This is a genomic window from Paenibacillus sp. sgz302190, from assembly GCF_059820445.1.
This window is the reverse complement of record NZ_JBZYAO010000011.1, coordinates 173,014-216,884: the sequence shown is the minus strand read 5'-3', so window position 1 is coordinate 216,884 and position 43,871 is coordinate 173,014. Positions and strand designations below refer to the sequence as shown.

Here is a 43,871-nt window from a genome sequence, read left to right as displayed (position 1 = left end):
CGGCGAGCCGCTTTGCTCGCGCCAGCTCGCCGCGATAACGGGCCGGCAGCGGCTCGTCCACGCCGCTGCCGGCCTGCGTCCAAAAGTACAGCGCCTGCGCATCCCGCTGCACCCGAAAAGACAGCGACTCCATGATCGACTCGCAGCAAGAGCCTACTTCCGCCGTATGCTCCGCATCTTCTGCCATTTCCAGCAGCGGGTAGAGCGGCAGAAGCCAGGAGTGAAGCGTCCGGTACGTCTCGGCCGCCTGTTCGTCCGCCTGTTCCGGCAAAGCCCAGGCCGCTCCCGTAAACCAGCCATAAATGAGCAAAACCAGCGCTTCCGCGCGCTCATTCTTGCTCATATGCATTTTCAACTTATGCTGAAAAAAAGCCGCATAAATACGATGCCTGCTGTCAAATACTTTCGAAGTTCCGGGCCGAAGCCTGCGGCATATCCGTTCCAACCGCATGTCTTCGCATAGAGCAAACAGTTGATTTGCCAACCTGGGCAGAGCCGCAGACATACAAAAATCCAAATAGTTGTCCACAGCCGAAGCCCCCGTAAACCATGCGCTGCCGATGCCGCGCAAATAGACGTCGCTCTTCATGCCCGCCTCCCGGTCGGCCGCAGGAAAATCGCGCCAAAATTGACTCACCGTCATTTTTGCCGCCGCTTCGTCATAATGAGAATGATATGCCGCTTCAACCTCCAGCTCCTTGACACGCGTAAACATCCGGGCCAGATCGGCCAGCTGCATATGCAGCATCGAGTCGATTTTATCGTCCAACAAGCTCAGTTTTCCTACAAACATCGGATTAGAACAACGTCTCCGCCGCATTGACTACGGCAGCACGTTCCCTCTCATCCGTCAATTTATCCGCAATGGCGCGGGTCACGGCACGTACGGGAGGAATGTACGCGGCCAAATCGCACGCATCCAGCAAAGCGCGGATCGATCCCGCTTCGTCCGGAAGCTGCCCCATTTGTATCAAAGTCAACAAATCCGCTGAAAGCTGAACAAAAGACCTCAGCAAAACCTCATTTTGTTGAATCGACTTCGTCCGCAGCAATTGATACAGCGATTCCCCTTGCAAATATGGCACATCAATCGTCACAAAACGATTTTTCAAAGCCTCATTAAGAGGCACCGTTCCGATATATCCTTCGTTAAGCGCAGCAATAACCCGAAAACCGGAACCCGCTGTAACCACTTCCCCCGTAAAAGGATTCGTAATCGATCTGCGATGATCCAAAACGCCGTTAATCAACGGCAGCGTCTCGGGCTTTGCCATATTGATTTCATCTATATAAAGAAAATGCCCCTTGCTCATCGACTTCATAATCGGCCCGGGCACGAATTCAATGCGTGCCGTTCCTTTTTCATCATGCGTCAGCGTTTTAAAACCAAGGAGCGCTTCCGCATCGAGATCCGTCGAACAGTTCACGGCATGAAGCGGTTGTCCGAAAAGAAAAGACAAATGCTCCGCAAGTTTCGTTTTGCCCGATCCCGTAGGTCCTTTCAACAGCACATTTTTCCCTAAAAATAAAGAGATAACCGCATCCGAAAGCACCTCTGCCTGCGGCGACTCGAACTCGGGACTGCCAATCAAACTTCCGTCTTCTTGTGTAAGACCGGCTTCATTCCGCACTTTTTGCGCGCGAATTTGTCCTTCCATTTCTTGCGGTATGAATAAAGTCGACATTGTTTGCCCTATCCTTTCCTGATATATCTACCTATAACTATTTATCAGGAAGAAAATGTTGTCAAGCCGCACCCACCCCGGCAAATGGAAAACCCCCAGCTTGTTAAGCTGAGGGCAAGCCGCTCACTCTAGTGCCGCTGCTGCTGCATCCCGGCATTGTTGAACGCTTGATTTTGTTGATAGGACTGCTGCTGCATATGAACAGCTTGTTCCAGTTGGGCACATATTTGCATGCAATGCTGCATTTGCTGCATCGCGTTCGCGTGTCCTTGCAAAGCGTGTTGGATCATCTGAGCCGCTTGATGTTCCCGCTGCGCCAATTGCTCGAGCTGCTGCGCATTTTGCTGCTCCTGATGCAGCAATTGTTCGTACAATTGGCTGCCTTGCTGGGTTTGCGCCATCATCTGGGAAATCACTTGCTGGCATTGATTGATTTGCTGCAAAATCTGATGCATCGTTTCAAAATTCCTCCTGAAAATCATATAGTAGCAGAACGGACTGCCCGACCATTATTATGGCTAATGTTTGCAAAATTAAACCGTTTTTTATGGAATCAAACGTTTTTGGCCTGTCGTATAATCCGGAAATGCATGCTGCACCATCGTATTAAATTCATTCAAATAACCGTCCATCGTCTTCCGCTCGCGCTGCTGCCTATCATAAAACAGCATTCTGCTTACAAAATGCGGATTAGTCGAAATAAAAACATTCGCTTCCGGATAAGCGCGGCGCAGCGCACTTCTAATCGCTTGCGAACTCTCGGCCGACAACGGCTTTGAAGAAACCCAGTCCAGTTGAGCACCTTTGCCTGAACCAAAAAGCCCGGCCCCTGCCGCCGGATCATTCTCGCCGCCCGGATTTTGTTGTGGGTCCTGACCCGCCTGTTGAACCGCCACATAAATATTGCTGCCGGCAAGCGCAACAGCGGCTGAACCTGCGTGAGCGGCTTTCATCAGCTGATCCGCCAAATCCCGGTTCATAGCCAAATGCACATTGTCGTGAGCCATGGAGCTGTCCACAGTCGGAACTTTCCTGACAGGCTGCGAAGTCTGGCTCAACGTCTTGGCGCCCAAAGAGGGATCCTCATTATTTTTCAAACTCGCATCCCAATTCCCTGCATATTTACTCGCGGATCCGGCCTGCTTTTCTGTTGACGCCTGGGAACACGCCGCCAACAAGAGCGCACAACAAGCAGCAAGCAGCAGTGCTTTCGTCCATATATTTCTCATGAAATCAAATCCCTTCCGCCCTTACTTGTTATCTGCCGGCCGGGCGTTGTGCGCATACGCAATAAGAGCAATATCTTGTTCCAACTCACGCTTCATCCGCTCTTCCAGGACGCGTAAATCCTTCAACAAATCCTCCCTGCTGTTCAGATCGGCAAACTGATACGACTCCATCTCCATATAACTCAAACCCCCTATTCAGGCAATTTTTGAACATTAATAATATGGACCAAAACCTTAATTCTTACGATAAAAAACAACTCCCCCCAAACCTAGGTCTCCCATGTCCGTGGTATATTCATTTCCCAGCCCTTATTGCCACTATCCCCTTCGGTCAGAAACTTCTCCTTAAACATTCACAGATCGATAACCCGATCGCCTCTTTCCGACGCTTATCTCTCCATTTCGCACCCCTTACTTCCACTATCCCCTTCAGTCAGAATGTCTCAAAATACGATCCTAGATCGTAAAGAAAAAGCAAGAAATCGGATTAGGTCTGATGAAACCATGAACCTAGAGCATGAAATCGAGTGTCGATCCGGTGAGGATACGTTTTTACATTGGTCACCGAAGTTGCTGTTAGTAAGGACGGGCAATAGTGCATGGGATTTTCCCCTGAGCCGCAGGGATAGTGGTCACATAGAGTCATCTGCGAAATGCCGCTCTCCCCTCACCCATTAATTCCCAATTAATAATCCCGCGACTTCCCATTACTTACTGCTGTTATCCCATTCTGCTAGTATGGTTTTCTTAACGCCAGTCCTGGAGCGTAAGTAATATGTCTTTCTTAAGCCCAATCTTAAACCGTGAACCTGGAGCATGAAATCGAGTGTCGGTCCGGTGAGGGTACCTTTTTACATTTATGTCACGGAAGTTGCCGACCGTAAGGATGGGTACAAGTGTATGAGGTTTCCCTGAGCCGAAGGGATAATGATCATAAGAAGTCGGCTGCGAGATACGCCCTTTGGAGTGGCCACTCCTAATCCTTTAACACGCGTACATTAGGAGGTTGTTTCCTTCCTTTACCCCTGGTTTTTGGGGAAGACTCTGAACATAAAAAAACCTGCAGACCGACAAGCGGTCGCAGGTTTTACGAGGTTGCTTTTATTCTTTTTTCTTACGAGTGTCGTCCAGGTCTTCCAGCAGTTTGCTAACGGATTCCGGGTCGACATGGCCGAGATCGCGGAATTGCCGGAGTTTGAGCAGCAGTTCGGCTGCGATTGCTTCGTCTGTCTGGTTGTCTTCTCCATAGGAGGGATCGAACCAGATGTAGAAGCCTTCCGGACCGTTGCGCAGAAACGGTTTATGCCAATGATCCGGATACGCATAGGGCTGCTCGCCGAAAATAAGTCCGAGCACGTCATCGCTATCGATAGGCATGAAATGATGGAACGTTTCCGGCACTCCTGTGTCGGCCAAATTTCGATGCATGTATGCGTAATGGAGATAATGTTCCCCGGTCTCGTTATCTTTGGCGACTTCGTACATTTCGAGCTCGCCGGTTTGCAGTTCTTTGACGGTGACGACGTGGGATTCCAGCATCTCGTAGGCGATTTTGGTCTTCCGCTGCAAGGATTCATCGTGCATGACGGATGTCCCTCCTTTCGGTTCGTTTTCGGCTATCCTGACATTGTGTTGCGCAATGATCTTTTGGGGAGTTTCCATTTGTTAACAACGGAAAGCATTCTTAGTATCACGATGATGGCAAAAAGTACGGCCAGTTGCCACGTTCCCTGCACCCAGCCTAATCCGATCATCGCGCCGGCCAGCATGCCCCATACCGCGTAGATTTCATCTTTTAAAACGAGCGGCTTGCGTCCGGCCAGCACATCGCGTATAATGCCCCCGCCGATTCCGGTCAATACCGCGGCGACGATGATCGCGCTTAACGGGTGGCCCATGTTCGTTGCGTACAGTGCGCCTTGAATGGAAAAGGCCGCCAGGCCGATCGCATCGAAGAAAGCTTCCCATGTTTTCCAAAGTCGGATGTATCGTACCGGCATGAAAAACACGAGTGTCATCGCAAACAGTGCAATCTGGAAGTATAAACCTTGTTCCCAAAGCAATGTTACGGGCTTGCCGATGAGCAGGTTGCGCACGACGCCCCCGCCGAATGCCGTCACAAGCCCTAACACGTAGACCCCCAATATATCATATTCTTCTTCCATCGCCACAATCGCTCCGCTCACCGCAAAAGCGATCGTGCCGATGATGCTGAACAACTCCCAGTTCACTGCCTGCAGCTCCTGTTCCTTAGATGTCCCAATTCAGCTCTATTTCTCTTCCTGTTTGTGAGGAACGGTAAATGGCGTCTAAAATCAGGTTATTCGTATATCCGGTCATAACGGAAGTAATCGGCTGTGCGCCATCGCGGATGCAGGCCAGAAAATGCTTTGCCATTCGAACGCGCGAGCCTTCGTCGCGATCCGGGATGACAAGATCGACATCCGCTTTCCGGTCGAATACCTCGGCCAGCAGTTTGCCCGTGTTGCCGCGGATGGAAGCTCCGCCTTCAGAGCCAAGCAGCTGCACGTAAGGCTGCTCATCCGAATCTACCAGCGCAGCCCAACTAACGTCCAGGGAAAGCGTCGCCCCGTTATCCAGCTTAATCAAGGCAGTCGCCAGATCTTCTACGTCGTAGGTCCCGTTCCAGTTCGGGGTTCCCCAGGAGCCGATACCTTTTTTGCGCGGTCCGAACTCCGAATAGGTGGCGCCATATACGGATACTGGCTTAGGATTGCCCATGAGATACAAGGAAAGATCCAGCATATGTACGCCAAGATCGATCAGAGGGCCTCCGCCCGATTTATTCATTTGCGTAAACCATGTACCCCAGCCCGGAATTCCTTTGCGCCGGACCCAGCCCGCTTTTGCATGATAAATATGCCCCAAGGCGCCTTTTTCCGCCTGTTCTTTCACCTGCATCGACAACGATTCCCAGCGGAGCTGGTGCGGGATCATCAGTACTTTGCCGGCTTTGCGCTCGGCTTCAACGATCTTTTGAGCTGATTCAAGGTTGATGGCCATCGGCTTTTCGAGCATGACATGTTTGCCCGCTTCCAAAGCCTGCACGGCGATCGGCGCATGCCATTCGTTGGACACGGCGATGATGACCGCATCGATGGATGCGTCAGCGAGCAATTTTTCCGATGTTTCGTATACGTTCTCGATCTGATACTCTTTCGCTCTTGCTTCCGCCAGCGGCAAATAAACATCGGTTACCGCAGCGATTTGCGCTTCCGGGATCTTTTTTAACACTTCCATATGGACATTGCCGATATTCCCGGCGCCGATAACTCCAATGCGAATCGGACTTTGCTGACTCATACGACTAACGACCTCCGCAACAATTTATAATGCAATCTTCACTATTATAAATCCGGGCATCTGCCGCCGCAACAGCATGCGGACAAAAATCATTGAATACATTGAAAATAGCCCGAAATGCGTAAGGCTAAAACTTTCCTAATAGTTCAATGAAACATATCTAACATTTGTTGTGTATCCTTAAGTTGAAAGTGATCGGAATAGGAGGGAAGAACATGCAAGCGATAACTATCAAGTTCAAAAATAAAGCGATCCCGGTGCTCAATTACACGCAAAAAAGATCGCAAATGGGCCAACTGTCCAGCAAGTTAAAGGAGCTTGAGCTTAATTTTGAATTTCGCAAAAAATTAAAAATGATCTCATTGATCGAGATCATCGGCGATGTTGCTATTTTTAAATATAATGACGGCACGAAGCTGTACCTTGAAGTTTCTTAGGATTTTTCCGGAAAATATTCCTTACTGAGCGTCTCAAGCTCCTGCAGAGAGCGTTTAGCCCATGCTTCCAGATCCGTCAGCTTGTTCATTTGCGCCATAAGCGCTCTCTTCAGTGAATCTTGATAATCCGGGACGTTGCCGGCGTAGGCTCTGATCGTTGAAATCGGCATCAAGGCGATCTCCTGGAAAGCAAGCGCTCTGCGTTGGTGAAAAAAAGCTACGCTGCCATCCATCGGATTATGCAAATCTCCTTGCGCCGGATGTTCCTTCACGGCCAAAATGCGCACCGCCGCCTTCATTGAATTCGTGAGTTCCACGATTTCTCCGTAATATCCTCCTGTTTTGTACTCTGCGGTAACGCGGTCTCCTACTTGAAAGGATCCTGTACTCATCATTCATGACCTCCGTTTATTTCGTTATTTGGCCTGCTTAGCGGCAGCAGCTTTAAATACAATTCGTCCACTGATTTCATACTGTACAAAAATTCCATTTCTTTATCGCGCTCTTTCATGACTATGCATGGAACGCTTTTGATTCGCCAATCGCAGACAAGCTGAGGCAAAAAATTAATGTTGCTTTTATAAAGAGGCAGCTCGGGCAGCATCGTCAGGATGATGCCGAGCATGCGCTCGGTCAATTGGCAAGTTCCGCAGAACGGCGTGTACAAAAATACTCCGAATGAGGGGCCGTTCCCGTCTTTCGTGTGATCCAGCAGCTGCTGCTGCGTCCATTCCTGCATGCTAGATCCCCCGTTCGTCCAGCCAAAGCAAGCTTTCGACGGCGCAGCCGATCAGATGAGGAAAATCGTCGATTTGCCCTTCGTCGATTTTCCGCCCGAATGATAAAGCGATTTCGTTGCCGTACCAGACCGGATCGGCGCCAAATTCATAGGAAAGCTTTTGCCTGATGTCCGGGCGATGTCCCCATATGCCGCTCACCTGCTTGGCGATTTGCGGGCATTCGCGATCAGGCTGCCGTACCTCGGTGTACAGCCTCACTTCAAGCGTACAGCCCGGCGCGGCCGACGGGTTTTCCAAAATTTCCGCGGCAAGGTCGCTGAGATGTGCATGCAGCTTAATTTCCGCGCGGCTCGGCTTCTTCGTGCTTATCGCGAATTCGATCGCATACGTACGCGACATGGATGACATGTCGATCTGATCGGAGCGGCGGGTGACGATAAGGGTCCCTTCCAGATCCAAATCGTAAACGGAGCCTTCCAATACGACTTTCACGTTCTCAAAAATTGTCGGATCAAACAAACGGCGGACCTCCTTTCTTCTTTGCCCCGATTCGATTATACTAAAAGCATATTTACGTAAAGAAGGTGTTCCCGTATGTCAGACAAGCCTCTAGATCAAGAACAGCAGCCTGGAGAAACAGGCCCGAAAAAAGTCAGCCTAGCTGACGCGATCAAACAAAAGCTTGCGCAAAAAAAGGCGGATCAAGCCGCACAAAAAGCTAATCCCAAGCATGTAGCCGGAAACGGTCAGGCAATGAAAAGCCAAATGACCAAAAAAGTAAACAACCAACGCCGTCGTACCGGAGGCAGTTAGCAGCAATGCAAAGGCGCCCTGATGAAATATGATCGGGGCGCCTTTGTTCGTTTCTTAATTCGAATTGATAAACAGGTTAGGCGTACAGCGTTTCCCGTTGTTTTTTCACATCTTCGCTTTCCAAATATTCATCGTACGTAATCATTTTATCAATGAGTCCGTTCGGAGTAATTTCCATGACGCGGTTGGCGATCGTTTGAATGAACTGGTGGTCATGGGAGACGAACAAAATGGTTCCGTCAAAATCGACAAGCCCGTTGTTCAGCGCCGTAATCGATTCAAGATCGAGATGGTTCGTCGGTTCGTCAAGGATGAGCACGTTGGAGCCGCTCAGCATCATTTTCGAGAACATGCAGCGCACTTTCTCGCCCCCGGAAAGCACGTTCGCTTTTTTCAAAGCTTCTTCTCCGGAGAAAAGCATACGTCCCAAGAAGCCGCGCAAAAACGATTCATCCTGATCTTTGGAATATTGGCGCAGCCAATCGACAAGGTTGATATCGACATTGAAGTAGTCCTGACTGTCTTTCGGGAAATAAGCTTGCGATGTCGTTACGCCCCAAGTGTAAGAGCCTTCGTCCGCTTCCAGCTCGCCCATAATGATTTTAAACAATGTCGTTTTGGCAATGCCGTCCGGTCCGACGAAAGCGATTTTATCGCCTTTGTTGATTGTAAAGGAAATGTTGTTAAGCACTTTAACGCCTTCAACGGTTTTCGTGAGATTTTCANGTCCGGTCCGACGAAAGCGATTTTATCGCCTTTGTTGATTGTAAAGGAAATGTTGTTAAGCACTTTAACGCCTTCAACGGTTTTCGTGAGATTTTCAACTGCAAGCAGCTGCTTGCCCGCCTCGCGCTCGGCTTTGAAATGGATGAACGGATATTTGCGGCTCGACGGCTTGATATCTTCCAGCGTAAGCTTCTCGAGCTGCTTTTTACGGGAAGTCGCCTGCTTCGATTTGGACGCGTTCGCGCTGAAACGGGCGATAAAAGCTTCCAGTTCTTTGCGCTTTTCTTCGGTTTTCTTGTTCGCGTCGCGCGCCAGCTTCAGGGCCAGCTGACTCGATTCGTACCAGAAGTCATAGTTGCCGACGTACATCTGGATTTTTCCGAAATCGATGTCGGCAATGTGCGTACATACCTGATTCAGGAAGTAGCGGTCATGGGAAACGACAATGACGGTGCCTTCGAATTTGGCCAGGAAGTTCTCCAGCCAGCGGATCGATTCCAAGTTCAAATGGTTCGTAGGCTCGTCGAGGAGCAAAATGTTCGGGTTGCCGAACAGCGCTTGCGCCAGGAGGACGCGGACTTTTTCGTTGCCGTCCAGGTCCTTCATTTTGACGTCGTGCAGCGATGTAGGGATGCCCAGACCGATCAACAGCTCCGCCGCATCGGATTCCGCCTGCCAGCCGTCCAGATCCTGAAATTCGCCCTCAAGCTCCGCCGCTCTCATGCCGTCTTCTTCCGAGAAGTCCGCTTTCGCGTAAATAGCGTCTTTCTCTTCCATAATTTTGTACAGGCGGGCGTGGCCCATAATGACGGTTTTCAGCACTTCAAAATCGTCGAACTCATAGTGGTTCTGCTTCAGTACAGCCATTCTTTCACCCGGAGCGATGCTGACTTCGCCTGTATTCGGCTCGATTTCGCCGGACATGATTTTTAGAAACGTGGATTTGCCGGCACCGTTGGCGCCGATCAGCCCGTAGCAGTTGCCTGGCGTAAATTTGATGTTGACATCCTCGAAAAGCGCTCTTTTGCCATAACGAAGCGTCACGTTGGATACGGTTATCATTCGGAAATTTTACCTGCCTTTATATATATTTGTTACTATCATACCTTATTTCTTTCGATTTGTTCTACCAGCTCGGATAAATAAGTCCATCTTTCCATCGCTTCTTCCAGTTCCAAGGCTGTCTGCTGCTCCTGCTCATACAGCTCTCTGACCTTGTCGAAGTCGCTGCCGGCCGTCTCGATTTGCTGCTTAAGCGAAGCGGCTTTGTCTTCCAGCGTGGCGATCCGGTCTTCGATCTCGTCCCATTCCTTCTGTTCCTTGAAGGTCAGCTTTTTCGGGCGGGCTTGCGCCGGAGCTGTGCCTGTGCCGGCAGTTGCAGAAGCGCTAACCGCGGATTTGGAAGCTGCAGCTTGTTTTTGCTGCTCTTTTCTGGCTTGCTCGGCCTCTTCCTCCTGCCGTTTCTCCTCCAGGTACTCGGAGTAGTTGCCGTTGAACGGCTCGATGCGGCCGCCCCCTTCGAACGCAAACAGATGGTTGACGGTCCGATCCAAAAAGTAGCGGTCATGGGAAACGGTGATGACGGCGCCCGGAAAATATTCCAGATAATCTTCGAGAATCGTCAGCGTCTGGATGTCCAGATCGTTGGTCGGCTCATCCAGCAAAAGCACGTTCGGCTCGCCCATCAAAGTGCGAAGCAGGTACAGCCGGCGCTTCTCGCCGCCGGACAACTTGCCGATCGGCGTCCACTGCAGCGCGGACGGGAACAGAAAGCGCTCGAGCATCTGCGACGCCGAGATCGATTCGCCGTCCGAAGTGCGGATCACTTCCGCCGCTTCCTTGATGTATTCGATGACGCGAAGCTTCTCGTTCATCTCGGCGTTCTCTTGCGTATAGTAGGCCAGCTTGACCGTCTGGCCGGTCTCGATCGTGCCGCTGTCGGGCTGGATGCTCCCGGCGAGCATGTTCAGCAGCGTCGACTTGCCGCTGCCGTTCGGGCCGATGATGCCGAGGCGGTCCCCCGGCATCACGATGTAGCTGAAGTCGCTCATGAGCGGCTTCCCGCTTTCAAAAGCTTTGGTGACGGAGTCAAGCTCCATCACCTTTTTGCCAAGGCGGCTCCCCGCGAGCGCCATGTCGAGCTTATCGGCGGGACCGTCCACTTTGCGGTCCCGCAGCTCCTCGGCGCGCTGCACGCGCGCCTTCTGCTTCGTCGTCCGCGCCTTCGCGCCGCGGCGCAGCCAGGCCAGCTCGCGGCGCAGCAGGTTTTGCCGCTTGTCTTCGCTGGCGGCTTCGGACTCCATCCGCTCCGCCTTTTTCTCGAGGAACGCCTCATAGTTGCCCTCGTAGCTGTAAATCTTGCCCCGGTCCAGCTCCAGCATGCGGTTCGTCACCCGCTCCAGGAAGTACCGGTCGTGCGTGACGAGCAGCAAGGCTCCCTTCCACTTGCTTAAAAATTCCTCGAGCCATACGGCCGTCTCGTTGTCGATATGGTTCGTCGGCTCATCGAGGATGAGCAGATCGGCCGGCTGGATCAGCACGCGGGCCATCGCCACGCGCTTGCGCTGGCCGCCCGACAGCTCGCCGACGGGCTTGTCGAAGTCGCTGATGCCGAGCCGCGTCAGCACGGTTTTGGCAGTGGTGCCGGCTTCCCAGGCGCCAAGCTCATCCATCCGCTGCTGGGCGCTGAACAGCCGCGACTGCTTGCTCTCGCTGGAGGCGTCCAGCTCCAGCTCGGCGAGGGCCCGCTCATAGGCGCGAAGCGTCTGCATGAGCGGCGAGTCGCCATGGAATACCTGCTCCAGAACCGTGGAGTTCGGATCGAACTCCGGGTTCTGCGGCAGGTATTCCACCCGAAAATGGTTCGCGTGCACGAGCTTGCCGCGATCCGGGGTTTCCAGTCCCGCCAGCAGCTTCAGCAGCGTGGACTTGCCTGTGCCGTTCACGCCGATGAGCCCGATGCGCTGCCGCTCGTTCACCGTGAACGAAATATCGTCGAAAAGCACCTTTTCGCCGTAGCTTTTGGTTATATTTTGAACGCTCAAAATGTTCATGGGTCATCCTCTTCCTTTCCGGCCGACAATCCGCCTCTTTTCGTATGCTGTCAACGAGCAGGCTCCAAAATATAGGCGGCCAGCAGTGCGGCCGTATGGGCGATAGCGTCCATATGCGTCCTCTCCATGCCGTGCGACGCATGTACGCCGGGACCCACGAGCGCTGCGCGGATATCGCGCCCGCCGCGCAAAGCCGCAGACGCATCCGAGCCGTATCGCGGATATATATCGACGGCAAAGCCGATGTTCAGCTTTTCCGCCAGTTCGATCATTTTCGACGTCATGTGATAATCGTACGGCCCCGACGAATCTTTGGCGCATATCGATACGTCGCGGTCGCTGCCGCTCAGATCGTCGCCCAGCGCCCCCATATCGACCGCGATCAATTCCGTGATGTCCTCCGGAATATAGGCGGAACCGTGTCCGACTTCCTCGTAAGTGGAGAAAAACAGCTTGACTGTCGCTGCAGGCTTCAGTTTGTTTTGCTTCAGCAGCTCCAGCAGCCCGAACAAGGCGGCGACGCTCGCTTTATCGTCCAAATGCCGCGACTTCACGTACCCGTTGTCCTTGATCTGCACCCGCGGATCAAACGAAATGAAATCCCCGGGACGAATGCCCAGCGCTTCCACGTCCTTTATCGCCTTGACCGGCTCATCGATGCGGATCTCCATGTTCGCTTCATCGCGCTTATATTCCCGCGCGTCTTCGTAGACATGTACGGAAGGATGAGCGGTTAATATCGTGCCGTCGTAGACGCGGCCGTCTCTTGTATGAATTTGGCAGTACTCGTTTTCGATAGAGCCCATCATAAAACCGCCGACCGAAGTAAACCGCAGCATGCCGTTTTCTTTGATCGAACGGACCATCGCGCCGAGCGTATCCACATGCGCGGAAATTCCGATGACACGGCCGCCATGTTCGCCCGGAATCGTCACCACGCCGCAGCCTTTGTTCGTGTAGGTCATATCATGTCCCAGCTTGCGCAGCTCCGCCTCCAGCTTGCTCATGATATGATGCGTATAGCCTGTAGGGCTGGGTGTGCGCAGCAGCATTTCCAATATGCCGGCCATGTAGCTCCGGTTGATTTGTTCTTTCATGGCGGGGCTCCTTTCCGGCAGCGGTCTGGTGTTTCTTCGCGCGCTAGTATCCCCGCTTGTTTGGAGGAAGCGCGAAATGAAAAAACAGTGCAGCCTCACATAAGGATACTACACTGTTTTTCATCGTTTTTCAAACGGGATCAGCTTTCATAATCTACGCAAACCGACGTTCCGTCCAAAACTTGTTTCATATGTACCTTCACTTCTTCATGAAGCGGATGCGCATCGTAAACTTTCAAATCGTCCACGGAATCAAAACGGGTCACAAGCGCGATATCGTAAGAACGTTCCAGTCGCAATACGTCCGTCCCTACTTCAATATGTTTGAGCACGGGAATTTTACCTTCCATGTTAGCTAGCACTTTTCTTGTTGCTTCGATGGATTCCGGGCTGCGGTCTTTCAATTTAAACAAAACGATATGTGTCAGCATGCTAGTTTCCCCTTTTTGCTTGAATGGTCAAAATATACGCCTCTCGGCAACCGTTTTATTATACCACTAGCAAGGCAAGCCGGGAAATAGCAAAAATGCCGGAAACCTTTATGAGAGAAAATTATAAGAATGTTTAAAAAAGGAAATTCCCTGAGCATTGGCGAAATTTGCAATTACCCGGATTTCAACTACATTTGCGGAGGTAGGGAGATGACAAACCAAGAAATTCAGCGCCGTTATTCGCTGGAAAGGCACCTGGAGGAGTGCTGCCGATCCGACAGCAGCTTTTCCTTGCTGTACGATACGTTCAGGTTTAATAAAAGACAAATATGCGAAGTGCTCGAAACGATTAAACTATATTTTCCGCATTACAGCAAACACGGCGCCGCCCATTCCGGCTGCATCGTCACATCCGTAGAATTGCTGCTTGGCGAAGACCGGATCAGATCCCTGTCCGCTACAGATACATTTTTAATTTTGCTGTCGGCTTATTTGCATGACATCGGCATGTTTTTGAAAAATGAAGAAATAAGAAAAGAATGGGCGACTCCGGAATTCGGCATCTTTTTGGACGAGTTTGCGCTTGTCGACGATTCTGCAAAATTTGTGAAAAACTTTATGGCCGGGCCCGGCAGTGCGGTGGACTCGGATGTGTACATTCTTGATTTGATGGAGCATACCCGCGTCGTCATCGCCGAATACTTCAGGCGCAGCCACGGCCCAAAGGGCGAAGAAAGAATCGCCGGCAGCCTAAAGGATCTCGATATTATGCTGAACGCCGGCAATCAGATTCCGAGGCGGCTTATCCGCCTTCTGTCTGTGCTCTGCTCCGCCCACAACAACACCATCGATGAGGTCATGCAGCTGCGCCAATTGCAGTCCAGCGGTCTCGGCGACCTCATTCATCCGCGGTTCATAGCGATCCTGCTGCGGATCGGGGATTTGCTCGATTTGGACAACAACAGGTTCGACGACCTGGCTATTCTGTCCAGCTATTCGAAACTGAACCGCACGAGCCAGACTCATTACGACAAACACAATTCGGTTGAATCGCTGCTCATCACCCCGGACAAGATTCATATCCTGTCGGTCAGCGACGATGTGAACGTACTCGCCGAAATGCGGGGCTGGCTGAAACTCTTGGAAGATGAGCTCCGAAACCTTCGCGACCGGTGGCATGAAATCGTTCCGGACCGTTTGGCGGGCACGACCCCGCAGGTCGAGTTCATCGTGAGAAAAAGGAACGGCGAAGAAGATTTCACAGACAAAAATTTAAAGCTCGATTTCCCGGCTCAAAAAGCGTTTCAGCTCATCAGCGGCGAAAATATTTATACGGATAAACTCGCAGCTTTAAGAGAAATGATCCAGAATTCGCTCGATGCATTGAAAATCCAGTTTTGGCGCGATTTGCAAAAGGGCAATATTAGAACCCGCATCAAAGACGATCATTACAGCGGCATACTGCCTATCGATATCGAACAGGCCGAATTTGAAAAATACAACGTGCGGATTCATTTTTATGACGGACAGCGCGAGCAGGACCGACACATGTTAAAGGAACATATCGGACAAAATTTGCTGCAAACGCTTTGCGGCAACGATGAATTGGCGGACAGCCTCATTGTCATCGTTGAAGATAACGGCACCGGCATCTCCAAGGATGATTTCGTGAATCGTATCCTGCAGACCGGCAAGAAAGACGGCAAGCCGGGCAAATATGCCGAGGTGTGCAGGCAAATGCCGCTCTGGCTCAAGCCGACCGGAGAATTCGGAATCGGGCTTCACTCCGTATTTTCAATTACGGACGACATCGTGATCCAGACGAGATCGGAAGCCGATTTGGAAAACGGCAGACAAATATACATCCAGTCCGGGAAAATGAACGGGTACGTCCTGAGCGATATTTGGGATGCCCGTAAAACGGGAAACGGCAAACCGATGGCGCGCGGAACGCGAATTATCGTCCGAATCGGGAACGACAAAAATTTATTTGATGAAAGCGCCGCACCCATGCTGAAATCCGATTTTTTCAGGTCAAATCCGGTTGATTTCAAAATTAAATACATGCAGGCGCTGATCGAGAAAGAACATCCGCAGGCGCGTCCGCAGTTGAAGTCGCCTACAGGCACGTTTATCGTCAACATGAAGTATAAGCCTCCGGCGCTTTTGTGGGGACATTCGGCGCAATTGACCGACAGTATCGATGACGACAACCATTATGCGGAAATTTGGGACCAATCGGGCGCCGTCCATGTATACATATATGACAAACGGGCCGGGCATCGGATCTGGTTTGCTCCATCGTCCGAATTCGGGGATAGCCCCCGCATCCATCTGGCCTATAAAGGTGTGACGGTGGATGACCAAGCGTTGAGCGGCGCGTTGACAAGCCTGCTTCTTTCGAGGGATACCCTCTGCGTCGATTATGCTTTTGAACAGACAGGCAGCTACGTGAATTTGAACAGAGCCAGCTTTGTGCGGGAAAAGAAAAATGAAATCGTACAAACGACCTCCGGTTTGGTACATACCGCTCTCACATTTTACAACCGTTTTTTGAAAAAACAATTCCAAAGCAGGCTTCCGGAATTTCAACGTTACAACGAATTAAATGATGCAATGCTGCACGTCATCGAGGATGCCTATGAAAGTTTGCAGCAGCAAAAAGCGGAAAAAAAGCTGGACTTCACGGCTGCTCTGTTCATCTATTCGGAAAAGCTTTCGGAACAGCTGCTCTCCCCCGAATCGTCCGGTTTCGCGATGCCGGATACCGGCTTCCCGAAAGAATTAGCGGCTATCATCTTTGCCAAAAGAATGTTCCATTGGCTGCATGTGCTTAAACGCGACTATCATCTGCACCTTTTTGATTATGATTACAGCAGTATGCTTCAAACATTTATCGACAGCTACGTCACCTCGATTCAAGAGTATTGCTGTCCGAACTTGAGCGCAGACGTCTTTGTGCGGGAGTTTATCAGACCTTTAACATCCGTATCCGGCGGCTACTCGTTTGAAATATCGCTTGTCAGAAACGCGCTGCCCGACTACTCCGTTTCATGGCTAAAGTCATACGTCCCTTATTGGAAACAGTCGAACGCCTTGAAAATGTTTTTGTATCACATCAAATACGGTATAGCTGCGGATGCCGATGACAAATTTCTGCAAATCATGCGCGTCCTGTCCGACGGCTACATTCACGACGACAATTACGGCCATTTCAACAATGGCTGGGAAAACGAGATGAAGCATCCCGTTACGTTTATTGAGCGCGGCAGCGAGCCCAGACAAGCGGCAAGAGCCTACTTCGGCTCGGAAGCTGTCCTTAAAAAGGAACGGTTGTTTTTTCCTTTGCCTACCGGGAGCGATCGAATTGTTTCCTTCCTGCCGCTTAAAACGCTGGATGTTATTTCAGATCAGGAACAAACGTATTTTCGCTTTGTGACCGCGGAATACAATGATGCCGTCGAAACCGCCTGCATACAGCTATCTGAAGATGCAAAACAATATCTGTTCGCGGATTTGCTGCATTACGAGACCGAAGAGCGAAATTGGTCCCCTTTTAACAGCGAATACTGCATCATGCCGGCTATCGAACAATATAAAGATATTGCGGTAAACGGCCTGCCGCTAGAGCTTCAAATTATTTATAACCAAAGCCTATACTCTCAAATCAGGCAGGGCAGCTATTTTTTAATTCCTTTCGCCAGATCGGAATTCGCGGATTTAATTAACGCCGTTGAATTTGTTTCCAGAGAATCGGATGAATCGTTCATTGAAACTATTATCGAACATCTTGAACAATACAGTATGGACATGTCAAAGGACGAAATTTCACCTGAAAACTTGCTCGTTTGGGCAGAACTGGAGTCCACGCTTTCCAATTTGCAATCCGGCGCGACGTATATGAATATCATAAATTTCACCGTCAGCAAAAAAGCTGACCCGAATACCGACGATAAACAACGCAGGGCATCCGTAGAAACTACATATAATAAGCTGGTCATAGACTTGCTCCACTACTTGTTTAAACGAATCAACTAGCTGATCGCTGTTGCAAGAGCGCCTTTGAGCCATTTATTGAATCGATCTACCGGACGCATTCAATGAATGGCTTATTTTCGCTTGCCCATTGCTCCTTTCGCTCTAAAAGCGAAACGTAATCTCCATGCGGACGATCCGAATCGTATCCCCGTCCTTCAAGGCGTACGCCTGATAGGGGACTAACGGTTGACCGTTCAAAAACGTCCCGTTCGTTGAGCCCAGATCTTTCACCGCGTATGCTTCATCGGTTTTTAAAATTTCGGCATGAAGTCTCGATATCCCCGTTTCATCACAAATGTAATCGGTGCCCGCCCCCTCTCCGCCTCTGCCGATCGTAAAGCTTTCTTTCTCTATCGCAGCCGTATGTTGAACGCCATCTTTGTACAATTCGATTCGCGGCCCTTGCGGTTTTGATAACACCGCTCCCAGAAAGACTGTTGCATTGGCGTTCGCCGTTTGCAGCAATGTCGTATGCATGTGCAAGTTTTGGTAATACTGCTGCAGGTTAACCGGTTCCGGCTCCGCCTCCGCTCCCCGTTGTCCGGCTGCGAAGGTTTCGATTCCGGTTTCTGCCGCCGGTTGAACGGCGGGCTTCAAAGAAGCCGGAGACCTTTTTGCCCAAAACTGCGGAATACCGACATAGGCGGCTACGAACCAGGCATCCGTAAACAGAACTGTGATCCCCGATACGATTCGCAGCCCGGCTTCCGTCGGAGCGGAAAAATAATCCTGCCATATAATCGCGGTCAGAAGCAAACAAACAGCGAACACGATCCATTTTGCACGCCGTGTCGGAAGTGTGATTAGAGCCGGGGACGCCGGTCCCGGCTGCTGATCGAAAAGCCGGGAGGGCTCGTCCTCCTCCCTTTTCCATATCGGCTTCGGCAAGCTGGCCGGTTGTTCCTCCTTCCGGCTTGCCAAGCCGGATTCCGCCCGACTGCCGCCGATTTGCGCGGCATCGGTTCGCTCCGCCCGCTCCACGATTGCGGGCGGGGCGCAGTTTTCGCTCCTTGGATGCTCCTGTTCGTCCAGAAGCTCAAGCAGCCTCTTTTTGCATCCGTCAAGCTCCCATTCGTTCGAAAAGGACTCGATGAATCGTGATATGCCGCTGTCTCCTCCTGTTTTCACCTTGGACGCCAACAGAACAGCCAGTCCTTCCACCTGAACTTGCAGGGGAATTTCTTCTTTTGGCCGCTCAAGCGGAACATAGGTCAAATACACGTCGGACCAGTCATTGCCGATGAAAATAAAATTATCCTTCAACACATACTGCGTTTCAAGCAGCATATAATTTTTGCTTTCTTCCAACGTGCAGACGACGGCGTACAGCAGTTTGGCGAACTGCCGGCTTGTAAGCCCTTCGGCTTTCAGAACATGGGACAGCATCCGTTTACCGGTCAAGTTGTAAAGCAGGCTGATGCGAAAATCCATTTCCTGCATGCCGAGCGGAAGCAGCCGGGGAATCCGGTTCGATTCCAGCATGCGCAGTTGAAGCCCGGACAACTCCCCCGCCGGGATGCCGCCTTCGCGATGGAGCTCCATGTAGTGGCCTTGGCGGTACACGAAATCGTAGCGCAGCCCAAATACTTCCTGAACCAAAGACACACCTCTTTTCACATAAAAGCGTAGCACCAGGCCGTTATGACTCCCGGCACAACCGCATACATAAACGGAAATGTAATGTTGGCCTGCCGCTTCATCCCGAAAGCCGCTGCTGTGTCCCGATACGCTGTTATCGCGATAAGCCAGCCTGCGAGCTTGTATCCTGTCGCCGTCAATTGCTTTTTGGCGATTAGAATCGCAAGCCCGATTACACCTGCAAATAATACGGAGTAAACGATGCACTGCATCACGAACAATACTCCCATAAGCGAGCCAATAGCGGCAAACAGCTTCACGTCTCCGGCTCCCAAAGCGCCGAACAAATGGAGCAGCAACAGCATCCCGAATCCGGCGGCAGCGCCGGCAACCGAGTAAAGCGCTCCTCCCCAACCGCCTGTCGCCGCATGAACCAGCAGACCGACTGCCGCTCCCCCGATCGTTAATTTATTGGGCAGTATGGACTTCCGAGCATCCGTCCAACATGCAATTCCGATCAAAGCAAACAATACAAAATGGATCAAAGAACCCCTCCCTCCTTTGCTTCTTGTATGCCAGAATGCACTTGCCGGCTAAGCGCCGACCCACGCCCGCTCTACGGCTTTCTTTTTTAAAACAATCGTCCGCTTCATAAACGGAAGCGGTAGTGTATACTCCACCTGCACTTCCAGCGCGAAATAGGCGCTGCTTCCCTTTTGCATGCCCGGCAAAGTAACGGAAACGACCTTCAGGCTCTCCTTGCGGATTGCACCGCTATCGCAAAATGCGTACACAATCGGCGTAAAAGCCGCGTTGATTCGCGGTGCAACATGTTCATCGATAAATTGGTCCGCCGTATCGCTCGCCTTACTCTCCCCTTGCGTGCGCAGTTCCTTCTCCCACTTGACAATTTCCAGCAGTGCATCGGGAATATAAGCAGCGTATTCGTCGGCAAAATCTTCGGCGCCCAACACTTGATTTCTGGCGCTCTCAATGCGCTCTATGGCCGAACCTACGAAATCCGCCGCAGGGCTTTGCTCATATTTTGCTTTCGCTTCTTGCACGAGCAGCCGCACCGGATACAGTTGGCCTGCCACCGTCTTCACCGTTTCCGATACGGCGCTCTGGAGTGCCATCTCCATGACGGCAATCTGAATAAAAACGATAAGTCCCACGACAAATGACAGAAAAACCGGCAGCAGCAGCGCCGCCTCCAAAACGATGCCCCCCTGCTGCCCTGCATAAAATTTTTTGAGCATGCCAAGATACACCTCTCTGATCGCAATCCTCTGAGCCTGTCCGAAGGAAGTTCCTTTCTGCCGAGCTCTTCGAACAGCCCCCCTGGCTCAATAAGCAAATGCTGCTGTGCCTGCCAGCCGGCAACGGTTCCCTTGCACTTCGCATCCTAATAACCCGGTGCCCTCCATGAGCCGCATCAATTGCGGAACGAACCACAGTCTTATCCGGCTTGCTGCGCTCCCTTGCACGTAAGTTGTTTCCTGCACGAGATCTTTGCCGGTATTCAGTTCGATCAACGCCTGCATTCTGGCCATCAGCTTCGAATCGTTGCTGTGCAGGAGCAAAAATATGCGCAAATAGTCCTTGTAAGTCAAACTGAGCGCTGACGAAGTTATTTTTGCGGAAAGCTCGACGGCTTCTCCCTTGACGAGCTGATTCATATCTGCAAAAGCTTTGACCGCTCCTTCCGCTGCGGCAGCGAGGAGAACGAGCAGAGGAGAGCCGATATTCAGCAGCTCCTTTTCCGGATCAAGCAGCGCTTCCAAAGTGCGGATGGCCAGCCGGAAAGAAAACATTTCCGCATAAGCTGAAGAAATATTGGCCGCGCAGGAAGAAAAGCCATACAGCAAATATTCGGCCTCCTGACCGTTCAAAGCATGTGTTCCCGGATCAACCAGCTCGTTCGATGATTTGGGCTGGCCTGACAGATCTTTCTCCATGCCGTACGTTCTGTAGTTGAACTTCGTTAATGCAAACTCATTGACGTACAGTTCGTCGCGCAATGAAGCCGCCGCATCGTTAAAAGCGTCCAGCATGGACATCGCTTTCAGGCTTACGGGCTCCGATTTTTCCAAATCGTACGCTACTTCACTGCCGATACCGCCTTCTTGGGCGTTCGCCTCGCGATATTTTTGATAATAGCCTCTGCCGGCTGCGGAACTGCCGCCATCGCCCTGCAGTCGCTTGTACAGCTCGGCTTCGCTTGACAGCGAATTGACAATGCCGCAGCCGCCTATCGCTTGCTTCGCCTGGTCCAAAACGGATTGGATCTTGCTTTTTTGCTCCCGTTTGGCAGCTGTAATCGAGCTCCTTTTCTCGATCCTCGCTCTTTCAAGCGCGCTTTGCTTCGCGTAAAACCCGCTCGATGTACGCCAGTATGCATCGTTCGCGTTGTTCGCCCTGCCGGTGTTATCCGGCGTATACAAGGCTACATCTTCAACGACGGCTTGAAATGCGGCAAAAAGGGCGCTAATGCTCGCTGCCGCCGTCTGATAGCCGTCAAAATAATCGTCTCCGAAAACGGCTACGCTTTGAAAAGATTCGTACGCTTGGGCAGCGCCGCCAGTACCGTTCGCGATCCCGCTCAATTTGCCGCGGATGCTTTCATTGATCTGCTTCGCTTTTTTGAGCGCCGGTTCGATTTCTTTGTGCAGGCCGCTGACAACGCTGCCGTTCGCCACTGCTTCCACCTTGACGGCGGCAAGCAGCGCTGCGTATTTCACTAGCAAATCCAGCAATCTGTCCAAATCCTGCTGCTGCTGCTGCTGAGCCAGCGCCTGAGCCTGCTCCTCAAGCGCGCGCCTTGATTCCATAATTGACTGAATCGTTTGCCAGCTTTGCGCTCCGGCCGCAGCTAACGATGCGAGATTCATATCCAGACCGGCGATCGAATCGCGGACTGTTTTCAATTGATTTTTCACGCTCAGCAATTGGCCTTTTACTCCATCAACGGTGTGGACACCGATTTGCTCGGTTAAGCTGTTCAATTCGGCGATGCGGGTTTCGTAATACGAATGATAAGCCGCCGTTTTCGTATGGAGCTCTTCCATGCCCGCCCACGCTTCATCCAGCGCTTCGTCTCTTTGTTCCAGCAGCTTTTCCAGCTCTGCGGATTCTTTGGCAAACTGCGATCCTTGCCGAAAGGGCTCGGCCGTACCGGATTTCTGGAACTTGTCCGTAATCTCCAGCACAAACTCGATGGGCGCTTTAATTTTCATATCCTCCAAAATTTGCTTTTCGAAAACAGTGTGACTCGCCAGGGAATAGACCGGAGTCAGACGCATCTCCTGATCGACGGGAGTTTGATCGATGTAATGAAACCGCTTCGAACCTGCGCTGCCGGATAAATTGTTGGCGAATACTTCGTGAAAAACCCGCTCGACTTCCGCTTTCGGCAAACCGAGCCCGTACAGCCCCATCGCTTGAAGATCGGGATCAAAAGCCGACATCACAGAGCGAACAGCGGCTTTTACAGCCGAATCGTGTTCCTTTTCCGCCAGCTTGATCCTCGCATAATCGATCAGAACCGCCTGAAACAAAAAGATAGGTACGACGATCAGAATCAAATAGACGGAAACAGCCCCCGTTTCGGATACGAATAGTTTCCTCAAAAACGTTCTCCTTTCTAGTTATGTACGACGACCACAATGCCTTTTTGTTCCAGCTCCCTGCGCAATTGGGCCGAAGGAACGCCTTTCCCGTTTGCGCTCTTTTTAAAAAAGTGCCAGACGACGCCTTTGACTTGCTTACCTTCTTGCAGCAGTTCCATATCTTTGGGCAATTGGTCGGCAAGAAGCTGCGGTTCTGTAAACGTATAAAAAGCTTGATGGGCGACGCCGTTTGAGTCCAGCGCGTCAACGGTGCGGCTTTTGCCCGATAGCGTAACCAGCTTCACTTCCTTCCCGCCTGTGAGTGCTTGCAAATAGCGCGCCGCATCCCGCTCAGAACGGATCGTCACGCGTGGACCTGAACCGTCGTCATTTGCAGGTTCGACAAGCGCCGCTTTCGCTTTTTGCGGGGAAATCCGCCCTTTTATCGCTTTGATGTACGTCCTTGTAATGTCCGTCAAGCGGATCAGTTCAACAGGTTCGATCACATGGGACACCGCTTTGCCGCTCACCCGTGCAGACCCAAGCATTCGCGCTACGAATGGGGGCATGAGGAACGGCTTATTCAGTTCCACCTCAATTTGGCGGTCCAGTACGAAATTTTTATAGCGTGCAGCACCTGTGATCCCGGATGGCAATAGAGCGGACGATTTAGCCAATTTTTTCTCGACTTGGCCTGCAGCTTTACCGGCTTCCCCTGGCAAGGCGACTTCCGCAGTCCGGCCGGAAACGAGCAGCCCGAATAAATCGGAGACACTGTCCTGCGTCAGCCTCCAGTATAATCCGTCCGTCTCACTGGGATTGAAATTGCCCGAAGCCAAATCCTTGCGGCTGTTGTCCCATGTGAAAGCGAGCCGTTCCGCCGCCGAGCGGGCAATGTGCTGGACGACAACCTTTTGATATACAAATAACCCCAGGAACAGAAGCGTTAACGTGCAAATCATCACGATTGGAAAAACGAGCGTCGCCTCGATCGTAAAGCTGCCTCTGTCGTCCCGGCCAAAACCTGCGAACCGCTTAAGGCGCACAGGACGTTGTCGGGCTCGGAGCGCACGGCGTTACAGAACTGTTGTTTTTCAGATCCGAGTTGGCGTCGCCGATCAGTTTTTGAAACCAGGAGACGATCCACTTTCTGAAAATAATCGCTATCGCGACAAGTATCGCAACGATCAGCAAAATCTCCAGCGTGCCGAGGCCATCCTCATCTTTCCAAAAAGCTTTCAACCATGCGGTCATCCGTCTCATTTTCAATTCCTCCTTGTATGTTATTGCTGCCTCATCATGATTAATGCAGGTGCGGCGACGATCACCATCACCACAACGAAAATAAGCACCATCGGAAATACGAGCTTGGACGAGGCTTCTTCGCCCAGCGTCCGCGACACCGCTTTGCGCCTTTGCCACAGATCCAGCGACAACGCCTGTAAAGCCATCACAAAATCGTTTCCGCCCCGCTTGTAATTGAGCAGCAACGCTGAGGTAAAAAGCGACACTTCATGCAGGGCGCAGCGTTTGCTGAAATCCTCCATCACTTTGGCAAACGGAATGTTCATTTCCAATTCGCGGACCGCTTGAGCAAGCTCCTTGAATAGAGGAGTTTCCTCGCGCCCCCTCCTCGCTTCGACGCAGCGGATCCATGCCCGGCCTACGGTTTCGCCCGCATTAACGAGCAGCACGATAGTATTCAGCACTTCCGGCAGCTCCAAAATCATATGCTGCTGCTTTTTGCGGATTTTCACGTCCAAATCGCGCACCAGCAGCAATGGAACGGCCACGGACCCCAGCAGGCCCAGCCCCAGCAAAGAGGCGTCTCCGTCTGCCGCAACCGCAAGCAGGGAAAAAAACAGCAGGCATGCGTACCCGGCTGAAACGAGCTCCGCGTAAAACATTTTGCTGCCATGCAGCGCATAGCCTCTGCCGAAAAGCGTCAGCAGCTTATGATGCACCCGCGCTGTAAAATCCGGCAGCTTCTCCATCAGCTTGAACCGATCGATGATGTACAAACTGAAGGGAAGCAGCCATTTGAGCTTAAACGGATACGGTTGTTCCCGCAAAAACGGTTTATACTTTTGACGTCCAAGAAGCGTCAGTACACAGCAAACGAGCATTTCGAGCAGCACCGCCAACGTGATCCACATTTCGGTTACACCTTGATATCCATAATCTTTTGAGTCAGCCAGCAGCAAAACGCCAGCATCAGCAAACTTGCGCTCATGATCAATTTCCCGCCGCCTTGATACAGCGGTTCCATATAATCCGGCGAAGAGAACGCCAATACGGCAACAATAATAATCGGGGCGAACAGCAGCACACGCGATTCGAACTTCTTTTGCGCGACCATAACCGCGATATCCTGCGTGATTTCCAGCTTTTCGCCGATAACCGCCGCCGTCCGCTTCATTACCTCAACCAAATTGCCGCCCGTCCGCTTGCAGGTCAGAAAGACGTCCGTGAAACTGGACACATCTTCCAAATGGCTGCGGTCAGCAAAATGCTTCAAGGCCGCCTCAATCGGCTCGCCGTTTTCCACCCGCCTGCAAATAATGCCGAACTCCGCAACGATGAAGCAGGCCGGGTCCGGGTAAATCACTTTTAAATCGTCCAACGCTTCGCGAAACGCAGTCTCAATCGATTTGCCGGCCGTCATTGCGGAAGAAAGGCAGCTGAGCGACTGTTTAAACTGCACGTTCAGCTTGTTTTTGCGCTGGCGGATCATTTGTTTGCGGCGAATCCTCGGAAATAACAGCGCTCCGGAAGCTAATAACAACGCTATAAGCGCGCTTTTGTAAAAAATGTACCCGACGAAAATGGCCGGCAGAGCCAGCATGCCGACGGCGAGCAGCCGTTCTTTGCCGGACATCGAATACTCGTCGTAATCGACAAACTTGTTCCCTGCGGGAGCGGGCTTGCCCGGCTCTTTGCGGTCTGATTGAAGACCGGCCGTTTTTCTCCTTTCCAGCCATACAATGAACAGTCCGCTTAAAGCCGCTATCGCCAGCACGATTAGCACAATGGTCAAATTACGTTCTCCTCTCTTTGCGAAAACCAGTCCGGCAGCTGTCTTCCCGCCATACGTATTTTGTGCATGTTGACAAGCGCATTGCCGGTATAGGCAAGCTTCCCGAGCACCTTGCGTTCAGCCGTCTCTCCGGTCTCTTCAAAAACAAAAAGCGGATTCAGCTGCACTTCCCCGTTTTCAACGCCCAACACTTCGTGAATTTCCGTTACTTTACGGGTGCGGTCGCGAATTCTGCTCAAATGAATCATAATGTCCAGCGCCGAGGCGATCTGCTTGCGGACGACCTGGACGGGAAGCGAGGCGCCGCTAAGCACCATCGTCTCCAGCCGGCTTAACATATCCGCCGAAGAATTTGCATGGCCCGTCGAAAGACTGCCGTCATGTCCGGTATTCATGGCTTGCAGCATGTCCAAAGCCTCTGCGCCCCGCACTTCCCCGACGATAATGCGGTTGGGACGCATCCTGAGCGAGGAACGGATCAAATCCCGGATCGTAATCTCTCCTTTCCCCTCCGTATTGGCGTTTCTCGTCTCCAGACTAACCAGGTTCGGCACCGTCCGAATTTGCAGTTCTGCCGAATCTTCGATCGTAATGATGCGTTCGTCCGCCGGTATCCAGGCGCTCAATGCGTTCAGGAATGTCGTTTTGCCAGATCCGGTGCCGCCGCCGATAAACACATTGAAGCCCGATTCCACGATAACTTGCAAAAATTGCGCCGCTTCGGTGGAAACGCTGCCCAGCCGGATCAAATCTTCCATCGCCATCGCGCGCTCGGGAAATTTGCGGATCGTCAGGGCGGGGCCACTGAGCGAGGCAGGCGGAAGCACGACGTTGACGCGCGAGCCGTCCTGCAGTCGGGCATCCACGATAGGCGAGCTCTGGTTGACGATCCGGTTGACTTTAGCCACAATCGTTTGAATCAAGTCTTCCAGCTTTTCGGCGCTTTCGAATGCGTACGGATATCGCTCGACCGCTCCCCGGCGCTCGACAAAAATGCGTTCGTGCCCATTGACCATAATTTCCGTAACGCTGGCATCATCCATCAGCGGCTGCAAGACGTCAAGTCCCCGAAAGGAGTAAAAAATCCGCTCCACCGCTTCGCGAATTTCAGTCGATGTCCACTCTTGCTCTTTCGACGCCGCAAAAACGGTTTCTTCGATTAGCTCCAGCATTTGACGGTCTGTTACCGTATGAGTCAGGTCAAGCCGCTCCTTGATCTGCTGTTTCAAATCAGCGAACAAGGACAGGTTCATGAAGCCTCCGCTCCTCTGGACTCCGCGGGGTGCTTGCAGGCTTTTGCATACATGCCGTACACCTGCTCCGAAAACAGAACGGATTGCCACAGCTGCTCGGGCGACTGCAAGATTTTCCAATCGGGAATGTAGGGCAGCGCGCTGCTCGGATTAATTCCCAGCGATCCCATATCATTGACCTGTTTGCCCGTAAACTTATTGAGCACAAAATGCACCCGCCGGATAGTTCCGGCCAGCTTGCGGAAAGCCATCGTCTTATACAGACCGTGCAAATCGTCCAGTACGATCCAGAACACTTCGCTGCTCAGTTCAAGCGCTTTTAACGTCCGGGGGTGAACCGACGTTTCCAGATCGATTACGATGCAATCATACTTCTGCAAAGCGGTGAGCGCTTCAATCAGCAGCCGCACATCTTCCCCGTTCATTTCCTGCATTTCGCGAATATGGTCCTGGGGAGCGATGTAGTCGAAGCCGAGCCGCGTATCCCGCGATTTGAGCAGCTCGAACTTCGGCCCGAGCAGTTCCGGGGAGCTTTTGACGTAGTAAAGCAGCTGCGAAAACTGCGGATCGTCTCCCTGCAGCCAGGCCGAAGCCGAACTTACCGATTCCAGGCTGAGATATAGAATGGCCTCACCGCGGTAAGACAACTGCTTGGCCAAGTGAATCGCCGTTACCGTTTTTCCGCTGTTTCCCGTGCCGGAAAAGACGGAAAGCACTTGCGTGCCTTTGCGTTCGCGCGATACCGCCGGGCGCTGCCGCTTTTCCCCATAAAAAGCAAGCAGTTGGCCCAATAATTGATGAAGAGCCTGATAACGGTAAAGAAATTGTACGTTAGCTTCCGCCTCCCTGGTCGTAGAGATCGTCTCGCTGAGAATGATCTTGCATAATCCCGTATCCCTGTCCGCCCAATGCGGATAGTACGACTCCGATAAGAGCAAAATGCCGTCTCCATGCGGTTCGCCAAGCAGTTCTTCGACCAGCTCCGGCTTTGAAAAAAGCTTCACCTCAAGCGTGCCCGCAAACACGGATGTGCGTACAAATTCGTCCAGCCGCTGGGCATAGGTCAAATCGTCGTCAAGAAAATAAAGCTGCGTCTTGCTCACAAAATCCCTCCTGTCTAGGAAATCATCGAATCGAATACACGCCGCTGCCGATCAAAATCAGCCCGGCGGCGGCGAGCACGACCGCTAACCGGATACGGGCCTTATTCCCCATGCATCAACCTCCTGGACAAACAAAAAAGCACTCGCCGATCGGGGAGACAACATTGTCTCTCCAACCAGCGGTGCTTCCGCTTGTCACATGTAATTACCCAAATAATACCACATTCACCCGAAAAATCAACACTTTTCGATAAAATTTATTCCCACGGATATTTCATCGTGAAAAATCCGGCCAGCTTTTTGCTCTCTTCCCTGCGGATGCGGCGTATTTCCGCGCGATGCGGCGCCGATTCATGCAGCTTCGTCTCTTCTTCCGTCTCGGGCACGACAACGGGAACCGGAACCGGTTTCTTATTATCGTCGAGTGCAACGAATGTCAAAAAGGAAGTGGCGGCGATTTTGCGCTCCCCCGTTTTCAGATCTTCCGTCACGACCTTGACGAAAACTTCCATCGAGCTCGTACCCGTCCAGGTTACGAACGATTCCAGACATACCGAGTCCGACGGCTTAATCGGATACAGGAAATCCACGGAATCCGTAGACGCGGTAACGACGGAGCGCCGGCAATGCTTGTGGGCGGCGATCGAAGCGATATCGTCAATATAAGACATCAGCTTGCCGCCGAACAGCGTATTGTGATTGTTGACATCCGTCGGGAAAATTCGCGACGTTTTGAAGCATCTGGATTCTCTGGCATATCTTTGTTCCATGCTTGTTTCATCTCCTGCTTCTGGCTGATATGTAGATATCATACCACAATTCGTCGTGGAATAATTGGATTTATTCAATTCCAATGGCTCAGCCTTGAGGCCGGCTAACCGTGCTTTTTGAACCGTTTGAATATCGATTTGCCGGACTCCTGCGGATTCGGAAACCGGATGTCCGGGACGATCGAGCGAAGCAGCGGAGCCAGCGACTCCTGCAATTGCCGAAGCACACCAGGTTGATCCTGGATGCAATCGCCTTTCCAAACCGCCCGCATCACATCCGCATAGGGCACTTCCGGGATCGTACCGCACGGTTTTTCGGGCAGCGAATCCAGCCATTCTTGATGCATGCGCTCTGAAGACCATTGCCGGTTGGCGATAAACCGCACACGCTTTCCCCGCTTGCGGTACGTTTCCAGCAGCTGCATATGCGCTTTGGTCCGGCTTCGATTCAGCTTGCCGGGCGAGGCGTCCAGCACAACGACAATTTCGTCCGCGCTGTGGCACAGCTCCTGAACGGACGGTTCGCCCCACTCGGCCGACACATCCCAAATGACGATCGGTTTTTTGATCGCATGGAGCAGTTTGAACGTATCGGCCGGATTCCACGTCCCCCTCTTGCTTCCTTCAGGATCGCTCGGCACCCAGGTCGTGCAGCCGCTTGTCCAGGCTCCGTGTGAACCGCTCCGCTGTCCGTCAGCGAGCACTTCGGCGGCAAACACATAGCCCTTCGGCGCTTTGCGGTCGCCGTAAAGCAGCATGTACAAATCCGGCTCGATCGCCGGATGTTCCGCAAGGGCATGCGGGACACCGGCCGCGTTCAAGACCCGCGCGACGGAAACCGCCGCAAACGTCGAGCCTACGCCCGGGTACAAGCCTCCGACGACGATCAGTTTGTCCGCGACCGCTCGTGCGGATGTTTTAGAACTCCTTACGCTCGCACGGTTCGCAGCGCGGTCGATGTCGGAGCAAACCGCCTGCAGCCTGCGTTTAACCTCCATAGCCGACTGGCAGCGCCCATCGGGCCGCTCGTTCAGCAGCAGCTCGACCGTATCCGAAAGCAGCAGCGGCACATCGGACCGCATTTGACTGAGCGGCAGCTGCTTGAGATAAGCATATTGCCCCCCTGAGAGCAAATAGTACATCATCGCGCCAAGCGTAAACAAATCGGAGCGCGCATCCGTCTGCTTGCCGAGAAACTGCTCCGGAGCCGCAAAGCCGATCGTGCCGATCTGCATCGTGTCCGCCTGCTGACCCTGCGTAAAATGCCGGGCGATCCCAAAATCGATCAGCCGCACCTGCTCCTGTTCGCCCAGCATCACATTGGCCGGCTTCAGGTCGCGGTAAATGATCGGTCTCGGCTGAAACGTATGCAAATAATGAAACAAATCGCAAAGCTGCATCGCGATACCGACAACTGCGGTTACAGGCACATGGCGATGCCGCTCCTCGAACCAATGCTGCAAAGTCGGACCCGGCACGTAATCCATCACCAAATAAGCACCGCCATCGTCCGCGGAAAAGTAATCCACAAGCTGCGGGAGCTGCGGATGATGCAGCTGCGCGAGCATTTCGGCCTCCTCCACAAAGGACTCCATGTCGATGCAAGAAGCCAAGCATTCCTTAACCGCCCATTTTTTGCCCTTTAACTTCAAATCTTCCGCCAAATATACGTGTCCCATCCCGCCTTGGCCCAGCAAGGACACAATTCTGTATCTTCCCCCTATGCTTTCTCCAATCGATTTCGGTTTTTGACCTGCGATAATGAAACCGCCCCCTTATCAAGTAACAATCACCTTGATTATAAGAGGGCGGCATGCAAAAATCTACAATTTTTGTAAGTACAGCGTCAATTCTTCCCGGTTATGAAACAGCTGCTTCGCTTTAATGAGATGCAGAGCGGGTTCGAACATGTGCATAAGCTCGCGGATCGTTTGGAACGGCTTCTTGTGCATCAACTTGACGGTAATGATCGCCGTGCCTCCGCTTTGCAGCGCATAAAGCAAATCGGCTACAAGCCGTCCCATCTGGCGCGGGCTCCAGCTCATATCGCAGACGAGCAAATCGAACTCATCGTGGCGCAGCTTGACGTCTCCCGCATTTTTTTTATGAATGGTCAGCATCGGGTTGCCTTGCAAATTAGGGTGCATGCTGGCCGGATCGATCGCCGTCACGCGCAAGCCTCGTTCGAGCAGCAAAGAAGTCCACCCGCCCGGTGCGGCGCCGATATCCAGAGCGGCCCTGGCATAGCTGAAATCAATCCCGAAGCGCTGCTCCGCTTCAAGCAGTTTAAACTTGGCGCGGGAAATTTGATCCTCTTCCTTCAGAAAGCGAATCGCGCCGCCCGACCAATCGGACAAATTGTCCTCAGGCTTCGATATGCCGGCAAACAGCTTGCTTGCACCTACGTAGACGGACACGACCCTGTCCGCTTGTCTGACGACCGGCTCGCATTGCAAACCGCTTGCAAGCACATCGTCTAACGCCGCTTTAACGGCAAAAGGCGCGTAAGGAACGTCTGCCCGCTCCTCTTTTCGCACTTGGACGGCGACCTTCTGTCCGGCCTCTGTTAGCCCGGCGTCGGAAGCTTGTCCCAACCACCGGCGAAGATTGTCCAAATCGGCATCGGAACGGGTCAAATCCCATTCCTGATGGACAGGCTGCACATGGCGAATAAAGATCGGCTCCCGCTCCCCGATCGTCGCCAGCACTTCCTGCCAATCTCCTGCCGTTTCAAATAAAAATACCTCTGTCGGCACCAAAAGCGCGAACTTGGCGGCAGGAAACAACCGGCGAATCTCTTCCTGCGCGTATTGGGCAAACCCGTGATTTGACGTGCCTATAAATTTTGCTGATGTTGTCATAGCCGCATCCTTTATCTATCGGTTACTTTAATCCAGGGCCGCTGGCGGAACCATTCCAGTTCAAGCTTGACCCCGAAAGCCTGGTACAAATGGTCGGGCGTGAGCACATCTTCCTTGCGGCCGGCAGCGATCAGCTTGCCTTGCTCGATCAGGGCCACATGCGTGAACAGCGGAATAATTTCCTCAATATGATGCGTCACGTACACGACGGCGATGTCCTGTTTGCTCAGATCGTTAATATCTTCGAGCAACCGTTCCCTTTCGTACAAATCCAGCCCTGCCGCAGGTTCGTCCATAATGAGAATAGAAGGAGTCATCATCAAAGACCTTGCCAGCATCACTTTCTTGCGCTCACCCTGCGACAGCGTACCCAGCGGCTGGTCGGCCAAATGTGGAATTCGTACGCGTTCCAGCATTTGAAGCGCCCGCTCCTTCACCTCTTGTGGAATATCCTGGTAAAAGCGTAAAAAAGCATATTCGCCTGTAGCGACAACCTCCCAAACCGGGTCGGCCAAGTTCAGCTTTTCAAACAGCGATTGGCTGATGTAACCGATCCGTTTGCGCACTTCCCTGACATCGCATTGGCCATAAACGTTGCCAAGCACTTCCACTCTGCCGCTGCTCGGAAATTCGTAGCCGTTCATCATTTCCAGCAGCGTCGTTTTGCCGGAGCCGTTGCGGCCCAGCAGCACCCAATGCTCGCCTTTGTTCATATGAATGTTGACATCTTGCAAAATATGCCGTTCCTGCCGAATAAAATGAATGTTGGATAAATGAATCATTGCGTGTTTGTTCCTTTCTAACCGTACTCCGAATGTGGTCAGGCCAAATGCCGCGGCGTACTTGTCATGCTTCCAGAGCTATTCTGGCAAGCAGTTCTTCGGGAATTTTGGACGGATGAACCTGCGCGGATTCCGGTTTGGCCATGTACAAAATTTGATACATTCTGGCACCCGCCGACAAGCTCGACGTATGAATATAAATGTGCCGGGGAAATTTCCGGTGCTGAACGATCCAATGAGCAACATCCATCCCCGTTTGCTTGCTTCCCCAGCCCAAGTCATGATCCAACGACAAAATGCCGACTTCGCATTCCTCCAGCAGCATGATGCATTCTTCCGCGTTTTTAGCCAAAGTAAAGCCTTTCGGGCATGGACGCATGTCGTCCAAGTATACGTGAATCAACCGGATTTCCCCCTTTCCGCCGCTCCCGGCAATTTATAATCCGATCCCGGCCAACGCTTTCACATGAGCGATTTCATGACGATGCGTGCCTTCAGCCGAAACAGCGGTTTCAAGCACGACCGGAATGTGCCGGACATATCGGGAGGCGAGAAACTGCCTCATATGGACGTCGCCGATATAGCCCCTGCCGATATTGGCATGGCGGTCCCGCCGGGAACCGAACGGATGAACCGAATCGTTCAAATGCACAGCCCCCAGATGCTGAAAATAGTCCAATTGTTCGCCTTTGGTTTCTACCTCGCGCCAATTGTCTCCCCGCCAAAGCCCGCTGGCAAAAGCGTGGCAAGTATCAAGGCAAAATCCGATTTTCTCCGGCTGGTCGCACAGCCTGCGAACTTGAACCATTTCTTCCAATGTCAGCCCGAGCTGCGCTCCTTCTCCGGCTTGATTTTCCAGAAGGATCAGCGACTTGCCGTGAAATTGCCTAGTGGCGCTATTCAAACATTGTATAATATTTTTGTATCCTTGTAACGGGTCTTTGCCCGGATATTTGCCAAAATGAACCACAAACCCCACGGAGCCGCACGCATCCGTAATTTCCAGTCCGTTGACGAGCAGCCTCACCATCCCTTCGCGGTTCTCCGTCTCGGCGGCAGGATTGAGCGGATACGGGGCATGGCCTATCGATAATAAACCGTGCTCCCGGCTAAATAAAGCGCAAGCTTCCGTGTCCTTGGCATTCGGCGTCTTGGTCGACAGGCTGCGCGGATTCATCGGAAAATATTGAAAAGCGCCGGCTCCAAGCAAAACCGCCGTCTTGGCTGCGCCCAAATAGCCCCCTCTTGTGCTGACGTGCGAACCGACGTGCAACGTTGAACCGCTCCTTCACTTTTGGCAGTTTGGACAATAAAAACATTTGCGTGAGGACAACTGTATGCGGACTAGCGGATAACCGCAGCGGACGCACGGCTCCCCTTCCCGGTCGTATACCCTGCACATGCTGTCAAACTGCCCCGTCAAGCGGTCCCCCGCATACAGCGGAACATCCATATAGCCGCCGAAGCGGATCGCCTCCGAGAGCACGGACAGCATCGACTCAAACAAGCGCGCCAGCTCGTCAGCTGTCAAAGAAGCCGCTTTGCGGGCAGGCAATAAGCCGGCGAAAAAGCAAATTTCGTCGGAATAACAGTTTCCGATACCGGAAAGCACCGATTGATCGGTCAAAGCGACCTTCAAGCTTATGTTTTTTGCGCGTAAAATGCGTTGAAAACGCTCGAGCGTAAACCCCGGGTCCAGCGGTTCAGGCCCCAGCTTGGCGAGCAGCGCCGCTGCTTCTTCGGCACGGCCGTGAAGATGCAGGTATCCGAGGCGCAGCCCAATAAAATATAAGTTCCGGCTGCCGAACGCAATCTCAATCTGGGCGGTCCGGTCGGGCTTCTCCTCTTTCGCGCCGAAAAACATGGAGCCGCCCAGCATCAGATGAAGCAGCAGCACATGGCCGGAATCGAGATGAAAGAGCAGATGCTTGGCCCTGCGCTCGACCCGCCCGATGCGATTCCCGGTCACAACCGACGCGAACAGCTCGGGCTCCACATTGAGCGACTTCGGGCGCTCAACCGTCACACCGGTCATTTCCTTCCCTTGAATGAGCGGCATTAACAGCCGGCGGTACGTTTCCATTTCCGGCAGCTCAGGCATTCTTCCACTTCCTCGCTGTTTTTTACCTTGTATGTCCAAAACAGCGGCAAAGTAAACAGACGTGCCGGCGCGAAGCGGAAGCGGAAGCATCCGCCGGCTAGATCAACCCTTCGCTGGCATAAACCGGCTTTAACCGGCGTGTTTTGCGCGGCTTTCCGCGCGCCGGAGCAGGTTTGCCCGGCGCATCCGGCGCCGCGTGAAGCTGCGCCTTTTGCTGCTTTTCCCGAAGCCGCTTCAGTCTGCGCTCAAGCGCTTCCTCCAACTCCGCGCTTCCCTTGTCGCTGCGTTGCAGCGAACGGCGCCGCCACAGCTTGGCCCATGCCTCTTCCGCGTAGAAGAGCGCCTGGCCGTAATCTTTTGCCTTATGCTCATAAAACATCGCTAGCTCCAGATAAGGCTCCATCCGCAAGGATAGACCGGAGCTTTTCGATGCGATCCAGCGTTTCCAGAGCGCAACCGATCGCTCGTAGGCGCCTTTTTTCTTGTAAAAGGCCGCCAGCAGCAGCATCGCTGACGACCGGTCCGTTTGCCGCTCTGCGGAGGCAGCACGTTCTTCTGCGGGAGCGGCATCTTCCGCCAATCGGGCGAATAGCTCGTCCAGCGCCAGTTCGGCCAGATCGGGCCGGCCCATCTTCTCCAGCCACAGGCCCGTCCTGTAAAGCTCTTCCAGTTCCATGTCATGGGGAAAAGTTCCGCAAGCCGCATGTTCATCGCCTTCGAGATGCCAAGCCGTCCCCCCGAGCAGTTTGCCGAAATGAATCGCAAGCGCCGCCAACGTGACGATGTCGTGCTCATTATGGATAAATACGCCTTGCAGCACGGCCGGATCTTTTTCGGCCAAATATTGAAAATAATAGACAGGCGCCATCGATCCGGGAACATCGTCGACCCGTTCGAAGCCAAGCCGGCTCTCCTCGACTTTGCTGAGCCGGCAGGAGGGCAGCGTATTCCGCCACAGGCTGCGCGAAGGATACAGCAAATCAAGCTGCAGCATGGCGGAATCGTCGTATTTCAGCCTGTTCAGTACGAAGCGGTTGGTCAAAATCGGCCAATCGAACGTGCGGCCGTTGTAAGAAACGATGTGCGTAAAGCGGCCGAACAGCTCCTGCAGGTAGACGAGCATCGCATGCTCTTCCGCAGGGTTTCGAATCAGGAGCTGCTCGACGACGAACAGCTCCTGTTCATAGTAGCCGATGCCGACGAGAAACGGCACGTTCCCCGCGCCGACGCCGAGCCCGGTCGTCTCCGTATCGAAGAAGAGCAGCTCTTCGATACGGAGTTCGGCGCAGGCGGCGCCGTGAAAACAGGATAGCTCCCGCACGCAACCGGCCAGCTCTCGCAGCCGGTACTTGCCGTGGGCGCTGTCCGCGCCGTAAACGCGGCGCCGCATCACAAACGAGCCGGCCGGGCTCGTTTCGACATGGGCGCCGAGCGCCGCCCATTCGTCGCCCGCCTCCGGCGCGGGCGGCGGTGCCGCAGCGGCCGCCTCGGATTTCCGCAGGCGGCCCAGCTTTTCCCGGAGCCCGCTCATCGGGCTCCGCCTTCCGGCAGCGCCGACGCGCGCCCTGCCGCCTTCAACCTCTCGAACGTTAACCGGTACGAGCTCATATCAAGTTCCTCCTTTTAAAAGGGAAACAAAATAAACCGCTGTCCCCCACATTATGATGGCAGAAGCTTTATTTAGCAGCAGAATAAACTTTCCGGATTTATCCAATCTCCCCGCCTGCCTGCCCACCATGGCAAGGGTAAAGAACCAAATCCATGACACCGCTATGCAGGAAAGGGTGAATACTATTTTTTCCATTCCCGTGAAGGATATCGAGCTTGTTCCAATTACACCTACGGTATCCAGGACTGCATGCGGATTTAATAACGAAACCGATGCGGCAAAGGTTATTTGTTTTTTGGGAGACCATGCATGCTCTTGAGCAAGGCTGTCGTTCGGTTTATTTTTCCAAGTGACGAACCCCATATAAGCTAAAAATACGATTCCCGCCAAAAACAAGATCAGTTTGACAGCCGGCACGGCGATGATAATGACGGATATGCCCAAGACAGCCAATGAAATGAGGGCGGTATCGCAAAGCGATGCCGTAATAATGACCGGCAAAGCCCGAATGAATCTCGGTTGAGTCGCACCCTGATTAAAAACGAATACATTTTGAACGCCTAAAGGCAGGATGAGACCGAATGACAGCAAAATGCCTTGAATAGCTGCAGTAAGCACGATGATTTCTCCTATCTCTAATCAGATGCCCCCCAGCAATTCGATGCTTTTTTGTTTCGCGTTTGAGCCTTCTATTTCCGTACCTATACAGGACGGGCATCCGTCTTCGCAGGGGCATCTGCGAATTAAATTTGTTGCTGCGGCTTTGATTTCGTCGAAGCGCCTGTACACATCTTCGGCAAGTCCGATGCCGCCCGGATAGTGGTCATAGATGAAGATCGTGGGCAGTTGCGTATGCTCCGCCCTAATTTGTGAAGCTACGTGAATGTCGCTGCGGTCACACATGACATGGATTGGAACTATATGCCTCAACACATTGGAAATTCCTAACAGCAATTGTTCCAGTGTTTTCACTCCCAAAGCCGGGTCCGCTTTACTTAACTCTATCCAGGTTGCGCTGGTGTGCAGCTCTTCTTCGGGCAGGTTGATCGGGCCGTATCCGATATTTTCAAAACTCGTCAAGCGGATTTTCTTAAATAAAGTCGGCATGGCATTGACTCGAACGTCTCCGTAATGAAGCGATGTCGTTCGCCTGTTTTCCGTCCTGTCAATTTCCAATACCATAAGCTTAACCGCCAGGTTTGCGTCAGTATAATACTCCACGTCGACTTCCCGTACGTAAGCCTTCTTATGCTCCCAGTCCAGCTTCTCAACTTGAAACTGCACCCCTTCGTGCAGATAAATAGCTTCGTCATGCAAAAGGGTCATCGCGCTGAACCTGTCCATTTCTCCAATAATTTTCACATTGGCCGTATCCGACTGGTCGATAATGACTACATTTTCCTGCGCGGCCGAACGCAGACTCACTTCGCTTGCCGGAAAAGACTGATTCGCCCAGAAAAAAGTGTCCCCTGACTGGTGCAGCACCCTTTCCTCAACCAGGTACTCCAATATATCCTCGATCTCCAAAGGGCCGAATTCCTCCCCCTTTTTCAAGGGAAGCTCATAGGCGGCGCAGCGCAAATGATCGACAAGAATGATCAAATTTTCCGGGTTTATTCTTGCCGATTCCGGGGAACGGTCAAAGAAATATTCGGGATTTCGGACAATGTACTGGTCTATGGGCGTGTTGCCGGCTACCATAATGATCAGCGCTTCCCCATGCCGCCTGCCGGCCCGGCCTGCCTGCTGCCATGTGCTGGCTACGCTTCCGGGATACCCCGTCATCACGCAAACCTGCAGCTGTCCGATATCTACGCCCAACTCCAAAGCATTCGTGCTTACTACGCCTAAAATTTCCCCGTTCCTTAATCCCCTTTCAATTTCCCGGCGCTGACTCGGCAAGTAGCCGCCACGATAGCCCCTGATGGATTTGGGGCCGATTTTATTTTTAACCAGTTCCTGTATATGACTTAAAATGATTTCAACCCGCACCCGGCTCCGTGCAAAAATGATCGTCTGAATTTTATTGGATAAAAATTCCATGGCCAATTGGTTTACTTCCGCGGTGGAACTTTTCCGGATGTTCAAGGCCTTATTCACAAGCGGCGGGTTATAGAAAGCGAAATGCTTCCTTCCCCTTGGCGCGCCGTTATCGTCTATGAGCCGCATAGGCTTCCCTGTAAGCTGTTCGGCTAATTGTTTCGGGTTCGCTATAGTGGCGGAAGTACAGATGAACCGGGGATTGCTGCCGTAAAACCGGCAAATTCGCAGCAGTCTGCGTATAACATTCGCTACATGGCTGCCGAACACGCCCCTGTACGTGTGCAGCTCGTCAATGATTATGTATTTCAGATTGCTGAATAAGCTTACCCATTTCGTATGATGGGGAAGTATCGCGGCGTGCAGCATGTCGGGGTTCGTGATGACGATATGCCCGACGCTTCGCACAAGCTGTCTGATCGCCGGGGAGGTGTCGCCGTCATAGGTAAAACTTTTAATGTCGATCCCCATCTCGGCAATGATTTCGTTTAATTCGCTTTTTTGGTCTTGCGCCAGCGCCTTCGTCGGAAACAAGTAAAGCGCCCGGCTGCCGTCGTCTTCGGCAATCGCTTGCAGTACAGGAAGGTTATAGCAAAGCGTTTTGCCTGAAGCTGTCGGGGTGACGGCGACAATATTGTCGCCTTTGCGTACGGTCTCATAAGCCGTGTGTTGGTGGGTGTATAACTGTTCAATCCCTCTTTTGGCCAATGCGGCTCTGATTCTGGGGTCTACGCTTTCAGGCATTACACGGGTCTTTGCTTCCTGCGGCTCGATTTCCTGCCAATTCACTATATTTTCATTACTTTTCAACTCTTGTATGAAATCCGAAAGGATTTTTTTTCGCAACATCTTTATCACCACTCCGCATAGAACGACTGTTCCCCTATTATAAACGTTCCGTACAAAATAAAAAAGCCCCTAGAAAAAGGGCTTCGGCATATGCGTTCGCACATCAATAAATAATTTCGTTCTATAGCAAATCGGACGAATCGTCGTAATCGTACCGGACCCCGTCGCGGACGATGGACGGTCTGCGCTCATCCGGCGCCAAAGCCTGTTTGGCGTTCTCCTGCAGCTTGACCAGAACCTCGCGGTATTCGTTTGCGCGGCTGTCGCCTTCCTCATGCTTGATCGCAGCGCGCAGCGCTCTTTCTATAATCAGAATATCATGACTTGTAAAATCCATAGCAGGCCGCCTCCTTTAATTTGCGCCAGAGTAAAAGCGATACTTGATCGCCGGAATTCGCGCTGCCCCGCGCCGGACTCCCGCCGATTCAATAGGGACGCACATTCCAGCATTGCCTTTTCCCTGTCAAATCATACTATTTTTTGCCGGTTTCCCGCTGCAATAGCGATTATTCGCAATATTGTCACTATTCGGCTACAATAAAAGAATCAAAAAATAGGGAGGAAACTGACATGTCTACGTCTTTGCCGCAAGAAATCGAGGCTCATCGGCAGCCCGATCACGAAATCAATCCGCAATTTCTGACCCGGTGGTCACCGCGGTCTTTTGAGGAACGGGAAGTGCCCGAGGAAGTTTTGCTGAGCCTTTTTGAAGCGGCGCGCTGGGCTCCGTCCGGCGGCAACTTGCAGCCATGGCGCTTTATTGTCGCGAGCGCTCCGGAGGAACGCGCCAAATTCCATGCTTTTATCGTTCCTGCCAACCGGGAATGGTGCGAAAAAGCGCCCGTTCTGGCCGTCGTCATCTCGCATACGAAAACGGCAAGCGGCAACACGAACACGTCCCACGCTTTTGACGCCGGCGCCGCCTGGGGCTATCTCGCTTTGGAGGCCGCGAATCAAGGGCTTGTCACGCATGCCATGGGCGGGTTCGATAAACAGCAAGCTCGCGCTGCCCTGCAGGTGCCTGACGATTACGAGCTGCACGCCGTCATTGCTATCGGTTATCGCGGCCCCACGGAAGCTTTGGCCGACAAATTCCGCGAACGGGAAGTGCCTTCCGGACGCCGCCAACTGGCTGAGCTGCTCTATAACGGCGAATTCGGAACCGCCCGCTAGACCGATGCTGACATACATATGACGCGCTATTGACGCGCTGTGCCAAGAAGCCCCTTTATGCTTACCCGGTGAGCTTGAAGGGGCTTTTGGCTTTAAATGTGCAAACAGCCCTGCCCTCTAGGGGCAAGGCTTGATATTTCACACATATGGCGGGTCCCATGCCTTCTTGTTCCAGCCGAGCGTATGGCTCACGACGTTCATGTCGCGGTCCAGCTTCACGTCCACCCCAAAGGGCAGCTTCCGGTTGTGCCAAAAGCGCACATCACGCCACTGCACCTCGTAGCCGTCCTGCTGCTCTTTCCAGCATACGTGGACGCGCTGCGCGAAGTGCAAAAACGCCCGGACCCCGTCGGTCCCCATCGTCGCCTGCACAATCGGGTGCCGGTCGTCCTGTTTACCGTCCGATTTGCTGTACACTTCTTCGATCTGAACCTCACCGTACACAATGTTGCCAAGGTAAAAGCAATCGTCCCGCTCAAGCACGAATTGCCAGCGGAACCAGTGCAGCCCCGGAATGACATGGCAGACGCCGTCGCTGTTCAGGGCGCTTTTCACCCGTTCCATCAAAACTTTGTGATGCCAATACCGAATGGCGATATATGCAAACGTTGTGCCGTATATCCACGCGAACACAGTCCCCGCGCTCATCCCGTCGAACAAACCGACGAGCCACAGCACCGCGCCGGCCGCATGAATGCCGAACAGAAAAGGTTCGTAAAGGCAAAGGGTGTCAAGGTGGAACCATTTTTTCGAGAACGGCCGCAAACATTGAACGCCGTACACATTGAACAAATCGAGCGCCACATGCAGCAGGACAGCGGCAAACGTCCACAAAAAGAGGCTGGCGACATGATCCCATACGCCGAATATTGCGGCAATCGGCAACCCGAGCGCAAGCGGCCACAGCACCAATGCCGGCAGCGAATGCGTAACCCCCCTGTGAATGCGGACGTAGCTGGAATATCCTTTCAGGCGGGCCACCGTGTCAAAATCGGGGGCATGCGAGCCAATCAGCGTACCCGCCATAATCGCATGAGCGAGCGCCGGTTCATGAGCGACCGCAGGCTCCAGGCAAGCAAGTCCTGCAAGTGTGAGACCAAACAACAAGTGACTTCCCGTATCCATGTAACTCCCACCTGCCCTTTTGTGTTAGCTTGCTCCGGCCGTCATTGAGGGCGAAGCCGCCGCCGTTTGTGTCCCGCTGACGGATTCCTCTTCAAGCCCGTGCCGTTTTGTCAGCCATCGTTCGTCGGCGTTGAACCAGTAAAACCATTCCGAAGGCTGCTTCCGGATGACCTGCTCCATCCAGTCGTTCAACTTCTGATTTGCCTCGGTACGTTGAGACTTGCCGAATTGCTCATGCAGATGGATCGGCTCTTCAAATACGAGCCGGTGCTTGAAAGCACCCTCGCGGTAACCGTAAAACGGCACGAGCGGCACTTTGTTCTCGATCGCCAGCATCGCCGCCCCTTCCGGCGTACGCGTCTCCCTGCCGAAAAACTTGGAAACGGGGAAATTCGGCCGCCAAAAGTCGCCGAGAATAAAGACGACTCCTCCGGCGGCGAGATGTTTTTTCAACGCGCGGTACAGTTCCAACGGCGGCGTGCTATCGTAATCCAGTCCTTCGCAGCCGAGCGATTGAAACCTCAAATACAGCGGAAGCAGCTCCGGACTTCCCGCAGAAGCGATCGTCAGACACCGGTAACGGCGGCTCAAATACCAGTAATAGTAAAAAAAGTTGCCCAAGTGCGGCGTGTATACAAGCAAGCCCGTATCCTTTTTCAAATGTTCCTCGCCCTGCACGGTAAAGCGCTCTGCCCCGGTTTTCTCCAACCTGTACGAGTCCAGCAAAATCTCATACAAAGTAAGTGCAAGGTTGTAAAAATACGTTTTGCTCATGCGGCGGACAGAAGCGCTGTCGGCCAGCGGCCCCAGCATGTCGTCCATATTCCGTTCGATTCGCTGGCGCACGCCTTCCTTGGAAGCGAGTCCATACATCGCCCTTCCGATTAGCCAAAGCATCGCCGCAGTCAGTTTTTCGGGAATGATTCCCAAAACCAGCGCCGCCCGGCGAAGCGCCCGATCGTTCTCCGTCAGCTTGCCTATCCACTCATACACCGCAGCGGTCCCTCCAATGCCGTAAAATTTACGGGTTCAAAAAGTGGCGCTTATATCTTCTCGTCACGCGGTCCTTTTGCAAAATAATAAAGAAATCGACGGTTTGAAACAGTTCGTCGAAAGCCGGCTCCCCGCCGATCTCGGCACCGAGCCATTGATAGCCCTTCATCAGCGGCGGCAGCTTGCGGAACACTTCCTTCTCGTCGCAGCCCGATTCCAGCACCGTTAAACCGGATATTTTGTGCGTTGGCAGCGGCTCAATGCCGAAGCGGTCGGTGATGATTTGCTTTTGCCGCAGCATCGTGTAGATCAGGTTCAAATCTTCAAGGCTGTTCATGCGAACGCTTGCGCAGCCGATCAAGTACGAGTAATTGCGCTCTGTGATATAGGCGGCAATGCCTTCCCAGAGCATTTGAATCGCTTTGCCTCCGCGGTATTCGGGCGCGATACAGCTTCGCCCAAGCTCAAGCGTCTGGGTCTTGAAGGCTTCGAACCGCTGCAAATCGAACTCCGTTTCCGAGTAAAAACCGTCGTGGCGTACGGCGCGGTCCCCCGGAAGCATGCGATACGTGCCGACGACTCTCTCCGAATCCAAATCTTTTACAATTAAATGGTCGCAAAAAGTGTCATACGCATCTTGTTCCAGGCCGTTCTCGTTCATCAAACGCAGGTTTTTCTCTTCTTCTACAAATACCTGGTACCTTAAACGCAAGGCCTGTTCCACGTCCTCTGCGCATGTGGCTAAGCTTACGGAGAGTCTGGCTTGCTGCGGCGCCGTATTCAGCAGCGGTTGATTCATGACGGGCACGCCCTTTCCAAGGGAGAATGATTGCTACTTCAAAAGTATCAAAGGACTATTAAGCCATCATTTTCGCGCTGTTAAGGTTTTGTAATGTTTAGGGGCGTGCACAAAAAAACAGAACCCCGGGGGAGTCCTGCCTTATTACAGCAAAATATTCGCGCCTCCAGCGCTTCAACCAAATCGTGCAGGAATAATCGGCCAAGATGGGCCCGATTCCCACATTGCAGCGAAATACCTGCAGTTTTCAGGCTGACCGGAGGAACCCCATACGCCAGAGCCGAACGCACAATCTGCCTGGTAGCGCGAAGAAAACCTGCAAAAGTGCAGTTTTTGCTCGATTGATGCGCTTGCTGCGAAAAATTCCTGCAATTGTGCAGGCTTTTCGTCGCGAAAATAGGCTCAGATTCAAATTCATCGAAAATTCCTGCACTTTCGCAGGTTTTCTGCGAATGGTCAGCTTGCCCTTGGCTCCCCGCGGTGCGGTGCGGCATGACGGCGGTCGACTATAGCAAATTTTTGTACATATCTCAGAAGAATATCCGCACAGCAATTGCTCGCGCCGGAGCGCATCACTTTAGCGATACAAATCATCGTTCCCGCCAACATCAAATCTC

The 43,871-nt window shown here is 52.6% G+C and carries 41 protein-coding genes and 2 pseudogenes; 4 read left to right on the top strand and 39 right to left on the bottom strand.

The window, feature by feature from the left end:
• The 8 genes and pseudogenes from AC6RNO_RS15110 to AC6RNO_RS15075 all read right to left on the bottom strand — a co-directional run.
• Positions 1-772 (bottom strand): annotated as a pseudogene (locus AC6RNO_RS15110) (nitric oxide reductase activation protein NorD); the annotation flags it as partial.
• Between the two features lie 25 nt (positions 773-797).
• On the bottom strand, positions 798-1,685 hold the full coding sequence (locus tag AC6RNO_RS15105) for an AAA family ATPase (RefSeq protein WP_497105913.1): 888 nt from the start codon (positions 1,683-1,685) through the stop codon (positions 798-800).
• Positions 1,686-1,813: 128 nt separating this feature from the next.
• The gene (locus AC6RNO_RS15100; RefSeq protein ID WP_474681695.1) at positions 1,814-2,140 is read right to left on the bottom strand and encodes a hypothetical protein; all 327 of its coding nucleotides are present in this window, start codon (positions 2,138-2,140) and stop codon (positions 1,814-1,816) included.
• Positions 2,141-2,230: 90 nt separating this feature from the next.
• The gene (locus AC6RNO_RS15095; protein ID WP_497105912.1) at positions 2,231-2,782 is read right to left on the bottom strand and encodes a hypothetical protein; all 552 of its coding nucleotides are present in this window, start codon (positions 2,780-2,782) and stop codon (positions 2,231-2,233) included.
• Positions 2,783-2,935: 153 nt separating this feature from the next.
• Positions 2,936-3,091, bottom strand: coding sequence for a hypothetical protein (locus tag AC6RNO_RS15090; protein ID WP_474681697.1), 156 nt, complete (start codon positions 3,089-3,091; stop codon positions 2,936-2,938).
• A gap of 924 nt (positions 3,092-4,015) precedes the next feature.
• Positions 4,016-4,498 carry a hypothetical protein gene (locus AC6RNO_RS15085; RefSeq protein WP_497105911.1) on the bottom strand — a complete coding sequence of 161 codons (483 nt, stop codon included), beginning with the start codon at positions 4,496-4,498 and terminating at the stop codon, positions 4,016-4,018.
• 32 nt (positions 4,499-4,530) lie between these two features.
• The gene (locus AC6RNO_RS15080; RefSeq protein WP_474681699.1) at positions 4,531-5,145 is read right to left on the bottom strand and encodes a trimeric intracellular cation channel family protein; all 615 of its coding nucleotides are present in this window, start codon (positions 5,143-5,145) and stop codon (positions 4,531-4,533) included.
• Positions 5,146-5,164: 19 nt separating this feature from the next.
• Complete coding sequence (locus AC6RNO_RS15075) at positions 5,165-6,238, bottom strand: Gfo/Idh/MocA family oxidoreductase (protein ID WP_497105909.1); 1,074 nt, start codon at positions 6,236-6,238, stop codon at positions 5,165-5,167.
• A 215-nt stretch (positions 6,239-6,453) separates the two neighbouring features.
• Between AC6RNO_RS15075 and AC6RNO_RS15070 the strand changes: the two genes are divergently transcribed.
• Positions 6,454-6,675, top strand: a complete 222-nt coding sequence (locus AC6RNO_RS15070; RefSeq protein ID WP_474681701.1) for a hypothetical protein — start codon at positions 6,454-6,456, stop codon at positions 6,673-6,675.
• On the opposite strand, the gene kapB is transcribed toward AC6RNO_RS15070, so the two are convergent.
• From kapB to AC6RNO_RS15055, 3 genes are read right to left on the bottom strand one after another with little or no spacing between them, the layout of a single operon-like run.
• Positions 6,672-7,067: a kinase-associated lipoprotein KapB gene (gene kapB, locus AC6RNO_RS15065; RefSeq protein ID WP_474681990.1), complete on the bottom strand. Its 396-nt coding sequence runs from the start codon at positions 7,065-7,067 to the stop codon at positions 6,672-6,674. The genes AC6RNO_RS15070 and kapB overlap by 4 nt on opposite strands.
• On the bottom strand, positions 7,067-7,414 hold the full coding sequence (locus AC6RNO_RS15060; RefSeq protein WP_497105908.1) for a thioredoxin family protein: 348 nt from the start codon (positions 7,412-7,414) through the stop codon (positions 7,067-7,069). Before AC6RNO_RS15060 ends, kapB begins: the two co-directional genes overlap by 1 nt.
• 1 nt (position 7,415) lies before the next feature.
• The gene (locus tag AC6RNO_RS15055) at positions 7,416-7,934 is read right to left on the bottom strand and encodes a hypothetical protein (RefSeq protein ID WP_497105907.1); all 519 of its coding nucleotides are present in this window, start codon (positions 7,932-7,934) and stop codon (positions 7,416-7,418) included.
• A 75-nt stretch (positions 7,935-8,009) separates the two neighbouring features.
• On the opposite strand from AC6RNO_RS15055, the gene AC6RNO_RS15050 reads away from it, so the two are divergent.
• Positions 8,010-8,228 carry a hypothetical protein gene (locus tag AC6RNO_RS15050; protein ID WP_488438163.1) on the top strand — a complete coding sequence of 73 codons (219 nt, stop codon included), beginning with the start codon at positions 8,010-8,012 and terminating at the stop codon, positions 8,226-8,228.
• A 76-nt stretch (positions 8,229-8,304) separates the two neighbouring features.
• Here the strand turns inward: AC6RNO_RS15050 and AC6RNO_RS15045 are convergent.
• The 4 genes and pseudogenes from AC6RNO_RS15045 to AC6RNO_RS15030 form a co-directional block, all read right to left on the bottom strand.
• Positions 8,305-10,016, bottom strand: a pseudogene (locus AC6RNO_RS15045) (ABC-F family ATP-binding cassette domain-containing protein).
• A gap of 38 nt (positions 10,017-10,054) precedes the next feature.
• Positions 10,055-12,007: an ATP-binding cassette domain-containing protein gene (locus AC6RNO_RS15040; RefSeq protein ID WP_497105906.1), complete on the bottom strand. Its 1,953-nt coding sequence runs from the start codon at positions 12,005-12,007 to the stop codon at positions 10,055-10,057.
• A 50-nt stretch (positions 12,008-12,057) separates the two neighbouring features.
• Entirely contained in the window at positions 12,058-13,104 is a 1,047-nt protein-coding gene (locus AC6RNO_RS15035) for a M20/M25/M40 family metallo-hydrolase (protein ID WP_497105905.1), read from the bottom strand.
• 140 nt (positions 13,105-13,244) lie between these two features.
• Positions 13,245-13,535, bottom strand: coding sequence for a Dabb family protein (locus tag AC6RNO_RS15030; RefSeq protein ID WP_474681708.1), 291 nt, complete (start codon positions 13,533-13,535; stop codon positions 13,245-13,247).
• Between the two features lie 210 nt (positions 13,536-13,745).
• On the opposite strand from AC6RNO_RS15030, the gene AC6RNO_RS15025 reads away from it, so the two are divergent.
• A complete protein-coding gene (locus AC6RNO_RS15025) occupies positions 13,746-17,573 on the top strand; it encodes an HD domain-containing protein (protein WP_497105904.1) in 3,828 nt (1,275 codons plus the stop codon).
• Positions 17,574-17,675: 102 nt separating this feature from the next.
• Here AC6RNO_RS15025 and AC6RNO_RS15020 read toward each other — a convergent pair whose 3' ends face one another.
• The 21 genes from AC6RNO_RS15020 to AC6RNO_RS14920 form a co-directional block, all read right to left on the bottom strand.
• The gene (locus AC6RNO_RS15020; RefSeq protein WP_497105903.1) at positions 17,676-19,172 is read right to left on the bottom strand and encodes a DUF6382 domain-containing protein; all 1,497 of its coding nucleotides are present in this window, start codon (positions 19,170-19,172) and stop codon (positions 17,676-17,678) included.
• 14 nt (positions 19,173-19,186) lie between these two features.
• Positions 19,187-19,696, bottom strand: coding sequence for a prepilin peptidase (locus AC6RNO_RS15015; RefSeq protein ID WP_497105902.1), 510 nt, complete (start codon positions 19,694-19,696; stop codon positions 19,187-19,189).
• Between the two features lie 48 nt (positions 19,697-19,744).
• Positions 19,745-20,410 (bottom strand): TadE/TadG family type IV pilus assembly protein, encoded by a 666-nt coding sequence (locus AC6RNO_RS15010; protein ID WP_497105901.1) that lies wholly within the window; start codon positions 20,408-20,410, stop codon positions 19,745-19,747.
• 87 nt (positions 20,411-20,497) lie between these two features.
• Entirely contained in the window at positions 20,498-22,780 is a 2,283-nt protein-coding gene (locus AC6RNO_RS15005) for a hypothetical protein (protein WP_497105900.1), read from the bottom strand.
• A 14-nt stretch (positions 22,781-22,794) separates the two neighbouring features.
• Entirely contained in the window at positions 22,795-23,805 is a 1,011-nt protein-coding gene (locus tag AC6RNO_RS15000) for a TadE/TadG family type IV pilus assembly protein (protein ID WP_497105899.1), read from the bottom strand.
• Entirely contained in the window at positions 23,795-24,022 is a 228-nt protein-coding gene (locus AC6RNO_RS14995) for a Flp1 family type IVb pilin (RefSeq protein WP_497105898.1), read from the bottom strand. The genes AC6RNO_RS15000 and AC6RNO_RS14995 overlap by 11 nt, the downstream gene beginning before the upstream one ends.
• A gap of 20 nt (positions 24,023-24,042) precedes the next feature.
• Positions 24,043-24,915 carry a type II secretion system F family protein gene (locus AC6RNO_RS14990; protein WP_474681716.1) on the bottom strand — a complete coding sequence of 291 codons (873 nt, stop codon included), beginning with the start codon at positions 24,913-24,915 and terminating at the stop codon, positions 24,043-24,045.
• A gap of 5 nt (positions 24,916-24,920) precedes the next feature.
• Positions 24,921-25,787 carry a type II secretion system F family protein gene (locus AC6RNO_RS14985; RefSeq protein WP_497105919.1) on the bottom strand — a complete coding sequence of 289 codons (867 nt, stop codon included), beginning with the start codon at positions 25,785-25,787 and terminating at the stop codon, positions 24,921-24,923.
• 5 nt (positions 25,788-25,792) lie between these two features.
• The gene (locus tag AC6RNO_RS14980; RefSeq protein WP_497105897.1) at positions 25,793-27,049 is read right to left on the bottom strand and encodes an ATPase, T2SS/T4P/T4SS family; all 1,257 of its coding nucleotides are present in this window, start codon (positions 27,047-27,049) and stop codon (positions 25,793-25,795) included.
• Positions 27,046-28,152, bottom strand: a complete 1,107-nt coding sequence (locus AC6RNO_RS14975; RefSeq protein WP_497105896.1) for a nucleotide-binding protein — start codon at positions 28,150-28,152, stop codon at positions 27,046-27,048. The genes AC6RNO_RS14980 and AC6RNO_RS14975 overlap by 4 nt, the downstream gene beginning before the upstream one ends.
• A gap of 257 nt (positions 28,153-28,409) precedes the next feature.
• Positions 28,410-28,922 carry an acyl-CoA thioesterase gene (locus AC6RNO_RS14970; RefSeq protein ID WP_474681719.1) on the bottom strand — a complete coding sequence of 171 codons (513 nt, stop codon included), beginning with the start codon at positions 28,920-28,922 and terminating at the stop codon, positions 28,410-28,412.
• 104 nt (positions 28,923-29,026) lie between these two features.
• Positions 29,027-30,625, bottom strand: coding sequence for a protein kinase domain-containing protein (locus AC6RNO_RS14965; RefSeq protein ID WP_497105895.1), 1,599 nt, complete (start codon positions 30,623-30,625; stop codon positions 29,027-29,029).
• A gap of 120 nt (positions 30,626-30,745) precedes the next feature.
• Positions 30,746-31,783, bottom strand: coding sequence for an SAM-dependent methyltransferase (locus tag AC6RNO_RS14960; RefSeq protein ID WP_497105894.1), 1,038 nt, complete (start codon positions 31,781-31,783; stop codon positions 30,746-30,748).
• An 11-nt stretch (positions 31,784-31,794) separates the two neighbouring features.
• Positions 31,795-32,565 (bottom strand): ABC transporter ATP-binding protein, encoded by a 771-nt coding sequence (locus AC6RNO_RS14955; RefSeq protein ID WP_474681722.1) that lies wholly within the window; start codon positions 32,563-32,565, stop codon positions 31,795-31,797.
• A 64-nt stretch (positions 32,566-32,629) separates the two neighbouring features.
• Positions 32,630-32,968, bottom strand: a complete 339-nt coding sequence (locus AC6RNO_RS14950) for a cyclic-phosphate processing receiver domain-containing protein (protein ID WP_488438173.1) — start codon at positions 32,966-32,968, stop codon at positions 32,630-32,632.
• Between the two features lie 33 nt (positions 32,969-33,001).
• Positions 33,002-33,838 carry a deoxyribonuclease IV gene (locus AC6RNO_RS14945; RefSeq protein WP_497105893.1) on the bottom strand — a complete coding sequence of 279 codons (837 nt, stop codon included), beginning with the start codon at positions 33,836-33,838 and terminating at the stop codon, positions 33,002-33,004.
• 15 nt (positions 33,839-33,853) lie between these two features.
• On the bottom strand, positions 33,854-34,666 hold the full coding sequence (gene mutM / locus AC6RNO_RS14940; RefSeq protein WP_497105892.1) for a bifunctional DNA-formamidopyrimidine glycosylase/DNA-(apurinic or apyrimidinic site) lyase: 813 nt from the start codon (positions 34,664-34,666) through the stop codon (positions 33,854-33,856).
• A 97-nt stretch (positions 34,667-34,763) separates the two neighbouring features.
• Positions 34,764-36,197: a ribonuclease H-like domain-containing protein gene (locus AC6RNO_RS14935; protein WP_497105891.1), complete on the bottom strand. Its 1,434-nt coding sequence runs from the start codon at positions 36,195-36,197 to the stop codon at positions 34,764-34,766.
• 78 nt (positions 36,198-36,275) lie between these two features.
• The gene (locus AC6RNO_RS14930) at positions 36,276-36,893 is read right to left on the bottom strand and encodes a LysE family transporter (protein WP_497105890.1); all 618 of its coding nucleotides are present in this window, start codon (positions 36,891-36,893) and stop codon (positions 36,276-36,278) included.
• A 21-nt stretch (positions 36,894-36,914) separates the two neighbouring features.
• Entirely contained in the window at positions 36,915-39,161 is a 2,247-nt protein-coding gene (locus tag AC6RNO_RS14925) for a DEAD/DEAH box helicase (protein ID WP_474681992.1), read from the bottom strand.
• Between the two features lie 124 nt (positions 39,162-39,285).
• Complete coding sequence (locus AC6RNO_RS14920) at positions 39,286-39,501, bottom strand: hypothetical protein (protein ID WP_497105889.1); 216 nt, start codon at positions 39,499-39,501, stop codon at positions 39,286-39,288.
• A 233-nt stretch (positions 39,502-39,734) separates the two neighbouring features.
• On the opposite strand from AC6RNO_RS14920, the gene AC6RNO_RS14915 reads away from it, so the two are divergent.
• Positions 39,735-40,337: a nitroreductase family protein gene (locus AC6RNO_RS14915; protein WP_474681729.1), complete on the top strand. Its 603-nt coding sequence runs from the start codon at positions 39,735-39,737 to the stop codon at positions 40,335-40,337.
• Positions 40,338-40,475: 138 nt separating this feature from the next.
• On the opposite strand, the gene AC6RNO_RS14910 is transcribed toward AC6RNO_RS14915, so the two are convergent.
• From AC6RNO_RS14910 to AC6RNO_RS14900, 3 genes are read right to left on the bottom strand one after another with little or no spacing between them, the layout of a single operon-like run.
• Positions 40,476-41,462, bottom strand: coding sequence for a metal-dependent hydrolase (locus AC6RNO_RS14910; RefSeq protein ID WP_497105888.1), 987 nt, complete (start codon positions 41,460-41,462; stop codon positions 40,476-40,478).
• A 24-nt stretch (positions 41,463-41,486) separates the two neighbouring features.
• Positions 41,487-42,455, bottom strand: a complete 969-nt coding sequence (locus AC6RNO_RS14905; RefSeq protein WP_497105887.1) for an LpxL/LpxP family acyltransferase — start codon at positions 42,453-42,455, stop codon at positions 41,487-41,489.
• 28 nt (positions 42,456-42,483) lie between these two features.
• Positions 42,484-43,254, bottom strand: coding sequence for a GNAT family N-acyltransferase (locus AC6RNO_RS14900; protein WP_497105886.1), 771 nt, complete (start codon positions 43,252-43,254; stop codon positions 42,484-42,486).
• Positions 43,255-43,871 lie beyond the last annotated feature (617 nt).

Excerpts from the sequence above, each read along its gene's own strand:
- AC6RNO_RS15025 (WP_497105904.1), top strand. The coding sequence starts at position 13,746 with ATGACAAACCAAGAAATTCAGCGCCGTTATTCGCTGGAAAGGCACCTG.
- AC6RNO_RS14955 (WP_474681722.1), bottom strand. The coding sequence starts at position 32,565 with ATGATTCATTTATCCAACATTCATTTTATTCGGCAGGAACGGCATATT.
- AC6RNO_RS15010 (WP_497105901.1), bottom strand. The coding sequence starts at position 20,410 with ATGCTCAAAAAATTTTATGCAGGGCAGCAGGGGGGCATCGTTTTGGAG.
- kapB (WP_474681990.1), bottom strand. The coding sequence starts at position 7,067 with ATGAGTACAGGATCCTTTCAAGTAGGAGACCGCGTTACCGCAGAGTAC.
- AC6RNO_RS15050 (WP_488438163.1), top strand. The coding sequence starts at position 8,010 with ATGTCAGACAAGCCTCTAGATCAAGAACAGCAGCCTGGAGAAACAGGC.
- AC6RNO_RS15035 (WP_497105905.1), bottom strand. The coding sequence starts at position 13,104 with ATGAAAGAACAAATCAACCGGAGCTACATGGCCGGCATATTGGAAATG.
- AC6RNO_RS15030 (WP_474681708.1), bottom strand. The coding sequence starts at position 13,535 with ATGCTGACACATATCGTTTTGTTTAAATTGAAAGACCGCAGCCCGGAA.
- AC6RNO_RS14920 (WP_497105889.1), bottom strand. The coding sequence starts at position 39,501 with ATGGATTTTACAAGTCATGATATTCTGATTATAGAAAGAGCGCTGCGC.
- AC6RNO_RS15085 (WP_497105911.1), bottom strand. The coding sequence starts at position 4,498 with ATGCACGATGAATCCTTGCAGCGGAAGACCAAAATCGCCTACGAGATG.
- mutM (WP_497105892.1), bottom strand. The coding sequence starts at position 34,666 with ATGCCTGAGCTGCCGGAAATGGAAACGTACCGCCGGCTGTTAATGCCG.
- AC6RNO_RS15060 (WP_497105908.1), bottom strand. The coding sequence starts at position 7,414 with ATGCAGGAATGGACGCAGCAGCAGCTGCTGGATCACACGAAAGACGGG.
- AC6RNO_RS15075 (WP_497105909.1), bottom strand. The coding sequence starts at position 6,238 with ATGAGTCAGCAAAGTCCGATTCGCATTGGAGTTATCGGCGCCGGGAAT.
- AC6RNO_RS14970 (WP_474681719.1), bottom strand. The coding sequence starts at position 28,922 with ATGGAACAAAGATATGCCAGAGAATCCAGATGCTTCAAAACGTCGCGA.
- AC6RNO_RS14910 (WP_497105888.1), bottom strand. The coding sequence starts at position 41,462 with ATGGATACGGGAAGTCACTTGTTGTTTGGTCTCACACTTGCAGGACTT.
- AC6RNO_RS14995 (WP_497105898.1), bottom strand. The coding sequence starts at position 24,022 with ATGAGACGGATGACCGCATGGTTGAAAGCTTTTTGGAAAGATGAGGAT.
- AC6RNO_RS14990 (WP_474681716.1), bottom strand. The coding sequence starts at position 24,915 with ATGTGGATCACGTTGGCGGTGCTGCTCGAAATGCTCGTTTGCTGTGTA.
- AC6RNO_RS15100 (WP_474681695.1), bottom strand. The coding sequence starts at position 2,140 with ATGCATCAGATTTTGCAGCAAATCAATCAATGCCAGCAAGTGATTTCC.
- AC6RNO_RS14960 (WP_497105894.1), bottom strand. The coding sequence starts at position 31,783 with ATGACAACATCAGCAAAATTTATAGGCACGTCAAATCACGGGTTTGCC.
- AC6RNO_RS14980 (WP_497105897.1), bottom strand. The coding sequence starts at position 27,049 with ATGAACCTGTCCTTGTTCGCTGATTTGAAACAGCAGATCAAGGAGCGG.
- AC6RNO_RS15090 (WP_474681697.1), bottom strand. The coding sequence starts at position 3,091 with ATGGAGATGGAGTCGTATCAGTTTGCCGATCTGAACAGCAGGGAGGAT.
- AC6RNO_RS14915 (WP_474681729.1), top strand. The coding sequence starts at position 39,735 with ATGTCTACGTCTTTGCCGCAAGAAATCGAGGCTCATCGGCAGCCCGAT.
- AC6RNO_RS14900 (WP_497105886.1), bottom strand. The coding sequence starts at position 43,254 with ATGAATCAACCGCTGCTGAATACGGCGCCGCAGCAAGCCAGACTCTCC.
- AC6RNO_RS14935 (WP_497105891.1), bottom strand. The coding sequence starts at position 36,197 with ATGAGCGGGCTCCGGGAAAAGCTGGGCCGCCTGCGGAAATCCGAGGCG.
- AC6RNO_RS15105 (WP_497105913.1), bottom strand. The coding sequence starts at position 1,685 with ATGTCGACTTTATTCATACCGCAAGAAATGGAAGGACAAATTCGCGCG.
- AC6RNO_RS15070 (WP_474681701.1), top strand. The coding sequence starts at position 6,454 with ATGCAAGCGATAACTATCAAGTTCAAAAATAAAGCGATCCCGGTGCTC.
- AC6RNO_RS15040 (WP_497105906.1), bottom strand. The coding sequence starts at position 12,007 with ATGAACATTTTGAGCGTTCAAAATATAACCAAAAGCTACGGCGAAAAG.